The 49,551-nt window shown below is 70.0% G+C and carries 38 protein-coding genes; 24 read left to right on the top strand and 14 right to left on the bottom strand.

The genetic code is table 11. From position 1 onward, the window contains the following. Positions 1–451: 451 nt before the first annotated feature. Positions 452–1,105: a fasciclin domain-containing protein gene (locus ACQ0O7_RS34305; RefSeq protein WP_430788491.1), complete on the bottom strand. Its 654-nt coding sequence runs from the start codon at positions 1,103–1,105 to the stop codon at positions 452–454. A gap of 755 nt (positions 1,106–1,860) precedes the next feature. Between ACQ0O7_RS34305 and ACQ0O7_RS34300 the strand changes: the two genes are divergently transcribed. Then, complete coding sequence (locus ACQ0O7_RS34300; RefSeq protein WP_430788489.1) at positions 1,861–2,112, top strand: Uma2 family endonuclease; 252 nt, start codon at positions 1,861–1,863, stop codon at positions 2,110–2,112. Positions 2,113–2,152: 40 nt separating this feature from the next. On the opposite strand, the gene ACQ0O7_RS34295 is transcribed toward ACQ0O7_RS34300, so the two are convergent. The 8 genes from ACQ0O7_RS34295 to ACQ0O7_RS34260 form a co-directional block, all read right to left on the bottom strand. Further along, positions 2,153–3,544: an MFS transporter gene (locus tag ACQ0O7_RS34295; RefSeq protein WP_430788487.1), complete on the bottom strand. Its 1,392-nt coding sequence runs from the start codon at positions 3,542–3,544 to the stop codon at positions 2,153–2,155. A 52-nt stretch (positions 3,545–3,596) separates the two neighbouring features. Beyond that, positions 3,597–4,502: a sulfotransferase domain-containing protein gene (locus ACQ0O7_RS34290; protein ID WP_430788485.1), complete on the bottom strand. Its 906-nt coding sequence runs from the start codon at positions 4,500–4,502 to the stop codon at positions 3,597–3,599. Between the two features lie 193 nt (positions 4,503–4,695). Then, positions 4,696–5,484 (bottom strand): class I SAM-dependent methyltransferase, encoded by a 789-nt coding sequence (locus ACQ0O7_RS34285; RefSeq protein WP_430788483.1) that lies wholly within the window; start codon positions 5,482–5,484, stop codon positions 4,696–4,698. 55 nt (positions 5,485–5,539) lie between these two features. Further along, the gene (locus ACQ0O7_RS34280) at positions 5,540–6,790 is read right to left on the bottom strand and encodes an SGNH/GDSL hydrolase family protein (RefSeq protein WP_430788481.1); all 1,251 of its coding nucleotides are present in this window, start codon (positions 6,788–6,790) and stop codon (positions 5,540–5,542) included. Further along, positions 6,787–7,302 carry an adenylyl-sulfate kinase gene (locus ACQ0O7_RS34275; protein WP_430788479.1) on the bottom strand — a complete coding sequence of 172 codons (516 nt, stop codon included), beginning with the start codon at positions 7,300–7,302 and terminating at the stop codon, positions 6,787–6,789. The genes ACQ0O7_RS34280 and ACQ0O7_RS34275 overlap by 4 nt, the downstream gene beginning before the upstream one ends. Beyond that, entirely contained in the window at positions 7,299–8,063 is a 765-nt protein-coding gene (locus tag ACQ0O7_RS34270) for an NTP transferase domain-containing protein (RefSeq protein ID WP_430788477.1), read from the bottom strand. Before ACQ0O7_RS34270 ends, ACQ0O7_RS34275 begins: the two co-directional genes overlap by 4 nt. Then, the gene (locus ACQ0O7_RS34265) at positions 8,060–8,668 is read right to left on the bottom strand and encodes a gamma-glutamyl-gamma-aminobutyrate hydrolase family protein (protein ID WP_430788475.1); all 609 of its coding nucleotides are present in this window, start codon (positions 8,666–8,668) and stop codon (positions 8,060–8,062) included. Before ACQ0O7_RS34265 ends, ACQ0O7_RS34270 begins: the two co-directional genes overlap by 4 nt. Then, complete coding sequence (locus tag ACQ0O7_RS34260) at positions 8,665–11,088, bottom strand: PEP/pyruvate-binding domain-containing protein (protein ID WP_430788473.1); 2,424 nt, start codon at positions 11,086–11,088, stop codon at positions 8,665–8,667. Before ACQ0O7_RS34260 ends, ACQ0O7_RS34265 begins: the two co-directional genes overlap by 4 nt. Before the next feature lie 516 nt (positions 11,089–11,604). Between ACQ0O7_RS34260 and ACQ0O7_RS34255 the strand changes: the two genes are divergently transcribed. The 3 genes from ACQ0O7_RS34255 to ACQ0O7_RS34245 all read left to right on the top strand — a co-directional run bounded on the left by ACQ0O7_RS34255 (position 11,605) and on the right by ACQ0O7_RS34245 (position 14,166). Then, on the top strand, positions 11,605–12,471 hold the full coding sequence (locus ACQ0O7_RS34255) for a helix-turn-helix transcriptional regulator (protein WP_430788471.1): 867 nt from the start codon (positions 11,605–11,607) through the stop codon (positions 12,469–12,471). Between the two features lie 122 nt (positions 12,472–12,593). Then, on the top strand, positions 12,594–13,451 hold the full coding sequence (locus tag ACQ0O7_RS34250) for an aldo/keto reductase (protein WP_430788469.1): 858 nt from the start codon (positions 12,594–12,596) through the stop codon (positions 13,449–13,451). Between the two features lie 43 nt (positions 13,452–13,494). Further along, a complete protein-coding gene (locus ACQ0O7_RS34245; protein WP_430788467.1) occupies positions 13,495–14,166 on the top strand; it encodes an NAD-dependent epimerase/dehydratase family protein in 672 nt (223 codons plus the stop codon). Positions 14,167–14,364: 198 nt separating this feature from the next. On the opposite strand, the gene ACQ0O7_RS34240 is transcribed toward ACQ0O7_RS34245, so the two are convergent. After that, a complete protein-coding gene (locus ACQ0O7_RS34240) occupies positions 14,365–14,745 on the bottom strand; it encodes a hypothetical protein (RefSeq protein WP_430788495.1) in 381 nt (126 codons plus the stop codon). A 230-nt stretch (positions 14,746–14,975) separates the two neighbouring features. Continuing rightward, complete coding sequence (locus ACQ0O7_RS34235; protein WP_430788465.1) at positions 14,976–15,518, bottom strand: GNAT family N-acetyltransferase; 543 nt, start codon at positions 15,516–15,518, stop codon at positions 14,976–14,978. Positions 15,519–15,778: 260 nt separating this feature from the next. Between ACQ0O7_RS34235 and ACQ0O7_RS34230 the strand changes: the two genes are divergently transcribed. The 15 genes from ACQ0O7_RS34230 (at position 15,779) to ACQ0O7_RS34160 (ending at position 34,884) form a co-directional block, all read left to right on the top strand. Further along, positions 15,779–17,221: an ATPase domain-containing protein gene (locus tag ACQ0O7_RS34230; RefSeq protein WP_430788463.1), complete on the top strand. Its 1,443-nt coding sequence runs from the start codon at positions 15,779–15,781 to the stop codon at positions 17,219–17,221. Further along, positions 17,218–18,273, top strand: a complete 1,056-nt coding sequence (locus ACQ0O7_RS34225) for a sensor histidine kinase (RefSeq protein WP_430788461.1) — start codon at positions 17,218–17,220, stop codon at positions 18,271–18,273. The genes ACQ0O7_RS34230 and ACQ0O7_RS34225 overlap by 4 nt, the downstream gene beginning before the upstream one ends. Before the next feature lie 90 nt (positions 18,274–18,363). Beyond that, the gene (locus ACQ0O7_RS34220; RefSeq protein ID WP_430788459.1) at positions 18,364–19,080 is read left to right on the top strand and encodes a DedA family protein; all 717 of its coding nucleotides are present in this window, start codon (positions 18,364–18,366) and stop codon (positions 19,078–19,080) included. Next, positions 19,008–19,538, top strand: coding sequence for a SigE family RNA polymerase sigma factor (locus tag ACQ0O7_RS34215; protein ID WP_430788457.1), 531 nt, complete (start codon positions 19,008–19,010; stop codon positions 19,536–19,538). Before ACQ0O7_RS34220 ends, ACQ0O7_RS34215 begins: the two co-directional genes overlap by 73 nt. Further along, positions 19,535–20,941, top strand: a complete 1,407-nt coding sequence (locus tag ACQ0O7_RS34210) for a hypothetical protein (RefSeq protein ID WP_430788455.1) — start codon at positions 19,535–19,537, stop codon at positions 20,939–20,941. The genes ACQ0O7_RS34215 and ACQ0O7_RS34210 overlap by 4 nt, the downstream gene beginning before the upstream one ends. Before the next feature lie 134 nt (positions 20,942–21,075). Next, positions 21,076–21,606, top strand: a complete 531-nt coding sequence (locus ACQ0O7_RS34205) for a SigE family RNA polymerase sigma factor (RefSeq protein WP_430788453.1) — start codon at positions 21,076–21,078, stop codon at positions 21,604–21,606. A 1-nt stretch (position 21,607) separates the two neighbouring features. Next, the gene (locus ACQ0O7_RS34200; protein WP_430788451.1) at positions 21,608–22,588 is read left to right on the top strand and encodes a hypothetical protein; all 981 of its coding nucleotides are present in this window, start codon (positions 21,608–21,610) and stop codon (positions 22,586–22,588) included. Positions 22,589–22,760: 172 nt separating this feature from the next. Further along, positions 22,761–23,807: a hypothetical protein gene (locus ACQ0O7_RS34195; protein ID WP_430788449.1), complete on the top strand. Its 1,047-nt coding sequence runs from the start codon at positions 22,761–22,763 to the stop codon at positions 23,805–23,807. A gap of 305 nt (positions 23,808–24,112) precedes the next feature. After that, positions 24,113–26,803: an ATP-binding protein gene (locus tag ACQ0O7_RS34190; protein ID WP_430788447.1), complete on the top strand. Its 2,691-nt coding sequence runs from the start codon at positions 24,113–24,115 to the stop codon at positions 26,801–26,803. Positions 26,804–26,838: 35 nt separating this feature from the next. Next, entirely contained in the window at positions 26,839–27,960 is a 1,122-nt protein-coding gene (locus ACQ0O7_RS34185) for a hypothetical protein (protein ID WP_430788445.1), read from the top strand. Positions 27,961–28,004: 44 nt separating this feature from the next. Next, on the top strand, positions 28,005–29,126 hold the full coding sequence (locus tag ACQ0O7_RS34180) for a WD40 repeat domain-containing protein (protein WP_430788443.1): 1,122 nt from the start codon (positions 28,005–28,007) through the stop codon (positions 29,124–29,126). Between the two features lie 237 nt (positions 29,127–29,363). Beyond that, on the top strand, positions 29,364–29,540 hold the full coding sequence (locus tag ACQ0O7_RS34175; RefSeq protein ID WP_430788441.1) for a hypothetical protein: 177 nt from the start codon (positions 29,364–29,366) through the stop codon (positions 29,538–29,540). 102 nt (positions 29,541–29,642) lie between these two features. After that, on the top strand, positions 29,643–31,226 hold the full coding sequence (locus ACQ0O7_RS34170; RefSeq protein WP_430788439.1) for a pectate lyase family protein: 1,584 nt from the start codon (positions 29,643–29,645) through the stop codon (positions 31,224–31,226). Positions 31,227–31,387: 161 nt separating this feature from the next. Then, entirely contained in the window at positions 31,388–33,337 is a 1,950-nt protein-coding gene (locus ACQ0O7_RS34165) for a hypothetical protein (protein WP_430788437.1), read from the top strand. Between the two features lie 23 nt (positions 33,338–33,360). Continuing rightward, entirely contained in the window at positions 33,361–34,884 is a 1,524-nt protein-coding gene (locus ACQ0O7_RS34160; protein ID WP_430788435.1) for an aKG-HExxH-type peptide beta-hydroxylase, read from the top strand. Positions 34,885–34,888: 4 nt separating this feature from the next. Here ACQ0O7_RS34160 and fxsT (ACQ0O7_RS34155) read toward each other — a convergent pair whose 3' ends face one another. Beyond that, positions 34,889–38,791, bottom strand: a complete 3,903-nt coding sequence (gene fxsT, locus ACQ0O7_RS34155; RefSeq protein WP_430788433.1) for an FxSxx-COOH system tetratricopeptide repeat protein — start codon at positions 38,789–38,791, stop codon at positions 34,889–34,891. Positions 38,792–38,800: 9 nt separating this feature from the next. Beyond that, entirely contained in the window at positions 38,801–40,036 is a 1,236-nt protein-coding gene (gene fsxC / locus ACQ0O7_RS34150) for an FxsC protein (RefSeq protein WP_430788431.1), read from the bottom strand. A 338-nt stretch (positions 40,037–40,374) separates the two neighbouring features. Between fsxC and ACQ0O7_RS34145 the strand changes: the two genes are divergently transcribed. Continuing rightward, a complete protein-coding gene (locus ACQ0O7_RS34145) occupies positions 40,375–40,572 on the top strand; it encodes a hypothetical protein (protein ID WP_430788429.1) in 198 nt (65 codons plus the stop codon). Next, complete coding sequence (locus tag ACQ0O7_RS34140; protein ID WP_430788427.1) at positions 40,569–41,735, top strand: FxsB family cyclophane-forming radical SAM/SPASM peptide maturase; 1,167 nt, start codon at positions 40,569–40,571, stop codon at positions 41,733–41,735. Before ACQ0O7_RS34145 ends, ACQ0O7_RS34140 begins: the two co-directional genes overlap by 4 nt. Here ACQ0O7_RS34140 and ACQ0O7_RS34135 read toward each other — a convergent pair. Beyond that, positions 41,692–42,516 (bottom strand): aminoglycoside N(3)-acetyltransferase, encoded by an 825-nt coding sequence (locus ACQ0O7_RS34135; RefSeq protein WP_430788425.1) that lies wholly within the window; start codon positions 42,514–42,516, stop codon positions 41,692–41,694. The two genes, ACQ0O7_RS34140 and ACQ0O7_RS34135, sit on opposite strands and share 44 nt — an antisense overlap. Positions 42,517–42,749: 233 nt before the next feature. Here ACQ0O7_RS34135 and ACQ0O7_RS34130 point away from each other — a divergent pair, with 233 nt between their 5' ends. From ACQ0O7_RS34130 to ACQ0O7_RS34120, 3 genes are all read left to right on the top strand, one after another. Continuing rightward, positions 42,750–44,000 (top strand): TIR-like protein FxsC, encoded by a 1,251-nt coding sequence (locus ACQ0O7_RS34130; RefSeq protein WP_430788423.1) that lies wholly within the window; start codon positions 42,750–42,752, stop codon positions 43,998–44,000. Continuing rightward, positions 44,001–47,900, top strand: a complete 3,900-nt coding sequence (gene fxsT / locus ACQ0O7_RS34125) for an FxSxx-COOH system tetratricopeptide repeat protein (RefSeq protein ID WP_430788421.1) — start codon at positions 44,001–44,003, stop codon at positions 47,898–47,900. A 529-nt stretch (positions 47,901–48,429) separates the two neighbouring features. Then, entirely contained in the window at positions 48,430–49,533 is a 1,104-nt protein-coding gene (locus ACQ0O7_RS34120) for an FxsB family cyclophane-forming radical SAM/SPASM peptide maturase (RefSeq protein WP_430788419.1), read from the top strand. The last annotated feature ends 18 nt before the right edge of the window (positions 49,534–49,551 follow it).

The raw sequence follows: 49,551 nt of genomic DNA, 5'->3' as shown, positions 1-49,551 counted from the left end.
GTCCATTCCGGACAGCCAACGCCCGGCCAACAACCCAAATCTCACTCAACGTTACATCCATGAGTGTCGACCAGGTTTTGGATGGCTCTCCCGGAAATCCCACGTGATGGGGGCGTGATGATCCGATGGTGATTCTGTGTCGCCGGCCTGCTCAATCCACAGTGGACTAGGGCGTTGAGCTGGACATCCGCCACGCCGAACCGGTCCGGACTCTCGACCCACTCCGACTACTGCGAGTGACATGGATGGCGTCTCCGGAACCCGTCCGAGGTCATCCACCAAATCCGGCCGCCCGCCCGCTGCGCCATGCGCACCCAGGACAGCGACTCTAGAACCCGGGCGTTCCCGCCGCCCGACGCATCCCAGCCCTGAGGCGCCGGCCTGCAGAACGCAACGGTCCCGCCGGGCATGAGCTGATCCCATGCCCGGGGGCCGCGCTGTAAAGGACGGGTCAGGGCAGGTTGATCGGGCGCAGGACGCGGTCGATGCCGTGGGCGATCTGCTTGTTGCCCTTGTTGATGTCGAACCGGTTGACGCGCGGGTTGCGGTCGGAGCGGTCGGCGTCGATCAGCGAGATCCGCTTGTGCCAGCGCGGCCCGTACACGTTGACCTTGATCTTCGCGCCGGCGGCGGTGCTGAGCTTGGCGTTGTCGGACTTGAAGGCGACCTTCTTGGTGATCGTGGCGCCAGGGACGACGTGGTAGAGCAGGACCGACTCGACCGTGTTGATGCCGAGGCCGGCGACCGCGGTGAAGGCCTTCTTCTCACCGGGCAGCTTCTTCGCCTTGGTGATGTCCTTGACCAGCAGCTGGAAGGCGCGGTCGTTGGGAAGGAACGCGGTGACCCGGGTCTTGCCGTCGGCGAGTACGGCGACCTTGCTCTTCGGCTTGGCCTTGAGCACCGCCTTCACCGCGGCGGTGAGGATGTCGTAGTCGTGGCCGTTCCGGTCGAAGCCGCTCTTGTCCTTCATCAGCACGGCCGCGAGGGACTTGGTCTTGAGAGGCTTCTTGCCGGCGGCCTGCGCGGGAGCGGCGCTCAGTGCCGAGGCGACGATCGTGGCGGTGACGACAGCGGCGGCCTGCTTGCCGAGACGGGTGAACCTCATCTTCGAGCCTCTTTCCGATCGGGTACGGGGGTGGCTCCGACAGCCACCACCCGTACTTCGCTCGGCACCGGCCGGATGGATGCAGCTATTTCGTGAGAGTTCCACGAAGCAGGCTCTTGCCGGAATGGGTGGCGTCGCCATCGTGGGGTTCGTCGCTGACAGATTTCGTACGTCGATGCGCAGCTGCCCGTCAGCGAGCACCTGTACGTCACCGCCCGCACTCGAGGGGACCGTCTCCAGCGGCAGCAGTGTCGCCCGGGCTGTCACCTGCTCGGCCGGAGTTCGGTCAGTGAACCGGTCGAAGGCCACTGTGCCCGCTATCGCGAGCACGGCTGCCGCCGCAGCGGTGAGAACCGGGGCAAGCCAAGGCAGCCGTGAACGCCGTGCCCGGCGCCGTGTCAGGTCGATGACCGGCACCTGAGGTTCGGCAGGTGTCCGTGAGGCCACGATGCCGGCTTCGATGGACTGCCACAGGTGTTCCGGGGGGAGCGGGCAGGTCGTGGAGTTCGGCGGTCTGCGCGCCGAGGTCGGTGACGTCACGCAGTGCCTGCATCTCGCGCCTGTAGTCGGCACAGCGTTCCAGGTGGTAGGGCCTGATTCAGCCAGTCCGTACGGGCGTCTGTCAGCCGGGGCAAGCGCGCCGGTGGCGGCGGGCGTGTTCATGCGGCACCGGCGTCGGATGCAACAGCGGCCGGTTCACTCTGCTGTCCGTCGTGCCGCCCGCGGATCCCGAGCACTCGCTACCCGTGTCACGCATGTCTGCCTGGTTCTTGACCAACGGCTTCGGCCCGGAACATCACAGCTTCGCCGGCACGGCGGGTCTGTTGCTCGCGGTAGAGGTGGTGTCCCGCGGCTCCGAGATCGTCGACCGGGTGATCAAGAAGGCCGAGTATGCGAAGGCTGGCATCCCGCGCTCCTGGGTCATCGAGCGCGACACCGTCACCACGGTTCACCGGCATGTCCTGAACACCTCGACCGGCGAGTACGAGCCGGACGAGGGCTCCTGACCACGGCACCCGGGCTCCGGTAAGGCCAGAACACCCGCCCTCATGTCTGGTGCTCCGGGTCCCGCGTCCGAGAACGGGGCATGATGAGCAGAGTCGTGAAGACCGACGCACCGACGACCACGGCCCCGATGAACTGCGTGGAGCCGTATCCGGAGCCGACGCCGATCATGGTGAGGTAGACGGCGACCGAGATCGCACCGCCGACGTGCGTGGTCGACTCGAACAGCGCGGAGGCGAGCCCGCGATCCTCCGGCGCGGCGTCGCCGATGCACTCTCGGGTCAGCCCCACGTAGATGGGGCCCGCGCTCAGTCCCCAGAGGACCAGGTACACCACCAGCAGGGTCAGGGACCCGGCGGTGCCGAACGCGACCAGGGCCAGCATGATCGAACACAGCAGGAGAGCCAGTGCCACGACGCGGCGGGAGCCGTAACGCCGTATCAGCCAGCTGGCCGGAGCGGCGCTGATCACGGCGCCGAGCAGCACCGGAGCCAGCGCGATGCCGGCCTGCGCCGCGGACAACGAGTACTCGTCCTGCAACTGCAGGCTGCCCACGACCACGACCGCGGCGTACGCCGCCGAATGCGCGCCGAATGCCAGGCAGCTGGCCACCAGCCGGCGGGACCGCACCACCGACGGCTTGATGATCGGGTTGCGAACCCGACGCTCCCACCATGCCAGCGTGCCCAGCATCAGCACGCCGGCCAGGACCGGCGACACCGTCGCCAGTCCTGGCCCGTGCTCACCGATCCGGGTGGCTCCGTAGATCACGGCGAGCAGCCCACCGGTGACCAACGCCGCCCCGGTGACGTCGAGCCGCTCCCGCCGGCTGCCGGACGGCTCGTCGGCCGGCAGCAACAACAGCCCGGCCACCACGGCGAGCGCCGCGGCCGGGACAACGACGATGAACACCCACCGCCAGCCGAGGTACGAGGTGATCACGCCGCCGAGGACCGCTCCGGCCATGCCGGCCGTGTTCGCCGCGACCGCCACCACGGAGAACACCCGGCTGCGCCACGGCTCATCAGGAAAGAGGGTGGCAGCCGACGCCAGCGCCGCGGGAATGGCGAACGCCGCCCCGAGGCCCTGCATCACCCGGCCCACCAGCAGGAGCGCCAGCGTGCCCGCCACCCCGGAGAGCAGCAGTCCGATCCCGGTCAGCGCGAGACTGGCGACGATCACCCGGCGCCGGCCCCAGACGTCGCAGATGCGGCCGCCGAGGACGAGGAAGCCACCGATGGTCAGCGAGTAGAGGGTCACCACCCATTGCAGCTGCGCGGGCGGGATTCCGAACTCCGCGCCGATGTCCGGCAGCGCCGTGGCGACGGCGAGGCTGTCGAACAGCACCAGGAACATAGCGCCGGCCAGCACCAGAGCGGTGGGCCAGCCATGCCGTCCCGGCCGCGCCGCGGGCTCCGTCGTCTGCGGTTCCATCAAGTCCTCCGTGCTCGCCGTATGACCGTCCTCGCCCTCGTCCCCGGCTCGGCTATCCGGCCGATTGCGCCTGCCCAGTGGGCGCCGCCAGGTCGTATCCGTACTGCCGGGCCACCGCACCGAGCTCGGGATCGGAGAAGTACCCGGCCAGGCCCGGTGTCATCCAGGATGTCCAGCCCGACACCGCGCCCTTGCGGATCATCCGCGGTTGCCGCTCCCCTGCGGCGTCCTGCGCCACCACGGCGTCCTCGTGTGCCCGCATCCGCTCGAAACTGCTGGCCTCCGCGGCGGCGCGGAGGGTGTCCGCGGTGACGTCCACCGGAAGCTCGCGCAGCGCCGGCTCGAGGACCTCCACCGGGCGCTGCTTGAGGTCCTCGAAACGCAGTACCGTGGCATGGTCGTACCCCTGGGCCTGTTCTTCCCATGCCTGGTAGAAGGCCGACCAGTCCTCGACCGGGTTGGACGAGTAGTCACCGGGACCGCGCAGCCAGTCCTCGAACTCGTCGGGCACCTTGTCCCACTCCTCCTCGCCGAACGAGCGGCGCCACTGGTGCAGCGAGTAGAGGGCGTCGCGCGGATCCCGCACGATGATCCAGACGCCGCCCACCGGGAGCCCGTCGAAGATCTCCGGGGGGTGGTGCGACTTGACGAAACGCGGCCACGGGCGGATCACCTCAGGATCTCCGGCCTGGCTGTCCTTGTCGTGCAGCGAGGCGAGCCGGTCGCGGTATGCCGCATGCGTTCGCACGCCGACGGCCGTGCCGTCCGCCTGCAACCGCTCGGTGTAGGCGTCGACGTAGTTGAGTCCCGCTTCGAAGAGGATGTTGCCGATCAGCGACTGGCCCGCCCCACCGCAGCTGGCCACGACGATGTCCCGTGGACCGAGCTGCTTGAGGTTGTCCGCGTACAGCTCGCTGAGCCGTGCGCGGGCCAGGGTCGAATCCGGCCGGTGTGCCATGAGGATGTTCCCTTCTCTTGCTGACGGATCTTGCGGACGGATGTCGTACGCACCGGCTCAGCAGGGCGGACGACCCCGGCTGAGGCACCATCGGGCCCCGGCAGGGGCGAACTCGGGATCGCTGAACGGGGAATCGCCGCGACACGCGGCTGCTGTACCAGCCGGCGGAGGGCGATCCGCCTCGCACGGAGGCTCAGTCCCGGCGGCGGACGGCCCAGGCTTTCGTGAGGTAGGTGACGTCGACCGTGTCGCGGTCGGCCAGCCGCTGCTCGGCGTAGCGCAGGAACGCGGCGAACTTCTCCTCACCGAGCTGTGCGCGCACGTCGTTGACGGCTCGCCACGCCCCGAGGTGCTGCTCCACCGGCTGCACATCGACATGCCGGCCTTCGAGGTAGAGGATGTCGTCGTAGCCGGGATGCCCGGCCAGGCGCTCGGTCAGCGTCTCGGTGAAGCTGCCCTTGCCGAAGGCTGTCTTGCGCATCCCCGGCTCCAGGCGCGTCAGCTCCTCCTCGATGTCGGCGAGCAGCGGGTTGGCGTCCAGCTTCCGGGTGTTCCACAGCGCCACGAACCATCCGCCCGGGCGCAGCACCCGACGGAACTCCTCGGTGCCCTTGTCGAAGTCGACCCAGTGGAAGGAGGAGGCCATCGTCACCAGGTCCGCTGACCCGCTGTCCAGGCCGGTCGCCTCGCCGCCGCCGACCCGCCAGGTGATGCCGGTGCCCTCCGAGTCTCGCCGGCCCACCCCGCGCATGTCGTGGTTGGGCTCCACCGCTGTGACCGAGCGGAATGCGGCCTGGGCGAGCATCCTGCTCCAGATGCCGGTGCCCGCGCCGACGTCCACGGCGTCCAGTTCCCCCGGGTCGCGGCCGAGAAGGCCGAGTATCGCCGCGCGGACGGCGGGAGAATATCCGGATCGGTAGGCCGAGTAGTTCTCGGCCAGGCCGGTGAAGTCACCGAGCCGCATTGCCTGGGTGTCGGTCATGGTTGTCGTCCTCTCTGTCGGCCGGCGCGTCACCAGCGCCGGTCAGTCGGATGATTCAGCGGATGTTCTGCGGTTGGGCCGGCCCGGCGCCGGCCTCGGTCAGAAGTTCGCCGATGACAGGGCTCAGCGCTTCGGCGACCAGCGCGTTGCCGCGCCGGCTGCAGTGAGGTCCGAGCCGGCCGTGCACGAACAGGCCGTCTCGATCCGGATCCCGGCGGAATCGCTCGGTGAGGTCCACCACCGGCAACGTCGGCGACACCTCGGCGAGGAACCCGTGGTGCGCGGTGCCGCCGTCGCGCCTCTCCAGGTCGGCCGGTTGCGGTATGACGAGCAGGACCGGGTGCTTGCCCGCGGCGCGGCACACGGCCGCGAAACGCTCCACCAGGGCCCGCATCAGTCCTCGAGCGTCCGGGTCGGCGTACAGCCGTGCGGTCCAGCGGGCGTTGTCGCGCAGGATCACGCGGAACGCCGCGCGGATCGCGGGTTCACCGCCGTCGTCGCCGCGGATCAGCCCGCCGGCGAGGTGTGCCAGCACGGGAAGGTGGCGGCGCGCCCGGCGTACGAGCTTGGGCAGGTAGGGGAATCGCAAGATGTCGGGGCGGAATTTGCCGGCATGGAAGGGGTCCAGACGGGTGATCTCCGTCAGCCGTTCCTGGTAGGTCAGGTACTCCTCCGGGCGCCGGACCGCGCTCGGATGCAGCCGCAGCCCTTCCGGGCCGAGCGTGAACCGCGGCTTGAAGGCCAGCACATTGCCGTACTCGAAGTAGTGCTTCCAGTAGGAGTGCACCCGCGCGACGGTCTCCGGGACCACCCCCATGACGATCACCTGGGCCTCGAGGTCCGGCAGCTCCCGCTCCAGGCGCAGCAGGGCCTGGTCCAAGCCGAAGTTGCCCACGCCGTAGTTGGCCGCGTTGACATCCACCAGCCGGGACAGCTGATGGGGCCAGGTCTCGTCGTCCCCGACCAGCCGGCAGAAGGTGAACGAGTCACCGAAGCAGGCGACCGTTGCCGGCTCCGACTCGAAACCGGGATTGCGCCGGCGGCCACGCTCGTCCATGGCATAGCCGACACGGCCGCTGTCGGTGGTCTCCGTACCCTGCTCTCCAGGGCGCCGGCACCAGCCGAGCTCGGGGTCGAACGAGCGGGCGACGTGCTGTTCCACCAGCGCGGCCGGTATCGCCGGGGTTTCGTCCCCGGGCGTGAGCAGCCAGGGGAAGCCGGGCTTGAGCCGCCGTACGAGCCGGGCGGCACCGTACTCCACTGCCGCGTAGCCGCCGAGCACGGCGATCAGATGCCGGGCCCTCATCGCGCCACCGGGAGGGGCAGGGCTGCGACGATCCGCTCGACCAGGTCGTCCGGAGTCCCGCCGCGTCCCGAACTGTCCAGCACCAGGTCGGGGGCGGCAGGTTCGGGGAAGGGGATGTCGACGCCGACCACGTCGCTGATCTCGCCGTCGATTGCGGAGCGGTACAGACCTTTGGTGTCGCGGGCGACGACGATCTCCATCGGCACGTCCAGGAAAACCTCGAAGTAGTGGGAGAGTTGCCGCCGGTTCCACTGCTGCCAGTGCGGGAAGATGGACAGGACCGCGGCGACCACGTGGATGTCCTGCCGGTCGAGCATCAGACACAGCTTGCTCAGCCGTTCGGCGTTGACCTCCCGGCCGGCGACGTCGTGGCTCACGCCGCCCCAGACCTCGCGCAGCAGGTCGCCGTCGAGGTAGACGAGGTTCGGCAGATCTGCCCGCAACCGGGCGGCGAGGCGGGTGCCGATAGTGGTCTTGCCCGCCCCGGAGAGACCTATCAACCAGATGATCATGAACGTGTCTCCCGTTCTTGATGGAAAACGAGCCGGCCCCGCGCGACCAGGTCCTCGCAGACCGCCAGGTCCGTCGCACTGTCGACCTCGCCCCAGGCGCCCTGGCAGGGCACCGTCTCGATCCGGTACCCGGCCTTCAGGAGCCGTCGCAGCAGACTTGTCATGTCCAGCGCGTCGACCTCTGCCGGCGGCATCGCGTCCAACACGGCTCGTACGCCGGTCCAAGCGGACGGAGTGAACCGCAGCAGTCCCATGTACTGGCCCTGCACCTCCGCCACGGTCGCGGGGCGCGCACCGATCTGTTCCAGCGCGCCGTCCGGTGCGAGCCGGAACGTCTCGGCGTCCACCAGCGGATCGGCGAAGCGCCGGTGCCACAGCTGTGCCCAGGCGGGGTCGTAGGCGATGGCCAGTCCGCCGGGGGCGCTGATGAGGTGCCGGACCGTCTCGGCGGTGTAGACGATGTCGGCGTACGAGACGACACACGGCGTGGTGGCCACCCAGTGCTCGGCTGCGAGCAGCGAGCAGACCATGTTGGTCTGCGCCCACCTCGGCGCGGGGAAGACCGTCAGGCCCCGGTCGTTCAGCATCTCGGACCGGTAGCCGGCGACGACAGCCAACTCCGCGATGCCGCCGGCGGTGAGCGCGGCCCGCTGCCAGGCCAGCAGTGGCCGGCCGGCCAGCGGAACCAGGCACTTCGGACGCTCCTCGGTGAGACCGCCCAGGCGGCTGCCGCGCCCGGCGGCCAGAATGACCCCCCTCATGGCGCTACTCCGAAGTGGGCCCGCAGGAGGCCGCGGTCCTCGCCGGCCAGCTCGATCGGAAGCCGCTCGGGATGCCACATGAGGCCGAGTACCGGTTCGGTCTCATGGCGGATGGCCTTGATGACGCCGCCCGGCCCAGTCGCCCATGCCCGTAGCGGTGACCGGATCTCGGTGGCGCCCCAGTTGTGGTAGCTGTTGACGACCCGGCTGGCCCCGTCGATCCGGACCGGCTGCCGTTCGGCGACGTGGCCGGTGACCCGGTGGAGCGGGGTTCCGAAGCGGCGCAGCAGCATCTGCATTCCCCGGCAGACGCCCACGACCGGCAGGCCGCTTTCGTGCGCCACGTCCAGCAGTGCGCTCTCGGTGCGATCCCGGTCAGGGGCCTCACCCCCGAACTCCGCCAAGTCGTTGCCGCCGGTGAGCAACAGGCCGTCGACCGACGCGACACGCACCAGCCGTACGGCGCTGTCGACATCGTTGGGAACAGGCAGACCGGTCAGCCCGCAGGAACGCAGGAACGGCCACCACCGTTGATCGAGCGCGTCGCTGCGCACCCCGTGCGCCGAGTCGACGACTACGCGCTGTGTGACCGCGATACACGTCATCGCAGCACCTCCACCCGGTGGTTGAGGCAATCGATCTTCAGGTAGTCGGCGGCGGCCCAGCGGTTGTACAGAACCTCACCCGCCCCGATGACGGCTGGAATGCCGAACTGGTGCGCGCGGATCGCCATGTGGGAGTTGGCGCCCCCGTAGCGGGTGACGAAACCGGCGACGCCCTCGGCGAAGATCCAGTCGTAGCCGGGGTCGCCGCTGGGCAGCATGAGAATCTTGCCCTGCAGATCGGCCGGGTGCGCCGTGACCAGCTCCACGCGCCCGGTGGCGGACTCCTGGGTCACGTAGTTCGGCTCGGTGGCGGGCAGGTGAAAGGACTTCACGTCTGCCGGGTCAGTGATCAGCGGCGGTAGCACCAGCCGGCGGGTGAGCTCGTAGCGCTGCCGTCCCTCGACGGCACACCGGCGCAGCACCCGGGCGGGGTTCTCGGCACCCCGATACAGCCCGTCGATGCACTCCACGTCGACGTACGACATCTCCTCGGTGTCCATCCCCACGCTCTTGCCGAGCTGGGTGAAGAGCGCCAGCGCCTCACTCAGGTGGCGGGTGAACTCGAACTTCGAGTTCTCCCTCAGTTCGATGCTGGTGATGATGAAGTTGAGAAGGCCGTACGCGTCCTGCTCCAGGCGATGTTGCCGGAGCAGGTCGTCGATCTGGCGCATGGTCTTCGCGGGCAACCGGAACGGCTCCGGCGCCTGCACGTTGACCCGGGCGTTCGGCCAGTCGAAATATCCGTCCGGTTCCTCGTCGTAGCGGGGGGAGCGGATGTCGTAGGTCCCAGGACGCAGGAAGCCGTACCGGCGCAGGAATTCGGCCCGTGTCAGCGTGGTGCGGTCGCGCAGCATCCGGTTGGTCACCGTGTCGAGGGAGGCCATCAACGCGGCCACGTCCTCCTCGGTCAGCACGTCGATCTCCACCAGCGAGCGCAGGATCTCGGTGGCGATGAAGCCCAGCCGGGCGAAGCCGGCGAACGCCAGGGTGCCGAAGCGACGACAGTCCTCGAGCAGCCAGTAGATCTGAGTGGGGATGTCCAGATCGGACTGGCGCACCTCGCCCAGCTTGGCGCGCAGCGAGGTGATGCTCGCGAGGTCCTCACGGCGGGCCGGATGCTCGGGGTCCATGAGCCGGTTGGTCAGGGTGCGCAGCGAACCGACGATGTCGTCGCGTTCCTGAACGCTGAACAGGTGCTCGACCTGATTGGCGAGCCGCTCCTGCAGGGTGAAGGAGTAGCACGAGAACACCACGTCGAACTCGACCTTGTCGTGCAGCTCCGGGTTCGCGACGAGCCGGTCGATGTAGTGGTCGACCAGTCGCTCGGCGAGGTCGTCGTCGATGGACGCGGGAACGAGCGAGTTGCAGCTCTCCCGGACCCCGACGTACGGCAGACCGAAGAAGTCCACCATCAGGGGGAAGCCTCGTACGTCTCGATAGCCGTACCGGGCTCGCTGATCGGCCCAGAGGCCGTCGGTGATGAGGCGGCGGTACAGCGACAGGGCGAGTGGCCGGGGCCGGGTGCCCACGATCTCCGCGGGGTTCCAGTCCGGCATCACGCCGAAGACCGTGCGCCGACCGCACAGGTGCGGATGCGGCTGACCCGCCGTCCGGAGCTTGGACGCGATGGCGCTCAGCGCCTGCTCGTGCTCGTCGTTGTCGAGAAGTGTCTCCACCACCATCGGGCGGACCTGGAGCAGGTACAGCTCACCGGTGACGTCGAACGCGAACTCGATGTCGAGGTTGTTGCGTTCGAGCAGTTCCTCCAGCTCGCGGGAAAGTTCCATGAGCTGCTGGATCCGGGCGTCGCCCCGGCCGGTGCCGCTGGTCTTCCAGGCGTAGAGAGTGCGCAGCCGGGCACGCGCTCCACTGGTCACCGCCGCCGAGTCACCGTTCTCCTCGTAGTTGATGACGAGGTACGGCGCCCCGGTATTGGGATCACAGGTGAAGACGACGCCAGTCATGGTGGCGTCACGCACCATCGGTTGCACCAGCACGAGCTGCTCACCGAGATCGTCGAGCGCGGGCTCCCCGGTCCGGCGCTGGTACGAGTCGATGACCGCGTCGACCGCCTCGCGCAACTCCTGCCGGCCGGCGACACCCGCCACGGACAGATAGCTGCCCGGCATCAGCGTGCCCGGGTCGTCCTCCTGCCGGGTGCTGCTCCGCACGATCAGCGGCTCGTTGCCCCACGGCTTGCTCAGCACGTCGTCGAGAACCTTCTCCGGGACAGTCCGCCACTCCGCGACGGAGAAGTACCGGAGGGGCAGCACGCGTGCCCTGCGAACGAGCGGGGCCAGCTGTTCCAGCGTCTCGGCCTTGGAGCCGAAAAGAGCGGCCGGCGTGCCACGCTGCATCGCATGCCCGGCAGCCGGGGAGTGACTCACCGCAGAGGTCAGGGCAGGGTGATGTGATGCCATGATGCTCCTTTGCTTCCGGACCTCCGGTGGAAATCCCGTCTAGTGGTTGAGATGCGTGCGACGGCAACGCGACCGCGGCAGTCCCGGGGCGGTCCCGGGCCACCGTCCCCTATCGGGAGATGCACCCAGCTGCGAAATCGTGCGCTGTCCGAGAGTGGCGGGCGATTGCGGACACGTCGGCAGTTGAATTTCCGCAGCCCCCGTCTCGTCAACTTGGTGAACTCGTGCTGAACCGTCTGGCTACCCGCTCGATTGTCGACCTAACAGCGTCACGTTTCGTCATCTGAATTCTGGCCACTGTAGACGGAGCACTATTTTGAGCGTTCCCATTGACAGCGATGCGTCTCAATAGATATTGCGGTATCTCGGCGTAGGGTGAGCAGGTTGGTCTACTCGCCGGCGACGCGATGATCGCGTGCACGGTGGCGATCTCACCCACGGAGAGTCGCACCGACCAGCTCATCCACGACCTGCCGCGCCGCCAGACCAGGAGGAGCGCCTGCCTACGCTGGGATCGTGGACAGCCGGGCGGAGATCAGCGCTTTTCTCAAGTCGCGCCGCGACAAGATCACGCCGGAGGAGGCGGGCGTGCAGTCCTACGGTGAGCGGCGGGTGCCGGGGCTGCGGCGTGGGGAGGTCGCTCAGCTGGCCGGGGTGAGCGCCGAGTATTACACCCGGCTGGAGCGTGGCAACGTGGGCGGCGTGTCCGAGAACGTCTTGGACGCGCTGGCCCGGGCGCTGCGGCTGGACGAGTTCGAACAGGCCCACCTGCGTCATCTGGTGCGGGCGGCGGCTGCCCCGCGATCCCGGGCGAGTGCGCGTGCCGTGGCCCCGGCGGTGCGGCCGTCGGTGGTGCGGATGGTCGAGGGAATGCCCGGCATGCCGGCGTACGTCAATAATAATCGCCTTGATGTGCTGGTGACCAACTCGCTCGGCCGAGCCTTGTTGACCGACCTTTACGCCGATTCGGCCTACGGCAGGAACATGGCGCGGTTCGTGTTTCTGAGCCCGGCCGCCCGGCATTTCTTCGTCGACTACGACCGTATCGCCCGTAGCGCCGTCGGGCATTTCCGGGCAGAGGCGGCCAAGAACCCGTACGACCGGCAACTGTCGAATTTGATCGGTGAATTGTCGACCGGTAGCGAGACGTTCCGGGTCTTGTGGGCCGCACGCGACGTGTACGCCTTCCGCGACGGCAGCAAACACTTACGGCACCCGATCGTCGGCGAGCTCGTCCTCGACTTCGAGGTGCTGTCCCTTCCGGGCGACAGCGGCCTTCAGATCGCGGTCCACAGTGCCGAGCCGGGCAGCGCCGCCGCTGACGCTTTGACGGTGCTGGCCAGTTGGGCCGTGACCAGCACCGGCACGGAAGGCGAAAGCTGATCGGCGCCGGTTTCTGGGGGTCCCTGCCGGTACCTGTCAGGTCGGGGACTCTCACCCGGGCCGCATCCTGAGCTCTGCTGGAGGGGCAGGAACAACCACGACAGGTCACGAGGAATGCGATCATGAGCAGGGTTCCGTCCATCACCTTGAACAACGGCGTCGAGATGCCTCTGCTGGGCTTCGGCGTCTTTCAGATTCCGCCGGAGGACACCGAGCGAGCTGTCCTCGAGGCGCTCGAGGCCGGCTACCGTTCGATCGACACGGCGGCGGCTTATCAGAACGAAGAGGCCGTCGGTCGCGCGATCGCCGCCAGTGGCATCCCGCGCGAGGAACTGTTCATCACGACGAAGCTTTCCTGGATTCAGGACGCCGGTGAGGAACCCGCCAAGCGCGCGTTCGAAAGGTCACTGGGCAAGCTCGGCCTCGAACAGCTCGACCTGGTTCTGATCCATACACCGTACGGCGACTATTACGGCACCTGGCGCGCGCTGGAGGCCGCCTATCAGCAGGGCTTGGTACGCGCCATCGGCGTCTCCAACTTCCACCCCGACCGGCTCACCGACCTCATCGCCCACAATCAGATCGTCCCGGCCGTCGACCAGGTCGAGACGCACCCGTACTTCCAGCGCATCGCCGACGAGCGGGCCATGCGCAAGCGCACCGTGCAGATCGCGGCCTGGGGTCCGCTGGCGCAGGGCCAGTACGACCTGCTCAGGAACCCGGTGCTCACCGAACTGGCCGGCGCGTACGACAAATCCGCTGCTCAGATCGTGCTCCGCTGGCTGACGCAACGCCTGGTGCCGACGGTCGTGAAATCCACCAAGCCGCAGCGTATCCGCGAGAACCTCGCCGTCTTCGACTTCGAGCTCACCGACGCCGACATGGCGCGCATCACGGCCCTCGACGGCAAGACCGGACCGGCGTACGACATCCGCGACGCCGACACCGTCGACTCCATCAACAACATGCCGCTCCCCTGATCACAGGTACGGGGATAGCGCCGGCGCACATCAAGGAGACCGCATGCGCGTCATCGTTTTCGGCGCCACCGGCATGGTGGGCCAAGGAACTCTGGAAGCCTGTCTGCGCGACGACACCGTCACCGAGGTCCTGGTCGTCGGCCGCTCGCCGACCGGCCGCACCCACCCGAAGCTGCGCGAGATCCAGCACGCCGACTTCACCGACTTCACCGGAATCGCGGACCGGGTCACCGGATACGACGCCTGCTTCTTCTGCCTCGGCGTCTCGGCTCTGGGCATGAGCGAGCAGGCGTACCGGGCCGTCACCGTGGATTTCACTCTCGCCGCCGCCCGGACACTTCTGGCCGCCAACCCGGAAATGGCCTTCTGCTATGTCTCCGGAATCGGCGCCGACGGCACCGGCAAGACCCGCATGATGTGGGCCAGAGTCAAGGGCGAACTGGAGAACACCCTGCTGACGATGTCACCGAGCGCGTACATGTTCCGGCCCGCCTTCGTCCTGCCGTTGCCCGGCGGCAAGGCGAAAACGACCTGGTACGTGCTCATGTACAGGGTCCTCACACCGCTCTACCCGGTGCTGCGCCGCGTCGCGCCGCGGTTCGTCACCACCAGCCTGATCCTGGGCGAAGCCATGCTCGCCACAGCCCGTGACGGTGCCTCGCCGCGCGTCTTGGAGGCCGGCGATATCAACGAAGTGGCCGGCGTGCGTACTTGATGATGCGGTTGCGGGTGTGTCGGGCTGCGGCCGGTGGGTGCCGCCCTTGCGGCAGCACCCACCGGGCCCCGGGGCTGTCAGGTGAAGGTCACGTACACCCAGCTGCCGATGGTCGTGGCGTTGAGGGTGTCGCCCGAGGAGGTCCTCACGTATGACGACTGCCTTCGCCTGCCGGCCGGGATGGCAGTAGAAGATGCCTCAGGCTCCGGCGCTCGGGGTGGCGACGGCGCGAGGCGCGCGACGGTCACGGATGCCGAACGCGATCGCGGAGATCACTCCGGACACCGCGCTCAATCCGGCGAACAGCAGGACCGCGCCGACCGCGTACAGGCCGCTGTCGTCGATGCGTGCCGCATCGGCGGTCCAGGCGACGGTGAATCCGACGGTCAGGGCTGCCGCCGCCAGTACCTCGCGCGTCCCGGCCCACAGGGCGCCTACCAGCAGAATCAGTAGTGATGCCCCGACGCCGACGATCTGCCATGCCTCGTACGGGCCGGTGTACTCGCCGGTGGCGGGATTGAGTTGGCGTTCGGTGTCCCAGCCCAGCCACGCGTACCAGATCAGGGCGGACAGCACCATGATTGTCACGGCGGCACACGTCTGGAACACGCGGCCGCGCGGCCCCGGCCTGAGCCGATTCGCCGCGGACTCTCGGGAGTCCCTGACGGCGGGGGTGACGGGCTGCTTGATCGGGTTGTCGGCCGGAGTATCCATCGTCGCTGTTCCCTATCCTGGTGTGTGGCTGCGCTTGTCTGTCGGGTATGACGCTACGGCCGCTGACCGGCGGGAACATCCGCCCACGGTGCCCTTCAGGAGTGGTACCGCGGTACTACTCGCTGGTAGCGCAGTTTCACCGCCTCAGCGGGGCCGCCCCGGGTGATCTGGCGGGTGCCGTCGGGGCTCCAGCCCTGGGCGCGGTAGAACGCCCGCGCGGAGGTGTTGCCCTCCAGCACCCACAGGCTGGCGGTGGAGTATCCGGCGGTGGCCAGGGCGTCGAGAACCGCTGTCATCAGCAGGCTGCCGGCCCCGGTGCGCCACACCGTGGGCACCGTGTACATCGAGCCGATCTCGCCGACCCGGGCCGGATCCAGATCGGTGTCCTCGCTGGGATAGAAGCGTGAGTAGCCGACGATGTCCTCTCGCTGGGCCTCGCGCAGCACCAATGTGCCGGCCCGCGGCCACCGGGCCTCGGACAGCAGGGCTGACCAGCCGGTGCGGAGGGCGGCGATGTCCAAGCCGGCGAGGTACTCGGCGGACAGCAGGCCGTCGAAGGCCGCCCGCCACGACGCGGCCTGGACGTGGGCCAGGGCATCGGCGTCGGCGGCCTGCGCCCGGTGGATGCTTCGAGTCATCGCGCACCGACCGCGTCCGGGAAAATATGCACCATAGTGGACAGTTTATCGCCGGACCGTACGGTCCGGCGGGCGCCGCCGGATAGCCGGGTGTCGATCGCCGGCGTGGGCACGATGGTTCGCGGAAGGCGGTGCCGATCGCGCTGACCCCGCACATCGCCCGGAGGCTGACCGGGACCTTGTGGGTGATCTGGCCGCGCCGCGATCCGGTTCCGTGTCATGGTGTGGGCAGGGATCAAGGACGTGCGGGGGAGTCATTCGTGACGGACCGGGTGCTCACCGGAATCGAGGGATTGGACGAGATCCTTCACGGTGGTCTGCTTCGCCGGCGGGCCTATCTGGTGCGAGGTGGGCCGGGCAGCGGCAAGACGACCGTCGGTCTGCATTTCCTCAACCAGGGTGTCGCCGCGGGTGAGCCGACCCTCTTCATCAACCAGGGCGAACCCCAGGATGAGGTACGGGTCAACGCCGCCTCGATCGGCCTGGACGTGAGTGGTGTGAACTTCCTCGACCTGGCGCCGTCGGGGACGCTGTTCGCCGAGGGCCAGTCGTACGACGTCTTCCACCCGGCCGAGGTGGAGCTGGAGCCGACCACCCAGTCGATCACCGAGGCGGTGCAGCGGATCCGGCCCACCCGGGTGCTCCTGGACGTGATGACCCAACTGCGGTACCTCTCACTGGACCAGATCCACTTCCGCCGGCAGGCGCTGTCACTGCTGCGTTTTCTGATCACCTCCGGGGCCACTGTCATGTGCGTCTCGGAGAGTCAGGACGCCGACGGCGACGCGGATCTGCAGTTCATGTCCGATGGTGTGATCCACATGGACAACCGAGGCGGACTGCGTACGATCTCGGTCTCGAAGTTCCGTGGTTCGGAGTTCGTCGGCGGCGGCCACAGTCTCAGCATCGACTCCGACGGTATGCACGTGTATCCCCGCCTGACCCCGCAGGACCACGGCAAACCGTTCGTGGTCGAGACGATCTCCTCGGGGGTGCCGGAGATCGACGAGCTGATGGCCGGCGGCATCGAACGCGGCACCGCCACCATCATCTCCGGCCCCAGCGGGGTGGGGAAGACGACGTTGGGCCTGCAGTTCATGAAGGAGGCCGCGGGGCGGGGCGAACGCTCGGTCATCTACAGCTTCGAGGAGGGCGCCGACGCGCTCGCGCATCGCTCGCAGCTGGTCAACATCCCGATCGGCAAGATGATCGAGGCCGGAATGTTGTCCCTGGTCCAGATCGAGCCGCTGCGCTTCACCGCGGATCAGTTCGGGCACATGGTGCGCGACGAGGTGGAACGGTCCGAAGCCCGGATCGTGATGATCGACAGCATTTCCGGCTTCGGGATGTGCATGCGGGAGGAAGATCCGCAGACCTATCTGCACGCGCTGGCGAAGTACCTGCGCAACATGGGCGTCACCACGATCCTGATCAACGAGACGACCAACATCACCGGGGACTTCCGGGCCACCGACAACGAGATCAGCTACCTCGCCGACAACATCGTCTACCTGCGCTACATCGAGATCCACGGCGAACTGCGCAAGGTCATGGGCGTGCTGAAGAAGCGGATGAGCGACTTCGAGAAGACCATGCGCCAGTTCGAGATCACCAAGTACGGCGTCAAGGTGGGCGGTGCCCTGACGAACATGCGCGGCATCCTGCAGGGCACCCCCACCCTGCTGGAGTCATCACCGCGATGAGCCGCATCGGTCTGCTCCTCCCGGCCGGGCGCAACCGGCAGATCATCGAGGACGCCCTGACCCACAACAACTTCGACATCGAGGTCGTGCCGGCCACCGAGATCACCACCGCTTCGGTCGACGTCCTCCTGGCCGAGCCACGATCGCTTCTCGAAGCGCTCGCCGCGGTGGACCGGCCGGACCCGGATTGCGGGCCCGCCGACGGAGAACACGCCCAGCGGCCACCGATCATGCTGCTCACCCGGGCCGGCGACCGCCCGGTTCTGCCCTCCACGGTGGTCGACGCGGCGGACGAGATCTTCACGGTGCCCGCACCCCAGCGGGAGCTGCTCGACGGCATCACCCGCCTGGCCGGCCGGCGCCGGCAGGCCCGCGAGGAACGCCGTCTCATGCGGGAGCACGTCGCCTACATCAGCCACGAATTGCGTACGCCGTTGCAATCCGTGCTGGCGTACGCCCAGATGCTGCACGACGAAAACCTCGAACCCGAACAGGGCGAGCTGCTGGACGGCCTGATCAGGGGCGGTCAGCGGATGCTCGACCTGGTCAACGAACTCCTCGACAACAGCCGTGCCGAAGCCGGCCACGCACCCCACCCCGCCGTCCTGGTCGACGTCGACGAATCGGTGCACAGCGCCCTGGCGATGGTCCGCCCGCTCGCCGACCAGCGGCATCTGACCGTCACCGTACTGATGGACGCCGAGGTGACACCGACCGTGCGCGCCGACCCGGCCCACCTGCACCGGATCCTGATCAACCTGCTGTCCAACGCCATCAAGTACAACCGCGAAGACGGCACGATCACCATCACCCTGCGTGGCGAACCGGACCACATCGAGCTCGACATCACCGACACCGGGGCCGGCATGTCCGCCGCCGAACTCGACCAGATCTTCGAGCCGTACCGGCGTCTGCCCGGAACCACCGCCTCCGGCACCGGGCTGGGCCTGCCCTACGCCCGGCTGCTCGCCCAGCGCATGCAGGGCACGATCACCGTGTCGTCGCACCTCGGAGTGGGTAGCACCTTCACCCTCACCCTGCCCCGCGCCTGACCGATCGGGCGCCGGCGAAGGCTCCCCTCATCGTGCCGCCTTGCCGGGATCGCGGCCGGCGGCGCGCGCGGATCGATGAATAGTGTTGCGGTGCCGGAGAACCTGATGTCAGTGATCTGCTCGCCGTGGTTGTATCTGATCGTCTTCGTCATGGTCACGATCGACGGATTCCTCCCGGTCGTGCCCTCCGAGGCGGTGGTGATCAGCGCGAGCGCGCTGTCGGCCACCGGCTCGCCGAACCTTCTCGCGCTGGCCGCGGCGGTGGTGGCCGGCGGGGTCACCGGTGACCGGATCGCCTATCTGCTCGGCCGCCGGGTGGGCAACCGGGTGACGACCGGCAAGTTGGCCGTGGCCAGGGCGAAGGCCGAGAAGACACTGCTGCGGTACGGCGGGGTCGCGATCCTGACCGGCCGGTTCCTGCCGGGTGGGCGGGCGGCGACCACCTGGGCATCCGGGTCGGTGTCACTGCCCTTGGGCCGGTTCGGGTCGTTCAGTGTGCTGGCCGGCACGGCCTGGGCGGCGTACATGATCGGTCTGGGTCTGATCGGGGGTTCGGCGTTCGCCGATATGCCGCTGCTCGGAGTAGCGATCGGTCTCGGTCTCGGCGCGGTGGTGACCGGTGTCCACCGGCTGGTGGAGAAGCTGCCACGGCGGTCTCAACCTTCCGGACGAAGGCGGCGTTCTAAACGGCATGACAATCTCAGGACCGACTCGGAGCCGACGGAGGAGGCCGGATGCGATCTGACGACGACTTCCGGCATTTCGTCGAGACGCATCGGGACGCTCTCGTTCGTACCGCCTATCTGATCACCGGCGACCGGGGGCACGCCGAGGACCTGGTGCAGTCGGCGCTGGAGAAGGCACATCGGCGCTGGTCGCGGGTGGGTCCGATGGCAGCGCCGGTGGCGTACGTCCGCCGGATCATGGTGAACACGGCCACGTCCTGGCGGCGGCGCCGGCGGGTGCCCGAGGTGCCGCTGCTGGCCACCCATGCCGGTGAGGCAGTCGATCCGTACGCCGCGTCCGGCGACCGGCATCAGGTTCTGGTCGCGCTGCGGCGGCTGCCCCCGAAGATGCGCGCGGTCCTGGTGTTGCGCTACTTCGAAGATCTCAGCGAGGCCGACACCGCTCTGGCACTCGGCTGTTCCGTCGGGAGTGTGAAGAGCCAGGCGTCCCGCGGCCTGGCCCGCCTCCGCGACGAGTTGACCCCCGGTACGTCCACCGCCGTCCCGCTGACCGCCAGTCTGCCCGGGAGGGCATCGTGACCTCGAACATGGAATCCCTGCTCCGCGACAGTCTGCACGCCGAAGCGCGGCTGGTGGCCGGGCAGCCGGAGCCGTACCAGACGTTCGTCCACCTGGAGCGGCGGCACAGGCGCGGCCGGTACCTCACCGCGACGGCTGCGGTGGCCGTGCTGGCCGCGGCGGGCATCGTCGCGGTGCCCGTGCTGGCGCCGGGGGCGGCTGACGCCGGCGGCCCGGCACGCCTGGCCGAGGGCCCCCCGCGAGGCCCGCTGGCGGCCGACAGCGGGTGGCTCAGCGGCTTCCGGTCCGCCCTGCCGGAGCACGGCAACGAGCCGGACTGGAAGCTGGTCGCCGACGAGGTCGACGTGGTGTGGGCGGGTGAGGTGCCCGGGGCCAGGATCGTCGTCGCCGACGTGCCGTACCGCAAGAACGGTGTGACCGACTGGCATCTGTCGGCCTTCACCGGGGCGCCGGGCGCCGCGCCGGACCGGATGGACGAGCTCGGCGACATCGGCGTGAGCGAGACCGGCCTGGTCGGCACCATCGCCGGGGGCAGCGACACCGCCCCCGGATACGCGCTGGTGATCGGCCCGGCGGGCAGCACGGTGACGATGCGGTCCGGCCTGGAGTACGGCGCGGACGGGCGGCTGCACGCCACCGGCACGCAGGTCGGCGAACCCGGTGACGGCATCGCGATCACCCGCCTCGAACCGGCCCCGGGCAACTCCCTGCGGGCCATGGTCCTGGCCACGGTGACCGCCGGCGGCCGGACACTGTTCGACAATGTGGTGGGCGCGGGCTGGTCCTCGGACGAGAACAGCCCGATCAGCCGGGCCGAGCCGCAGTACCTCGACCTGTACCGGGGTGTCACCGACGACATGCTGCGGACCGCGCTCGGCGGCCACTCGTTCGACCTGACCGTCCTGCGGAACATGGTCGGCTCGGCCCTGAACCACGCCGGCCTGGTCGCCGACCAGGTCGCCATGACGGTGCCCTGGACCGGGACGATCGAGGGCCAGCCGGCGATCATGTGGCATCTGCGGGTCCGCGACGGCGGTGTGCTGACCTATCTGTCGCACGGTACCGAGGGCCGCCTGGACGGGTACCTGCTGCAGCCGGCCGCCGGATTCGCCGAGCGGCCGATCGGCTGGCGCCTGCACGCCGAGGGCACGGACCGGCGCGGTGACCGGGTCGCGGTGGTCGCACCCGGCGCCTCGACCGCGACGGTCACCGTGACCGGCCGGGCTCCGGAGACCGTCACTCTGGACTCCTCCGGATTCGCGATGACCACGGTCCCGGACGACGCCGAGGCCTCCGTGACCACCACCGGGCCGGACGGTGACCGGACCACCACGAAGATCCGGCCGTTCGAGCAGATCATGGCCGTGCCGGGAACCACTCCGGGGACCCGCCTGATCGACTGACGCGCCCCGGTTCCGCCCGCGTCCGGCCGGCTGACCCGGCCGGACCGGCGGGCCGGCAGGTTCGGGGTGCCGGGAGTACGAAAGATTTTCGAACCACTGACAACTTCTCTCCGGGTACGGGTGTCTTCCCTCGTGTGACGACCGTGATGAAGCACCGACCGGCCGGGGCGGCGAGCGGCATGGAGCAGGATTTCCGGGTTTTCGTCCAGGAGTTCGCCGCATCGCTGCACCGCACGGCATACCTGCTGTGCGGGGACTGGCACCAGGCCGACGACCTGGTGCAGGAGGCCCTGGCCAAGGCGTACAGCAACTGGCGCAAGGTCCAGCGGGCCGACAGCCCGTCCGCGTACGTGCGGCGCATTCTGATCAACGAGTCACGGCGTTCGTGGCGGCGCAACCGGCACAGTGCCGGCCGGACCGGGGTCTATCCGGTCGATCTCGCCGAGGCCGACATGTCCGACGACGTGGTGAACCGTGCCGAGCTCATCGAGGCGCTGCAGGCACTGACCGCCCGGCAGCGGGCCACCGTCGTACTGCGGTATCTGGAGGGTCTGAGCGAGCGGGAGACCGCCGCGACCCTCAAGTGCAGCCTGGGCACCGTCAAGAGCCAGACGAGCCGCGCGTTGATCAAGCTCAAGTCCGTGCTGAACAGGGGAGAGAACTGAGATGTCGCACGACACCGAACAGCGTCTGAGCGCGGCCATGCGCAATGCCGCGGGCGACCGGGCGTACACCCCGAACGTCGACCTGATCGAGGGCCGCGGCCGGCAGATCCAGCGCCGGCGCCGGGCCTGGGGCGCCACCGGCGGTGGGGCGTTCGCGCTCGCCGCGGTCGCCGCGCTCGCGGTGACGGTCAACGGCGGCGGGGCGCAGGCCCCGGCCCGGGACCTGGCCCGGCCGGCGGCGACGAGCGGCCCGGCCGATGCGGCGACCGCGGAGGGCCCGACGGTCCAGCTGGTCTCCTACCTGACCAACGCCCCACAGCCGGACGGCGACGCGACGCTGCTGCTGCGCAGCCAGGTGCAGAAGGACGGCCGCAAGATCGACGTGTGGGACCTGCACGCCGACAACGGCGACTACTACTTCGCCAAGACCCGTGGCGCGCTGACCGGGCAGGTGGCCGGTGGGAAGCTGCGCGGTGAGGAGGACGGCCGCCGCAAGGTGGTCGCGGCGGCCAAGGCGGCGGCGACCGGCGACCTGACCGAGGGCCGACGCCTGATGGCGATGGCGTACGTGCCGGCGAACCCCGAGGTCGAGCCGACCATCGAGGCGCCCGGGGTGCGGCACACGCTCTCGGCCGAGGCCGCCCGGATCAAGCGGGTGCCCGGTGGCGTCGTCGGCAACCTCACCGACAACTGGGTGTGGAACAACTCGATGGACGCGCTGATCACCGGCGCCGGCGACCCGATGGTCCGGGCCGGCGTGCTGCGCCTGCTCGGTCAGATGCCGGACGTCGCGATCAAGAAGAGCTCGCTCCAGGGCCAGGCGGTCTTCACACTGACCACCGACAAGATCATCACCGGTGCCCCGGAGACGCTGACCATCAACGCCGAGACCGGTCTGCCGATCAAGTTCGTCTCCGGCGGGACCATCGACTACACGGTCGAGCGGGTGACCATCGACGACGTCCGTCAGGGCGACTTCTGACGGTACGGAACGACGCCGGGGCCCGGCCCGCCCGCCGGCCCCGGCGTTTTCCGGCGCCCGGTCGGGTCAGAGGCTGGGGAGGGCATTCAGTATTGATCGGTTTCGGTATCGTCATGCCGCCGTGGCATGTCGATCCCGCCCGGCCCTCCTTTCCTGACATTCCGGGAGAACCATGCGTTCTTTACCGCTTCGTGCGCTGTCCGCACTGACCGCCGTGGCGCTGGGCGCCATCACGGCGCTCACCGCCGGCCCGGCCTCGACAGCCCTCGCAGCGCCGGTCACCACCGCCGCGGCCGATCCGGACGTCGCCGCGCCGACCGGGCGTTACGAGCTCGACTTCACCAACCTCTGGGACGGGCAGGAAGCCACCCTGACCGCGCTGGAGATCTCCGACGACGTCACCGCTCAGCAGGACATCCGTCAGTACGTCGACTGGGGCGACGGGAACTTCTCGTACCTGGACGGTGCCCAGAAGTCGGAGCGGCACAGGTTCTACAACCCCGGCAAGTACACGGTCACCGTCCGGCTCACCGACCGGGCCGGCAACTCGGCGGACGGTGTGTTCGCGAAGACGTCCACGGTCGTCGTGAGCAGGATGCCCGGCACCTTCAAGATCGCCAAGAAGGAGGTGTGGATCGGCGATCCCGCGGTGGTCACGCTGGCCGGCATTCCCCGCGGCGTCACCAAGGTCCGGGTGTGGTGGGGCGACGGCAAGGACACCACGGTCAGCCCGTCGACCAAGCAGGTCAAGCACTACTACAAGAGCTCGACCAGCTGGTCGGTGCGGGTGATGCTGACCAACGCGGCGGGCGAGGCCTACGGGCGGGAGATCGGGGACATCTACGCCGGGTTCGACGAGACCAGCCCTCAGATCCGGCTCACCAAACCCAAGAAGCCGTCGTATGTGTCGTCCTGGCGCACCGTGAAGGGCACCGTCCGTGACGTCGGTCGCGGCACGTCCGAAGTGGGCGCCGCGTTCATCGAGCAGCGCGGCAGCCGCTGGTACTACTACACCGGCAAGAAGTGGGTCAAAGCCAAGTCGCTCAACCAGGCGCTGAAGAAGACCAGGACCGTGGTGGTGCGGCCGTCCACGAAGAACACCTGGCAAATCAAGATCAAGGGCCTCAAGAAGGGCACCTTGTACGTCTTCTACACCGCTGTGGACAAGAACGGCAACCAGGCGGAGGCGAAGGTAAAGAAGCAGAAGCTGACTCGATGAACGGCGTTCCGGGTCCACGGCCCGGGACGAAGTAGGCGATCACCGAAGCGTCTCGCGCGGCCACCGGGCAGGCAGCCACCGCCGTCTATCCTGGATGGAGTCGACCACGGTGCCGGCCGCCGGCGGAAGGCACACCGACGGCCGGACGATCCCGATCTGCGGCCCCCGTTCGATCTTGCCGCAGAGAGGGAAGTCGTGATCAGCATGAGACCACTCGCGATGCACATGACCGAGCCCGTCCCGGCGTACCGCGGCGAAATCGCAGGTCGTGAATGCTCTGACGGTCGGATAACACAGGACTTCTCATGTCTGCACGTGACGGCATGACCGGTCCGGTGCCCGCCCGGCGGGAGCTGCGGGACCGGTTCGCCGAGCTCTACCAGGCCGCCGGGAAGCCGCTCTACGCGACGGTCGCCAAACACACCCGGTTCAATCTGGCGGAGGCCGGGGCGCCCGCCGCGAACATCGACAAGCAGCGGATATCGAGCTGGCTGTCGGCGGCGAACCCGATGACCCCGGACACCTTCGCGAAGCTGCGGGCGTTCGTCGCGGCGCTTACCGAACTGGCCGAGAAACGGCGGGTCACCGTGCCGGCCTGGAGCGAACGCGACTGGCGGTCCCAGTGGGAGCGGGCCCGGCAGCGGCAGCGGACGAAACCCGCCGAATCCGTCAAGAGCACCCGCTGGGCGCTGCCGCCGGACACCCTGGCGTTCACCGGCCGGGTCGCCGAGCTGGAACAGTTCGCCACCGGGGGCGCGGTGTCGATCCACGCCATCGACGGGATGCCCGGCGTGGGCAAGACCGCGCTCGCGGTGCACGCCGCCCACCGGCTCGCGGACCGGTTCCCGGACGGCCGGATCTTCCTCGACCTGCACGCCCACACCCCCGGCCAGCCGCCCACCGACCCGGCCGACGCACTGGCCACGCTGCTGACCGCGGACGGCGTCGACCCGAGCGGGGTGCCCGAGTCGCTGGACGGCCGGGCCGCGCTGTGGCGGTCCCGCTCGGCGGCGAAACGGATCCTGCTGGTGATCGACAACGCGTCCGGCAGCGAGCAGATCAAGCCGCTGCTGCCCGGCAACCCGGAGTGCACGGTGCTGGTCACCAGCCGGCGCCGGCTGGGTGACCTGCCGGGCCGCACCCGGCACCTCACACTGGGCCTGCTGCCACCGGACCAGGCGCGGGCGATGTTCCGGAACCAGGCGCCGCGGGCCGGCCGGGAGCCGGTCGCCGAGGTGGACGAGGTGGTCACCCTGGCCGGCCGGCTGCCGCTGGCGATCTCCCTGCTGGCCAAGGTCTACACCGCGCACGGGGTCTGGACCCTGGCCGACCTGCGGGCGGAGATCCGGGCCCGGCTGCTGACGCTGACCGCCGAGCACGCCACCGTCGCGGCGGCCTTCGATCTGTCGTACGACACCCTGCCCCCGGCCCGGCAGGACTTCCTGCTGCACCTGGCGTTGCATCCGGGTGTCGACATCGACCCGTTCGCGGCGGCCGTCCTGGCCGGTGGCTCGCCCGACGACGCGGTGCGCGAGCTGGACGCCCTGCACCGGGAGAACCTGCTGATCGAGGTCGGGTACCGCCGTTACGGGATGCACGACCTGATCCGCAGTTACGCCGAGGCCCGTTCCGCCGGCCTGCCGGAACCGGCCCGGCGGGCGGCCCGGACCCGGCTGCTCGACTACTACCAGCACACCGCCACCGCGGCCGGCCGGTACCTGTCGCCGTACACCCTGCCGTCCCCGGCCGAGCCGCCGTCGCAGTGGGCCGGTCCGGAGCTGACCGGCAGCCCGTCGGCGCTGGCCTGGGCCCGCGCCGAGCGGGCCAACCTGCTGGCCGCCCTGGCCGGTTCCCGGGCCGGCGATCCGGCCCGGTTCATCGGGCTGGCCGCGAGCCTGGCCGGGCTGCTGCGGACCGACGGCCCGTGGACCGAGGCGCAGGTGATCCACGAGGCGGCCGCCGACGCCGCACGCCATCGCGAGGATCCGCTGGCGGAGGCGTACGCCCTGGTCTGCGCCGCCGACACGCACCGCCTGCGCGGCGGGTACGACAGCGCCGAGCGGGCCCTCTCCCGCGCCCTCGTCCTCTACCGCGATCTGGGTTCCCGGCTCGGCCAGGGCAACGTCCTGGTGCTGCTCGGCATGCTGCGGTACTCGGTCGGCGACCACGCGAGCGCGGAGGTGATGCTGGAGGAGGCGCTCGGCCACCACACCGGGATGGGCGACCGCCGGGGTGAGGCCAACGCGCTGCTGCAGTTGAGCGTCGTCCGGTACATGGGCTCCGATCTGGCCGGCGCGGTCGACCTGCTGGACCGGTCCCTGCAGCGGTCCCGTGGCCTGCACGATCTGCCGGCGCTGGCGTCGACGCTGATGGTCCTGGGGTACGTGCACCGGATGCGCGGCGACTACCCGGCGGCCGAGGAGGTGCTGACCGAGGGGCTGGCGCTGTGCCGGGAACTCGGCGACCCGATCCGGGAGGCGAACACGCTGAGCCACCTGGGCGCGGTCCTGCAGCGCACCGGGGACCGGGCCGGCGCGGCCGAGGCACTGACCCTGTCGGTCGAGCGCAGCCGGGCGGGCGGCATCCGGCTCGGCCTGGCGACCGGGCTGGTCTTCCTGGGCACACTGCACCGGGAGAACGGCGATCCGGCCGCCGCGATCAAGACCCTGACCGAGGCCGTCGACCTGGTCCGTGAACTCGGCGTCCGGGGCGGCGAGGTGGAGACGCTCAACGAGCTGGGGGCGGCGTACCGGGATCTCGGGGATCTGGATCTTGCGGTTGACCATCATCGGCGGGCGCTCGCCCTGGCTCAGGAGATCGACAGCGTCGCTGACGAGGCGCACTCGCACGCCGGGCTGGGCCGCACCGAGTCGGCGGCGGGCCGGACCGATCTCGCGGTGGAGCACCTGCGGATCGCACTCGCCCTGTTCACCAAGATCGGTTCGGGGGAGGCCGCCGAGGTCGCCGCGGTACTCGATCTGCTCGATCCCCCGTAGGATCTGCGCAACCGCATGGGGGATGAGGTTTCTTCGTGATTCGCAGTGCAGCACTGTTGGGCCTCGGCGCGCTCGCCGGAGCCCTGTTCGCGGGGGCACCGGCGCAGGCCGCCGGCCACCCGCTCTACTTCCTGATCGATCCGGTGGTCAACAACGGCAAGCCGATCGTTCTCGGCCACGATCCCCAGGTGAAGATCACGGTGCCGGTCCGCGCCGAGATCTGGGATCCGTCCGGTGGCGTGGACCTCGCGGACGGCATGCTGAAGAGCCGGAAGGGCGCGTTCTTCCAGTTCCTGAACGGCCCGGTCGGCGACAACATGGAGTGCGTCCAGGCCGCCGCGGACACGTCGATCTGCACCGGCACCGCGACGTTCGGCTCGTCCGCCATGTCCAATTCGGATGCCGGAAGCACGGTCATCGTGGACATCAGCGGTTATGCCCGGGACGTCTCCCGGTTCCACCGGATCAGCGAGCCCGCCGACGAGGTGCCGATCCGCAAGCAGACCCGGCTGACCACCGCGAACGCCACGCCGGAGCCGGCGCGCAAGGGCGGCACGCTCACCGTGACCGGCAAGCTCGCCCAGCCGGACTGGAACTACTACGAGGCCGACGGTACGCAGCGGATCGTGGGCTACGGCGGCCAGTCGGTGGCGTTGCAGTTCCGCAAGGCCGGGTCGGCGACCTTCAGCACGGTCAAGACGGTGAAGAGCGCGAGCGACGGCACCCTGCGCACCACCGCCGCGGCATCCTGGTCGGGCGAGTGGCGCTGGTCGTTCGGCGGCAGTTCGACGTCCGCCGCCGCCACCTCCGGGTCGGACGCGGTCACCCTGCTCAAGGTGGCGAAGCTGACCGCGAACGCGGCGCCGGAGCCGGTCCGCAAGAACCGCACGCTCACCGTCACCGGCAAGCTGACCAGGGCGACCACCGACGCGGCGACCACCTTCTCCGGGTACGGCGGCCAGTCGGTGAAGCTCCAGTTCCGCAAGGCCGGAAGCAGCCAGTACAAGACGGTCAAGACGGTCCGGACCAACGCCAAGGGCGACCTGAAGACCACGGTCAAGGCCACCGCGACCGGCTACTGGCGCTGGGTCTTCACCGGGAACTCGACGGTCGCTCCGGTGTCCGCGACGGGTGACCACGTCAAGGTCAAGAAGTAATAAAACCGTAAAAAACGGACTAAAAGCTCCGTTAGCGTACGAACATGGGTATCAGGAAAGTCGCAGGCACCGTCGCCGTGGCCCTGCTCGGGTTCGCCGTCCCGCAACCCGCGCAGGCCCGGCCGGCCGACGCCGAAACCGTCCGTCCCCGCGCTGTCGTCTCCGGAGTGAACGGCCGGATCGCGCTCCGCCCGGACGGCAGACAGTTCGCCACCGTCGACGGCGGCACGGTCCGGCAGTGGAGCGCGGTCACCGGGGCCCCGGCCGGAACGCCGATCACCGGCATCACCGGGACCGTCCACGCCATCGAGTTCGGCGCCGACGGTGACCTGCTGGCCGTCGCCGGGGACAGTGGGGTGTCACTGTGGGACCCGGCCACCGGGCAGCGGACCACCCGGCAGTTGACCGGCCACACCGGACCGGTGCGCGCGGTGGTCTTCAGCGCGGCCGGCGACGCGGTGGCCACCGCCGGCGACGACGGGACGGCCCGGCTCTGGGATCCGGCCACCGGCCGGCTGCTGCACACCCTGACCGGGCATGCCGGCGGCGTTCGCAACGTGGTGTTCACCCGGGACGGCAGGCGCCTGGCCACCACCGGTGCCGACAACACGGTCCGGCTGTGGGACGCGGGCACCGGTCGGTCCATCGGTGAACCGCTGACCGTCAACCCCGGCCCGGTCTACGCGACCAGCTTCAGCCCCGACGGCCGGCTGCTGGCCGCGTCCGGTGGCAGCAACGTGGTGCGGTTCTGGAACCCGGCCACCGGCGACCCGGCCGGGTCGCAGATCGCCACCGTCGCCGGGCCGGTCTACTCCCTCACCTTCAGCCTCGGCAAGAAGCTGCTGGCCACCTCGGCCGGCGACACCGGCACCGTCCAGGTGTGGGACACCACCACCCGCAGGGCCGCCCTCGCGCCGCTCACCGGGCACACCGGGCCGGTGCGGGCCATGCGGTACGTCCGGGGCGGCAACCTGCTGGCCACCGGTGGGGACGACGGGACCGTGCGGATGTGGAGCACGGCCACCGGCAGCCTGGAGGGCGCACCGCTGACCGGGCACGACGGCGCGGTGTGGTCGCTGCGCATCGTCCCCGGCAAACGCCTGATCACCGCCGCCGCCGACGGCAAGGTGCGGCTGTGGCGCTTCACCGACCGGGACGACGCCTGACCCGGCCGGAGGCGGCACACGGTCGACTGAAAGCACGGACGTTCGACGATGCGTCCGGTCGGCGGAGTGACGGCTCCGGTGGTGGCGGCAAGCCCGGCAGGCGCGACGACATCATCGTCTGCGGGGGCGTCGTGCTGAAGTCCGACAAGCTCGGGTCCCGCGTTCCGATGCGGGACCCGGGCCGGTTCGCCCTGGTCGTGGCCGCGCCGATCCTCGTGCGGGTGGGCCGGTCGAAAGGTGAGGGCCCGGATCGTCGAGGGTGAGGTCGACACCCGGCTGATGTGGACCAGGGGCCGGCCGGCGCAGCCGCGGGATCCGGGCCTGCTGGTGCGCGGTGCTCTCCCGACGAATCTCGACGTGCTGCCCGCGCTGTATTTCGCGTACCTGTTCTTCCCCTATCGCACGCCGCGGTAACGGCTGTGGCGGCTGTCACAGTTGATCGAGGGCAACCGAACGGCCGCCGTCACACACCACTGTTTCGTCCCCAGCATGCGAGACGAAACAGGTGAAAGCCAGATGAAACGATCTACCGCTCTGCGGTTCTCCGCCGTCGCCGGTGTGGCCGCGGTGGGTGCGGGCATCGCGCTCGGCATGCCGCAGGAGAACGCCTCGGCCGCCACCAACGTGGCCAGCGGGTTCGCCAGCGCCAACGGCGGCACCAGCGGCGGCAGCGGCGGCGCCGTGGTGCGGGCCACCACCGGGACGCAGATCCATCAGGCGCTGTGCACCCGGGCCGCGGTGGACACCCCCATCGTCATCGAGGTGCAGGGCACGATCAACCACGCCAACACCGCCAAGGTCTCCGGCAAGAGCTGCAACACCGCGGCCGGCCTGATCGAGCTCAAGGGCATCAGCAACGTCACCATCCTCGGGGTGGGCAGCGGCGCCGTCTTCGACCAGCTGGGCATCCACATCCGGGACTCCAGCAACATCATCGTCCAGAACGTGACGGTGAAGAACGTGAAGAAGTCGGGTTCGCCGCTGTCCAACGGTGGTGACGCGATCAGCATGGAGAGCACGGTCCGCAACGTCTGGGTCGACCACGTCACCCTGGAGGCGTCCGGCGGCGAGTCGGAGGGCTTCGACGGCCTGTTCGACATGAAGGACGACACCCGGTTCGTCACCCTGTCGTACAGCATCCTGCGCAATTCCGGCCGTGGTGGCCTGGTCGGGTCGAGCGAGACCGACACCGGCAACAGCTTCATCACCTACCACCACAACAAATACGAGAACATCGATTCACGTACGCCGTTGCTGCGTGGCGGTGTCGCGCACATGTTCAACAACCACTACCTGAAGCTGAACGAGTCGGGCATCAACTCGCGGGCCGGCGCCAAGGCGAAGGTGGACAACAACTACTTCGAGGACTCCAAGGACGTCCTCGGCACCTTCTACACCAGCGCGGCCGGCACCTGGCACACCTCGGGCAACGTGCTGGACAACGTGAAGTGGTCGGCGAAGGGCAGCGAGTACAACCCGGCCGGCCCGAGCATGGCCTCCACCACCACGGTCAGCGTGCCGTACACCGCGACCCTGGACAGCGCGTCCTGCGTGCCGGCGATCGTGGCGGCGACGGCCGGCGCCGGCAAGGGCCTGAAGGTGTCGGACGGTAAGTGCACGCCGGCCGCGACCCCGACGACGGCCGCCCCGACGGCGGCTCCGACCACGGCGGCCCCGACGGCGGCTCCGACCACGGCGGCCCCGACGGCAGCCCCGACCACGGCTCCGACGACCGGCGCTCCGGTGACCGGCACCAACCTCAGCCTGACCGCGGGCGCCGACGGTTCCAGCAAGGCGAGCGGCACCAGCTACGGCAACGTCCGCGACGGCAAGACCAGCACCGTCTGGTCCCCGAACGGCGCGACCGGCGAGGTCTCGGTCAAGTGGGCGTCGGCCGCCAAGGTCGCCAAGGTGAACGTGGTGGGTTCCGGGATCACCGGATTCCAGCTGGTCAACGGCAGCACCGGCGCGGTTCTGAAGTCGGGCACCGGGGCGGGCGTGGTGACCTTCCCGTCGACGTCGCTGACCAAGCTGACCCTCAAGATCACCAGCTCCTCCGGTACGCCGAAGGTGGCCGAGCTGGAGACCTACGCCTCCTGATCCCCGGCCGAACCGCTCCCGTCGCGACGAAACGGGAGCGGTTCGTCCGTTCGGGTGAGACACATACGGTGATCTTCGATGTAGCGTCCCCTGTGACATCGACTCCGATGTCCTGTGTCACGGGGAATCGCATGCGTAACCGAAGGATCAGTGCCGCCGTCGTGGCCGCACTCACGGGATCCACTGTGCTCGGCGCCACGCCGGCGCTGGCCGACTCCAGCAAGACCCTGGCCATCAAGTCCGTCGGCGATCTGGTCGTGGACGCGGCCCGTCAGCGGGTCATCGTCAGCGACCCGGAGAGCGGAAAGATCGTCGCGACCAGGTACGACGGCACCGTCGTCGCCACCGCGACCGGTCTGCCCCGGATCGCCGGCCTGGCACTCTCCTCCGACGGCGACAAGCTCTACGGCGCGCTGGAATCCGGCGGGAAGATCGTCGCGCTCGCGGCCGCCACCCTCACCGAACCGGTCCACTACCAGCTGGGTGCCGGTGTCTACCCGCTGGCGCTGGAGAACGCGGGTGGCAAGCTCTGGTTCACCTACGACGACTTCGGCTCGTTCCCGTCGGCCGGTGGCGGTGGCAACATCGGCTCGCTCGACCTGAGCGGCACCGATCCGGTCGTGACGTTGGAGCAGGACACCACCGGGGCCTACGGCCTCTGGTCCGGCGCGCCCCAGCTGACCTCCGCTCCGGGTGACAGCGGACTGATCGCCGCCTTCGACCCGGGCACCTCCAGCGGGCGGGTCGCCGTCTACAACGTGTCCGGCGGCACCTTCACCAGGACCGGAACGCGCGGGGTCACCGACGGCTACACCCGGTCCGTGGCGTTCAGCCCGGACGGCAGCCAGGTGGTGGCGGCCGACGCGTCCTCGGTGACCGTCGTCGGCAGCACCGACCTGGAGCCGATCGGTTCCTACCCGGTCGACGGCTGGGTCCGGGCGGTGTCCGTCGCGTCGGACGGCACGGTGGCGGCCGGTGGCGACCGGGTGCAGACCTTCGCGCCGGGCGGCACCGCGCCGATCCGGAGTTACGCCCTTCCGCACACCGACCCGGTCTCCTCCGGCAACGACCAGGTGGCCGACCGGGCGCTGGCCTGGGAGCCGGGCGGCAACCGGCTGTTCGCGATCACCGACAACTACTCGGCGATCCACCACCTGCGGGTCTACACCGAGCCGAAGAAGTCGCAGCCGGTGCTGAAGCTGTCCGGGCCGGCGTCGGCGACCCGCGGCAAGGCGGTCACCGTCACCGGCTCGCTCACCGCGTCGCTGCCGCTGCCGGCCGGCACCCCGGTCAGCATCACCCGCACCGACATCGAATACCCGAACGGCAAGTCGCTGGGCACCAAGACGATCGCCGCCAACGGGTCGTTCTCGTTCACCGACACCACCTCGGCCGGTGGCACCGTCACCTACAAGGCCGCCTACGCCGGGGATGCCACCCGGTCGGCGATCACGGCGTCCAAGTCGGTCGCGGTCTCCCGCACGGCCACGTCGCTGTCGCTGACCAACAACGGCAAGACTTACGCGTACGGCAAGACTGTCACGTTCACGGCGCGGCTCGGGACCACGTACAAGAACAAGGTCGTCGAGATCTGGGCCGACCCGAGCGGAGCCGACCAGGGCAAACGGCTGCTGAAGCGGGCCACCGTCAGCAAGACCGGCCACGTGTCGGCGAACCTCAAGCTGACCCGCAACACCTATGTGTCCGCGGTGTTCACCGGTGACGCCCGGACCGCCCCGAAGACCGTCACCGCCACCGTCGGCACCAAGGTCAACGTGTCGGTGAAGCTGAGCGGCTACTACAAGAGCGGCAAGATCAGCGGTACGACCTACCGGTACTACCGGGTCAAGAACAAGGCGAAGTTCACCATCAAGATGACCGCCGCCCCGAAGCCTCGGAAGGCATACGTCTCGGTGCAGTTCCATTACCGGGGCAAGTGGCGGGCCTGGGCCAACGGCTACTACCCGGCGACCGAGAAGTTCGACATCGTCGGCAAGGGCTTCCAGGGCTACAAGTTCCGGCTCCGGACCGCGTACGTGAAGGGGAACTCGGGCGACAGCCTGAACACCACGACCTGGACGCCGTACCAGTATCTGACCTTCACCAAGTAACCGGATCGATGCCAGGATGAGGCGTGCGGACGCTGCCGTTGACTGTCGACGAGTTCGACGGTCTGGCGTCCGGGCACGGCTCCGACCAGGCACTCGCCCACCTCGCGGCGGGCCGGGCGGCGAAGCGGCGGCTGCTGCTCTGGGGTGCGGTGCGCGACGCCCGCCGGCTCGGCCTTCCGGTCGAGGACGCGGTCGATCTGCTGCGGCGGGCCCTGGAGCGGTCCGCCGCGGCGGTCGGCGAGGTGCTCACCCATCCGCAGGTGGACGCCTGGGCGGCCGGGTTCCCGGACCGTCCGGACGTCGGCTACCTGCTCGAACTGGCGGCGGCCGGTGCGGTGCGCGCCGGGCTGCCGTTCACTGTGGACGTCACCGGCGCGCTGCACCTGCCGGGGCTCGGGCTGATCGACGCCGGTCCGGCCCGGCTGGTCTTCGACGGGAGCCGGTTCACCGCTAACGGTGAGCCGGTGCCGATGCGGTCTCTCCACCGGCTCGATCTGACCGATGTGGACGGCCCGGTCGTGGTGATCGACGACCGGGACCGCTATCGCGACCGCTACGCCGAACCGGTGGCCGACCGGATGGCCGACCCGGACCGGTTCGCCGTCCAATGGCGCGCGGCCTGGCAGCTGCTGGCCCGCGACCATCCGGCCCACGCGCGGGCGGTCCGGGCACTGCTCCGGTCGTTCGTCCCACTCGCCCCGGCGGAGGGGCCCGGTGAGCGCAGCGGTGTCAGCAACCGGGCCAACGGGTCGATCGCCATCGCCCCACCGGCCACCCCGGCGGCGCTGGCCCGCCTGGTGCTGCACGAGACCCAGCACCTCAAACTCGACGCCCTGCTCGACCTGGTCGACCTCACCCGGGGTGACGGCCGGCCCCGCCACCACGCGCCGTGGCGTGGTGATCTCCGCCCGGTCCGGTCACTGCTGCAGGGCACGTACGCGCATCTCGGTGTCGCCGAGTTCTGGCGGGGACGCGACGTCCGGCAGTTCGCCTACTGGCACGGGCAGACCGCGCGGGCGGCGGCCACCCTGGCCGGATCCGGCGAGCTGACCGCCGACGGCGAGCGATTCGTCGCCGGGATGCGGGCCACCCTGGACGGCTGGGCGGCCGATCCGGTGCCGGCCGCCGACCGGCACGCGGTCCAGGTGTGCACCCGGGTCAGCGAGCTGGTGTGGCGTCTCGGCGTCCGCGCGCTGCCCGAGGAGGCCACGTCCGCCCTGGTCACCGCCTGGCGGGCGGGCGACCCGGCGCCCTCGTCGGAGGGCGGGATCCGGGTGGGCCGAGCCGGTGGGGCGCGGGTGCGGATCCTGGCCGCGATCCACGGCGGCCCGGTCACCGACGGCGACCGGGAACTGCTCGCCGGTGCCGACCGGGCCGCCGCCGAGCAGTTCGCGCGGCGGATCCGGGCCGGTCAGGGCACCGACGACGACTGGGCCGGCCTGGCCGTGGCGGTGGACCACACCACCCGGCCGGAGGTGGCCCGGGATCTCTACCCGGTGGTGCGCCCGGCCGACCCCCGCGAGCTGCTGCGCTGGTCGGCCGGCTGACCGGTCAGGTGGGTGGCAGCTCGATGTCCACGTCGATCCGGCGGGCCTCGGTGGCGGCGATCGTGTACGGGTGGGACGCCCCCAGGAACTCCGCGCACCGCTCCTGGACCCGGGGCAGTTCGGCGCGCGCCTGCGGGCCGTCCCGGCGCTCCCGGGCGCTCAGGGCCAGATTGACCTCGGCGGCCAGGGTGGTCGGGTGCCGCTCGCCGAGCCGGTCGGTGAGACGGCGCACCACGTCCACGTCCAGGAGGTACGCCTCCTCGACGGCCCCGCCCTTGAACCGCCCGGTGGCCACGCTCATCTGCGCGATCAGGGTGTGCGGGTGGGCCGGGCCGAGCACCGACAGCAGCCCGGTGGCCGCCTCCTCGGCCCGTTCCCGGGACCCGGTCAGGTCCCCGTGGGCGCGCTCGATCATCGCCAGGTTGGCCAGCGCGGCGAGCCGGAACGGGTGGCGCGGATTGTGCCGGTCCCGGAAGTAGTCGTGCACCCGCTGGGCGTGTTTGCGGCCCTCGCCGGACCGGCCCGACCACCACATCGCGCAGGCCAGCTCCAGTTCGGCCGCGATGGTGTCGGGATGCTGCGGGCCGCCCAGCGTGACCAGCCGGTCGTAGGCCTCGTCGGCCAGGGCGTACCCGCGGAGGGACTCGCCGACCAGCCGCAGCACCCCGGCCAGGTTGGTGGCGATCCGCCAGGTCAGGATGGCGTCCTCGGCCCGGCCGCGCTGGCCCTCGAAGAGCGGTTCCAGCTGCTCCAGCGCGGCCCGCTGGCGGCCGGTGGCCCGCAGCAGCCCGGCGATGTTGTCCTGGCTGGTCGGGATGCGGTAGTCGTTCGAGGTGAAGGCGTGCCGCGGATAGCTCGCGATCACCTCCTCCTGCCCGGCCAGCGCGGCGGCGAAGTCACCGGTGAGCCGGATCGACAGGGCCAGGTTGTTCTGCTGCATGATGGTGCGCTCGTGGCTCGGCCCGAACGCCTCCCGGGTCCGCGGCGCGTTGCGCTCGTCCAGTTCCCGGGCCCGGCCGAACTCGCCGAGCGCGCGCAGCGAGGCGGCCAGGCCGGTGGTCGCCATCAGGGTGTAGGCGTGCGTCTCGCCGAGGCCGGGCGCCTTGGTCATCCGCTCCACCACGTCGAGGTCGATCTCGTACGCCCGGCGGGCCTGCCCGGACGAGCGCAGGATGTTGCCCAGCTCGGACTGGAGCCGCAGGGTGAGCGTGTCGTCCTTACCGTGCAGCTCGACCCACCTGTCGTAGACCCGGGTGGCCAGGTCCTCGGCGCCGCCGAAGTCGTTGCGGTTGCGCAGATAGCTGGCCAGGTCCAGGAACAGCCGCCGGACGTCGTCGCGGGGCGCGTCGACCGCGCCGGTGGCCTCCAGGTGGGCCCGCAGCTCCTCGTAGACCGGCCAGTTGTCGCGGTCCTCCCGGGGGCCGCGCCGGACCCCGGCCAGGATGCGCCAGAGCTCGGCGCTGGTGGCCCGCTGCTCCTCGGGGCTCAGCCCGTCCCGGATGATCCGCTGGGTGAGCCGGTGCACCACCGCGCCGCCACCGGGAGAGGTGTTGACCCGGGCCAGCGCGTACCGGCCGATCACGCTGATCAGCGTCCGCTGCAGCAGCGGATCGTGCATGGTCGGGTCGATCTCGGCCAGGTGGTCGGAGAGCCGTTCGCTCTCCAGCAGCCGGAACGGGATCGCCTCCGGCGCCAGGAACGCGAACAGGCGCAGCAGCCGGGCGGCGGCCGGGCTCTCCGAGGCCAGCCGCTCGTACGACAGCCGGACGCTGGCCGTGGTGGACGGCTGGTTGGGCGGCGCCTGCTGGTCGAGCACCTGCGCGGTCCGGCCGCGCAGCTCGGCCAGGTAGTCGTCCGGGGTGGAACCGGTCAGAGAGAGCCAGGCGGCGGCCTGTTCGAGCGCCAGCGGCAGGTCGCCGAGCGCGTCGGCGATCCGGTCGGCGTCCGCGGCGGTCAGCCCGCGCACCCGCCGTTGCAGCAGCTCCACGCTCTCGCCACGGGCGAAGACCTCGACGTCCAGCCGGGGCACATGGTATTTCTCGGACCAGTGCGGGTTGCGCGACGTGATGATCACGTGCCCGGTGCCGGCCGGGATGACGTCGTGCAGGTCCTCCGGGGAGTCGGCGTTGTCCAGCACGATCAGCCAGCGCGACGACGGCTCACCCTTGCGCAGCATCTCCCGGACCGCGAGCACCCGCTCCTCGGCGTTGCCCGGCAGCCCCAGACGCTCGGCCAGCTCGGCGAGGCTGGTGCGGACCCGGTCGGTCTGCACCGCGGAGATCCACCACACGATGTCGTACGCGGCGGCGAAGCGGTGGGCGTACTCCAGGGCGATCTGGGTCTTCCCGACACCGTTGATGCCCTCCAGGGCGACCCGGCCACCCTCCGCCGGGTCGGCCGCCGCCAGCTGGTCGCGGAGTGCCTCCAGCAGCTTGTGCCGTCCGGAGAAGCTGGCGTTGCGGACCAGCTGGAGGTTCCAGTACTTCGCTTGCAGACGTGGGTAGCGGATGTGCCCGTCGGCGTCCTGCGACGGGGTATGGCCCGGGTCGGCCTGGATTTTCAGAGCGTCGAGCACGACGTCGAGCGCACGGTCGTTGCCGATCCTGGTCAGGTCCACGTTCGGATAACGGCGCAGGGCGGCCGGGAGTGGCACCGAACCGGTCTGGAGCAGGACGGCGAAGTCGCCGGCCTCCCCACTGCGGCGGTGCAGGGCGTCGGCCAGCCGGTCGTTCTCCGGGAACGTGTCGTAGTCGCGGGAGATCAGCGTGACCGCCCGGTCGAACGCGTCCAGGTTCGGTGCTTCCGCCCCGGCGAAGTGGAGCTGCGGGTTGTGGCCGCTGCGCAGCAGCCGCTCCCGCAGCCATTCGGCGTAGATCCGGTCCAGCGGCACGTAGTTGATCAGGATGCGGTTCGGCTCGACCGGGTCGGAGCGCTCGAACATCCGCAGGTAGCGCTGTCGCACACTGTCCTCGATGGGCAGTGCCGCCAGCTGCGGGCCGGCGATCCGGCGGGCCAGGCGGAGGTACGGGGCGAGCAGCGAGTTCTCCAGGTTCGGCTGGTCGCCGAAGGTCGCGAGGATCTCCTCGTACGCGTAGTAGGCGCGGTACGGCAGCTCGATCGAGCCCCAGTACTCCTCCGGGTCGTGGACGCCGGACTGGGCCATCAACGGCGCGAACATCCGGTACGCGTACGCCCGGCCGCGCTCCAGCCGGCGCTGCTCGCCGTCCTCGACCCGGGTCGGCACCGGCAGCACCCGGGGCAGCCGGCCGCCGCGCGCCTCCCGGGCCCGCACGATCGACTTGGACACCGCCGCCGAGCCCTCGATGCTCTGGGTGTTCAGGGTGAAGCAGGTGACCACGGTGTCCGGCATCTCGACGGTGCAGATGCCGGCCGTGTCACTCAGCCCGGTGCGGCTGTCGATCAGGACGAAGTCGTACTCGCCGAGCATCCGCCGGCGCAGCTCGGGGAAGAACTCGCTGCCCCGGGCCCGCCAGAACGCGTCCCAGCCGAAGGTGCTGACGATCTTCGAGTACGGCGGGCCCTGCCGCCCGGCGCCCAGGAAGTCCAGTCGCCCGGTGCCGAAGTCCCACTCCAGCGACACGGTGTATTCACGGAAGTCGGTGATCTCCAGCGGATCCTCGTCACCACCCATCGCCGCGTCGGAGAACCGGCGGATCATCTCGATCACACCGTCGGTCTCACGCAGGTTCTTGTCCCGCAGGAACGGGTGGAAGTAGCGGTGCAGGCCGGGTGACTCCAGGTCCCAGTCGACGGTGAGCACCCGGTAGCCGTTGGCGGCCAGGATCCACGCGATGTTGGCCAGCGCCATGGTCCGGCCGGTGCCGCCCTTGTACGAGTAGAACGTGACGATCTGCCCGGATGTCCGGTTGTCGGCTGCGCTAGTCATGGACACCTCTCAGGGACCCCGCAGGATTGGCCGTTCCGACTGCTCGGTGCCGGACGGCGGATGGCCGTTGCGGTAGAGCCGGTTCTGTCCCTCCTCCAAGGCCTCGACCAGCTGTCTGCCGAAACTCTCCGGCGTCGGGAGCCGCCCGAGGTAGAGCGCGCCGGACTGGCCGAGGAACCGGCCGAGCGTCTGCCGTACGTCGAAGAGCAGCTCGTCGCGGCTCAGGTCACTCTCCGGATCGGCGCTGTTGACCGGGACCAGCACGGCGGCGTCGGCCAGCCCGGAGAGGTCCGCCTCGGTCAGCCGGCGGCGGCTGTCCGGCAGCCGGGTGGACCACGGATCCACCAGCAGGACGACCAGGTCGTTGGCCTCCCGGGCCTGGTCCAGGGTGCGCCGCAGGTCCTTCAGGTCGGCCACCTCGGAGCCGAACATCCGCCCGGCCGCGACCGCCTGGGCCTGGTCGATCAGCGGCTGTGGGTGCAGCGGGCGGTAGGGCGCCCACTCGGTCGCGTCCTTGCCGTAGTAGTCGACCTGCGCCCGGATCTGCTCCATGTCGTCGCGGGAGCCGGCGGCCACCACGAACCGCACGTTGCGGCTGCCGCGGGTCAGAGCCGGCCCGTCGTCGCCGGACTCGGGCGGCGCGAACGCGTTGGGGGTGCGGGACGGGACCGGCAGCGGCCAGTAGTCGCGCAGCGGATGCCGGCCGGCGGTCTCCACCACCCGGTCGGCCAGCGCGCGGACGAACGCACGGTACTGCGAGCGCATCGACCGCAGGCGCACGAACTGCCGCAACGGGCGGCGCGGGTCGGCCGGGTCGACGGCGGCGAACTCCGGGAAGCCGCTCGGCAGGTCCCGCACCGCTGACCAGCGCAGTGGGATCAGTGACGGCGCGGTCCGGCCGGTCTCGTCCCGGAAGCGGCGCAACCGCTCCTGGAAGATCCACCAGTGCCGGCCGGCGCTGGTGTTCAGCAGCAGGCGGGGTGAGCAGAGCGGCAGCAGGGTCTGGCAGGTGGCCAGTGCGGGGGCGTCGGCGGGCGGCCAGGTGTCGGCGCCGGGCTCGAGGTCGGTGGCGAGCACTCCGGCCGCGGTCCGCCGGCCCGGACCGGACCGGGTGGCCACCTCGCGGCTGAGATCCCGGAAGAACTCCTCGACATAGGTGTCGTCGTCGCCGCGCACATGACTGATCAGGAAATAGGGCACGTGCTCCGCCGGCGCCGCGGATGCGTCCACGGTGGGATCACGCATCACATCGTCACCGGCTCGGGCATGCGGAGGACGATAAAGGCCCGCCGCGTCATCTTTCTGTCGCCATTCCGACAGTGCGCCCGGACATGATCCGATCGAGGCGGACGCGGCCGGGGATACCGGGACCGAGCACCGCGTCCACCTCCCGTCCCGGTGAAGTCAGCGAGAACACCCACGATAGAGGCTTAATGGTCGGCAGGACTGTCAAGCAGCTAATTTTGCGTTCGAAGTGTGATGCGGCATCGGCTGATGGAATTGACATTCAGTCGACGTCGATCTATAGCTTGATGCTGGACGATCGGGCTCGGGAAAGCCGTTCAACCGGGGAGTGGATGTCGATGCGCGCCTTTGACGATCCGATCGTGCGGACCGCGCTGCCGGATCTCCCCGACGAGTTCGGCGCGCTGCTTACCGGCCCGCTCGACCCGGAGCTGGACGCCGCCCTCGGCGCGGCCCTGCGGCGGGTCCGCGACGGTGACCACACCTCCGAGTTCCAGAGCGCGGCGCCCGACGGCCCGGACAGCGCCCCGGGGTGACCTGGGCGGCGGAGAGAGAGCGGCCCTTCCGCGACGTCGTCGTCAAGGTGCACGGCAGATGCAACCTGGCCTGCGACTACTGCTACGTCTATCAGCATCACGATCAGAGCTGGCGGCGCAAACCCGCGGCGATGAGCCGGCCCACCGCCGAGGTGCTGGCCCGGCGCCTCGCCGAGCACGCCGCGGCACACGATCTGCGGGACCTGCGGGTGATCCTGCACGGTGGTGAGCCGCTGCTGGCCGGGCTGGACTTCCTCACCTACCTGGTGCGGACCGTCCGGGCCGAGGTCCCGTCCGGGACCGGGGTGCGGTTCACCGTCCAGACCAACGGGGTGCTGCTCGACGAGCGGGCGCTGCGGGTCTTCGCCGACGAGGACGTCCGGATCGGGATCAGCCTGGACGGCTCCCGGGCCACCAACGACCGGCACCGGCGGTTCGCCGGCGGGCGCAGCAGCCATCCCGCCGTGGTCCGGGCGCTGGGCCTGCTGCGTGGCGACCGGTTCCGCCATCTCTACGCCGGGATCCTGTGCACGATCGACGCCGGCAGCGATCCGGTCGAGACCTACGAGCATCTGCTGTCGTACGAGCCGCCCGCTCTTGATCTGCTCCTGCCGCACGGGAACCGGGTCAGCCCGCCGCCCGGCCGCCCGGTGGACGAGCGCCGGTCGGCCTACGGGCCGTGGCTGACCGCGGTGTTCGACAGGTGGTACGGCGCGCCCCGGGTGGAGACCCGGATCCGGCTCTTCGAGAGCCTGCTCGACCTGCTGCTCGGCGGGCACAGCGGCACCGAGGCGCTGGGTCTCGACCCGATCGACATCGTCACCGTGGAGACGGACGGCTCGATCGAGCAGAGCGACATCCTCAAGACCGCCGCCGAGGGGGCCGCCGAGACCGGGTTGCACCTGCTCACCGCCTCGCTGGAACAGGCCGCCGGGCACCCGGGCATCCGGGCCCGCCGGTCCGGGCTGGCCGGCCTGGGCGCCGAGTGCCGGGTCTGCCCGGTGGTCCGGGTCTGCGGCGGCGGCCTGTACGCGCACCGCTTCGACGGCACCGGCTTCGCCAACCGCAGCGTCTACTGCCCCGACCTGTACAGCCTGATCGCGCACGTGCACGAACGGCTCACCGTGGATCTGCGCCGGCGCCGGCGTCGCGGATTCGGCTGAACCACCCGGTGGCGTACTTGACCGCGTCCGGAACGGCGAACAGCCGGCACTCGGCCCGGCCCACCCGGCCGGTGGTCACCGCGTCGGTCTCCCGTTCGAAGTCCCGGCCCAGGTCGGCGAAGTCCCGGTCGTCCAGCACCACGTCCCGGTACTCCAGCCAGCGCCGCCCGCCGTCCGGGGTGCGGACCGCGCACGCGTAGGTCCGCCACACGGGCGCCGGCTGCCGGTACTCGGCCAGGTGGAACGCGGTGGCCCGGGCGAAACCGACCCCCAGCAGCAGGGTGTCCGCGCCGGCCGCGTCGAGTGCGGCGAGCGGGGACGCCTCGCCGAGGTGACAGTCGGTGTCGTGGCGGCCCATCAGTTCGGCCGCCCGGGGCCCGACGGCGGCGAACGAGGTCTGCGGGTGGGTGCTGCGGACCGCGCCCGGCCAGGTGCGCACCTGCTCGGTGATCACCCCGACCCGGACGCTCGGGCTGCGCTCCGGATCGAAGCCGGGCAGCGTGTCGCGGATGGCCGGCCACCAGGCCTCGGGCGGGCGCGGGACCCAGGTCGACGGGTCCCGGTTGTCGGCGGTCTGGCTGGGCACCACCAGGGTGCCGTCCGGGCCGAGCACGTCGAGCAGCGCGTGCACGACGGTGAGCGCGCCGCCGCTGACCCAGCCGAGGGAGCTCAGCGACGTGTGGATCAGCAGGATGCCGCCGGGCCGGACGCCGAGTGCCCGCAGGTCGTCCGAAACCGATTCCCGCGTTTGTGGTGCCGGTCCTGCGTAGTTGACCACCATCAGCGGATTGTGACATCACGAAAGTCGCGAAGTAATCCTCCGGCCGCTTTACGAAGATCACCCCAAAGCGTGAAGGGCACAGTCCGGCAAATGCCGGGATTCCCGCTTTCCGGGGATGAAAATCCGACAACGACTTTTGTACGGCCGTACTGTTCACTAATTGTCGGGATCAATATACTGTCCGTTACGCGGCACCGTCCGCCGCCGGGGTTCCAACCTTTGCCGGAGAACGCGTGCTGTACTTCTTCCTCAGTTACGCTCGCGGGAGCGACGACACCTACGTGCGCAACTTCTTCACTGATCTCTGTGTCGAGGTGCGCCTTCTCGCCGGATTACGGGAGAGCGACGAGGTCGGCTTTCTCGACAACGAGAGCATCGAGCCCGGCGACGTCTGGGCCGCGACCCTGGTCGACGCCCTCTCCCGGTGCCGCTCGTTCCTGCCGCTCTGCTCGCCACGCTTCTTCCTGAGCGAGCCCTGCGGCCGGGAGTGGGCGATCTTCGACTCCCGGATCCGCCTGCACGAGCAGGTCCACCGGACCCGCCCGTCCACCCTGATCCCGCTGCGCTGGCTGCCGTCCAAGCTGATGCCGGAGTTCGCGGCCCGCCTGCAGTACTTCGTCGAACCCCAGCTCGACGGCCAGCAGCCCAACCCGGGCATCCGCCAGCTGATGCGCCTGACCCGCAACCGGGACGACTACCTGGAATTCGTCACCCGGCTGGCCACCCGGATAGTCGACGCCGCGCACTCCGACCCCTTGCAGGACGGGCCCCGGGATCTGGACTGGCACAACGTACCCAGTGCGTTTCCGCTCCCGGCCGACCTGCCCGCGCTGCGCCCACCCCCGCCGGTGGTCAACTCACACCCGGTGGCCAGCAGCGCCAACCGGGTGCACTTCGTGGTGTCCGCGCCGACCAGCGAGGCGGCCGGCCAGCCGCCGGTCGGGCGCAACGACGTCTCCTACTACGGCGCCGAGCCGGCCGACTGGGCGCCGTACCGTCCGCACTCGCCGGAGCCGATAGTCGCCTACGCCGCCAAGGTCGCGTTCCGCGCCGATCTGGAGTCCCGGGTGATCCCGGTGGAGAAGCTCGACGAGACCCTGGCCGAGGCCCGGGACAACAACCAGGTCGTGGTGATCCTGGTGGACGCCTGGAGCACCCGGATCCCGCGCAACCGGGAGATCCTGCGGGAGTACGACGAACGCGCCGAGCGCCCGGCCGCGGTGATGATCCCGGTGAACAGCGCCGACGACGAGAGCCACCGCAATAGCATGGCGCTGGCCGACTCGGTCCGGGAGACCTTCCCCGGCAACTGGAACCAGCGGGAGGACTCCCGGTTCCGGTGGCGTGTCCTCGACCTGTCGAACTTCGAGCCGGAACTGCAGACGGTCCTCGCCGAGTCCCGCAACCGGATCTTCGCCGACCCGGTGATCCGCCGTCCTCTGCCCCCCGCTACGGCCGAGCGACCGATCCTCGAAGGACCCTAGATGAGCAGCAACGGGCACATCGTGACGTTCTACTCCTACAAAGGTGGCACCGGGCGCACCATGGCGGTGGCCAACACGGCCTGGCTGCTGGCCGCCAACGGGCTCCGGGTGCTGGTCGTCGACTGGGACCTGGAGTCGCCCGGCCTGCACCGGTACCTGCACCCGTTCCTGGTCGACAAGGGCCTGACCGCCTCACCCGGCGTGATCGACATGATCCGCGACTACGCGGCCGCCGCCGTCGAACCGGGACACGGCGAGGAGGACGACTGGATCCTGGAGCGCGCCGCGGTGCTCGACTACGCGGTGTCGCTGACCTGGTCCGGGTTCCCCGACGGGGCCGGCATCGACCTGCTGTCGGCCGGCCAGCAGGACCGGTCGTACGCCCGCCGGGTCAGCACCTTCGACTGGGCCAGCTTCTGGGACCGGCTGGGCGGCGGCGCGTTCATCGACGCGCTGGCGCAGAACATGCGACGGCACTACGACTACATCCTGATCGACAGCCGGACCGGTCTCAGCGACAGCGCCGGCATCTGCACCGTCCAGCTGCCGGACACCGTGGTCAACTGCTTCACCCTGAGCACCCAGAGCATCGACGGCGCGGTCTCGGTGGCCCAGTCGATCACCGCCCAGCGCGATCGGCACCCGGTCCGGATGCTTCCGGTGCCGATGCGGGTGGAGGACGCCGAGCAGCTCAAACTCGACGCCGGGCGGGACTACGCGCGCAGCGAGTTCCGGCCGTTCCTGAACGCGGCGGGCGAGGCGTTCGAACGCTACTGGGGTGACGTGGAGATCCCCTACAAGGCCTTCTTCGCGTACGAGGAGACCCTCGCGCCGTTCGCCGACCGCCCGATGCTGGAGAACTCGCTGCTCGCCGCGTACGAACGGCTGGCCGGCTGGATCACCATGGGCCGGGTGCGGCGGCTCGAACCGATGGACGACAAGCTGCGCCGGGACTGGCTCGCCCAGTTCGAGCGACGCCGGCCGGCCGTCTCGTCCGAGGTGCTGGTCAGCTACGCCCCACCGGACCGGATGTGGGCCGAGTGGATCTCGGCCGAGCTGACCGCGGTCGGGTTGCGGCCGATGCTGTCCGACGCCGAGTTCGCCGGCAGCACCGACTTCGAGGCCGAGCTGGACCGCGGGCTGGCCGGCGCCCGGTACGCGCTGTTCCTGCTCTCCCGGGACATGCTCAACTCGCCGCACGCGCTGTCGGTGTGGCGGCGGATCATCCGGCAGGAGACCGGTAGCCGGAAGCTGCTCACCCCGATCCGGATCGACGGCACCCGCCTGGAGCCGCCGTACAACGGCCGGATCGCCACCGACCTGACCGGCACGTCCGCCGAGCGGGCCCGCGAGCTGCTGGCCGCCGCGGTCGGCACCACACCGGGCCCGGCGCACGGGACCCGGACCGGCCCGCGGTTCCCGGGCACCCTGCCGCCGGTCTGGAACGTGCCGCAGCGCAACACCGACTTCACCGGCCGCGGCGTGGTGCTGGAACAGCTGCGGGACCGGCTGTCGGCGAGCGTGACGGCGGTGGTCCCGCAGGCGCTGTTCGGGCTCGGCGGTGTCGGCAAGACGCAGCTGGCCATCGAGTACGCGCACCGGTTCGCCGCCAACTACGACATGGTCTGGTGGATCTCCGCCGAACAGCCGCACCTGGCCCGGTCGGCACTCGCCGATCTGGGGCGCGAGCTGCACCTGGAACGGGGCGAGAACCTCGACGAATCGGTGCGGATCGTCGGTGAGGCACTCCGGCAGGGGCGCCCGTACCAGCGATGGCTGTTGATCTTCGACAACGTGGACCAGCCGGAGTCGATCCGGGACATCATCCCGCAGGGCGCCGGGCACATCCTGCTGACCTCGCGCAACCAGGCGTGGAACCAGGAGGCGCGGGCGGTCCAGCTGGGCGTGTTCGACCGGGCCGAATCGGTCGCGCTGCTGACCCGCCGGGTGCGCAACCTGAGCCGCGCCGACGCCGAACAGGTGGCCGACCGGCTCGGTGACCTGCCGCTGGCCATCGAGCAGGCGGCCTCCTGGCTGAACACCACGGCGATGGACGTGCCGCAGTACCTGGAGCTGCTGGACACCCAGCTGCTGCGGATGCTCGACGAGAACCCGCCGCTCGGCTACGAGAAGACCACCGCCGCGACCTGGCTGCTGTCGCTGGAACGGCTCCGCGAGCGGACCCCGGCGGCGGCGATGCTGCTGGAGGTGTGCGCCTTCTTCGCGCCCGAGCCGATCTCCACCAAGCTGATCTACAGCAGCCGGATGACCCAGGTGCTGCTGCCGCTGGACCCCACCCTGCGCGACCCGATCCTGCAGGGCCGGCTGATCCGCGAGATCGGCCGGTACGCGCTGGCCACCACCAACACCGCACAGACCAGCATCCAGATCCACCGGCTGGTGCAGGCGGTGATCAGCAACAGCCTCGGCCCGGAGGCCCGCGCGCAGAACCGGATCGACGTGCAACTGGTGCTCGCGTCCTACGACCGCGGCGACCCGGACGTCCAGGACAACCATCCGGCGTACGCCACTCTCTGGCCCCACCTGCGGCACTGTGGCGCGCTGGAGTCCGAGGACCCGGCGGTCCGGCAGCTGGTCGTCGAGGTCGCCCGCTACCTCTACCAGGCGGGGGACTTCTCCAGCAGTCAGCAGCTGGCCGAGGACGCGCTGGCCAGCTGGCGGGACCGTTTCGGCGACGACTCGACCACCCTGCTGATGAATTTCACCCTGGCCAACGTGCTGCGCCTGCAGGCCCGCTTCGAGGACGCGTACGAGCTGGACAACCGCGCGTTCGAGCTGCTCAACCAGCTGGTCGGGCCGGATCACCCGTACACCGTGATGGTGGCCGGCGGTCTCGGTGCCGACCTGTGCGCGCTGGGCCGCTACCCGGAGGCGCTGATGCGGTCCGAGGAGGCCTCCCGGATGGCCACCGAGATCTTCGGTGAGGACCACTCGCGCACCCTGATGGCGGCCAACAACGTCGGGCTGTCACTTCGGCTGATCGGGAGTTTCAGCCGGGCCCTCGACATCGACGAGGAGGTCTACACCCGGGGCCGGCGGGTGAACGGGCCGGGTCACCGCAACACGCTCAGCTCCGCCGACAACTACGCTCACGACCTGCGCGCGGTCGGCCGGTTCCGGGAGGCCCGGGAGCTGCTGGAGACCACCCTCGCGATGTCCCGGGAGACGCTTGGCGAGAACAGCCTGCCATCCCTGCGGTACGCCCGCAGCCTCGCCACCACGCTGCGCAAACTGGGCGAGTTCGCGGCCGCCCGGGCGCTGACCGACGACACCCTGCGCCGGTACCGCGACACCCTCGGCCTGAACCACCCGGAAGCCCTGTCCTGCCTGATGAACCGGGCCTGCGAGGAGTCCGCGCTGAGCCACTTCGCCGAGGCGCGGCGGTCCGCGGAGCAGGCGGCCAGCGGGTTGCGCCGGGCCTATCCGGAGAACCACCCGTTCGTTCTGGCCGGGCTGAACAACGTCGCCGTCTTCACCCGGCAGGCCGGTGGGCTGACCGAGTCCCGCGCGCTGACCGAGAGCATCCTCGGGCGGTTCCGCGCGACAGTCGGTCAGGAGCACCCGTACACCCTGTCGACCCAGGTCAACCTGGCCAACGAACTGTTCGAGGCCGGGGAGTACGCCGCCGCGCTGGACCTGGACGAGGAGACCTACCGGGCGATGATCGAGGTGCTCGGGCCGACCAACCCGGACAGCATCGCGGCCGCCAACAACGTCGCCATCAGCCGCCGGGTGGCCGGGGACGAGCGGGGCGCGAGCGATCTGCGGACCGATGTGATCGCCCGGGCCGTGGAGGTGCTCGGGCGGGAACACCCGAACGTGGTGGCGATAAGAGAGAGACGCCGTCTCAACTGCGACATCACCCCACCCTCGATCTGACGAGGCAAGTTGTCCGCGGACTGGTGCACGAATGGGCGATTTGGAGTACTTAGTCGGACATGACCTGGGCTCACATATCGGATTTAGCAGGACTTATGCGATTTGCCGTTCAAGGGTCCACTCTTGATCACTATCCGGCCGCTGACTACGATTCGGGCACGGCGGAATGCGTCATGTGATCTACTCGAACTGACTGTTTCACCAGCTCCGCCGAATCAACCTATCCCGGGTCTCAGCGAGGTTCGATCATGCGTGGCGATACAGATGGTGGACTCGAGGTCTTGGCGATGCGCGCGCTCCAGTCGATGCCGGCCCTGACGCAGCAGAGGCCGGTCCTCGGTAGCGTGGTGGCCCGCTGCTTCCAGGAGGTCCGGGACTCCGGCTCGCGATTCCAGTCTTACATCGGAAAAGAGCCCGAATCAACCCGCTATGTAGGGTAAGTCGGAGTCGCCGTCGCGGCCGGGTGACGTCGGTGCCCGAATCGAGGGATGTCCTGTGCTGAGGTGCCGCGGGCTGGAATGATGCCCGGGTGTCCGAAGCGGTCCGTCAGATCGTGTTGAAGCTGCACAGTCGATGTAACTTATCGTGCACCTACTGCTACGTGTACCACAGCCTGGACCAGGGGTGGATGCGTCAGCCGGTCACGATGAGTGAGGATACCCGTCTGCGGGTCGCCGAGCGGATAGCCGAGCACGCCGAACGCCATCGACTCACCGATCTGTCCGTCGTGCTGCACGGCGGCGAACCACTGCTGGCCGGGCACGACGCGGTCGCCGCCACCCTGACCACACTCCGGGCCGCGGTCCCGGCCGGCACCCGGCTGGACTTCGGCATCCAGACCAACGGCATCCTGCTCGACGACCGCTACCTGGAGATCTTCCACGAGCATCGGGTGCACGTCGGGGTGAGCCTGGACGGTGGCGCCGCCGCCAACGACAGGCACCGGGTCTACGTCAGCGGGCGGGGCTCGTACGACCGGGCCGCCGCCGGACTGCGCGCCCTGGCCCGGCCGGAGCACCGCGACATCTACGGCGGCATCCTCTGCACCATCGACGTCCGCAACGATCCGGTGGCCGTCCTCCGCGACCTGCTGGCCTTCGACCCGCCGGCCATCGACCTGCTGCTGCCACACGGCAACTGGACCACCCCGCCACCCCGGCCGGCCGGGGCGATGACGTACGCCGCATGGTTGATCGCGGTCTTCGACCACTGGTACGACGCGCCCGCCGGAACCCGGATCCGGCTCTTCGAGTCGATGATGATGCGCCTGCTCGGCGGCGAGAGCAGCACTGAGGCGATCGGCGGCGAACAGCCCGGCATCGTGGTGATCGAGACGGACGGCAGCTACGAGGAGACCGACTCGCTCAAGACCACCGCGGACGGGGCCGCCGTCACCGGGCTGAGCGTGGCCGGGCACTCCCTGGACGACGTGCTGGCCCGGGTCGGCGCGCCGGCCCCACCGTCGGCGACCTGCCTGGAGTGCCCGGTCTTCGCGGTGTGTGCCGGTGGACTGCGGGCGCACCGGTACCGGGACGGGTCGTTCGACCATCCGTCGGCGTACTGCGACGACCTCTACGCGGTGATCGACCACATCCGTAACCGGGTCACCGCCGACCTGGCCGTCCTCGGCTGAGGTCAAGGCCAGGTCGCG

Origin of the sequence: Actinoplanes sp. G11-F43 (assembly GCF_050589265.1) — a bacterium.
In the GTDB taxonomy this organism is placed as follows: domain Bacteria; phylum Actinomycetota; class Actinomycetes; order Mycobacteriales; family Micromonosporaceae; genus Actinoplanes.
Note: the sequence above shows the minus strand (reverse complement) of the source record. Positions and strands in the feature narration are given on the sequence as shown.

What these genes read in the sequence shown, in the direction of transcription:
- ACQ0O7_RS34305 (WP_430788491.1), bottom strand. Translation starts at nt 1,105, where the DNA reads ATGAGGTTCACCCGTCTCGGCAAGCAGGCCGCCGCTGTCGTCACCGCC.
- ACQ0O7_RS34300 (WP_430788489.1), top strand. Translation starts at nt 1,861, where the DNA reads ATGTCTGCCTGGTTCTTGACCAACGGCTTCGGCCCGGAACATCACAGC.
- ACQ0O7_RS34295 (WP_430788487.1), bottom strand. Translation starts at nt 3,544, where the DNA reads ATGGAACCGCAGACGACGGAGCCCGCGGCGCGGCCGGGACGGCATGGC.
- ACQ0O7_RS34290 (WP_430788485.1), bottom strand. Translation starts at nt 4,502, where the DNA reads ATGGCACACCGGCCGGATTCGACCCTGGCCCGCGCACGGCTCAGCGAG.
- ACQ0O7_RS34285 (WP_430788483.1), bottom strand. Translation starts at nt 5,484, where the DNA reads ATGACCGACACCCAGGCAATGCGGCTCGGTGACTTCACCGGCCTGGCC.
- ACQ0O7_RS34280 (WP_430788481.1), bottom strand. Translation starts at nt 6,790, where the DNA reads ATGAGGGCCCGGCATCTGATCGCCGTGCTCGGCGGCTACGCGGCAGTG.
- ACQ0O7_RS34275 (WP_430788479.1), bottom strand. Translation starts at nt 7,302, where the DNA reads ATGATCATCTGGTTGATAGGTCTCTCCGGGGCGGGCAAGACCACTATC.
- ACQ0O7_RS34270 (WP_430788477.1), bottom strand. Translation starts at nt 8,063, where the DNA reads ATGAGGGGGGTCATTCTGGCCGCCGGGCGCGGCAGCCGCCTGGGCGGT.
- ACQ0O7_RS34265 (WP_430788475.1), bottom strand. Translation starts at nt 8,668, where the DNA reads ATGACGTGTATCGCGGTCACACAGCGCGTAGTCGTCGACTCGGCGCAC.
- ACQ0O7_RS34260 (WP_430788473.1), bottom strand. Translation starts at nt 11,088, where the DNA reads ATGGCATCACATCACCCTGCCCTGACCTCTGCGGTGAGTCACTCCCCG.
- ACQ0O7_RS34250 (WP_430788469.1), top strand. Translation starts at nt 12,594, where the DNA reads ATGAGCAGGGTTCCGTCCATCACCTTGAACAACGGCGTCGAGATGCCT.
- ACQ0O7_RS34245 (WP_430788467.1), top strand. Translation starts at nt 13,495, where the DNA reads ATGCGCGTCATCGTTTTCGGCGCCACCGGCATGGTGGGCCAAGGAACT.
- ACQ0O7_RS34240 (WP_430788495.1), bottom strand. Translation starts at nt 14,745, where the DNA reads ATGGTGCTGTCCGCCCTGATCTGGTACGCGTGGCTGGGCTGGGACACC.
- ACQ0O7_RS34235 (WP_430788465.1), bottom strand. Translation starts at nt 15,518, where the DNA reads ATGACTCGAAGCATCCACCGGGCGCAGGCCGCCGACGCCGATGCCCTG.
- ACQ0O7_RS34225 (WP_430788461.1), top strand. Translation starts at nt 17,218, where the DNA reads ATGAGCCGCATCGGTCTGCTCCTCCCGGCCGGGCGCAACCGGCAGATC.
- ACQ0O7_RS34215 (WP_430788457.1), top strand. Translation starts at nt 19,008, where the DNA reads ATGCGATCTGACGACGACTTCCGGCATTTCGTCGAGACGCATCGGGAC.
- ACQ0O7_RS34200 (WP_430788451.1), top strand. Translation starts at nt 21,608, where the DNA reads ATGTCGCACGACACCGAACAGCGTCTGAGCGCGGCCATGCGCAATGCC.
- ACQ0O7_RS34195 (WP_430788449.1), top strand. Translation starts at nt 22,761, where the DNA reads ATGCGTTCTTTACCGCTTCGTGCGCTGTCCGCACTGACCGCCGTGGCG.
- ACQ0O7_RS34190 (WP_430788447.1), top strand. Translation starts at nt 24,113, where the DNA reads ATGTCTGCACGTGACGGCATGACCGGTCCGGTGCCCGCCCGGCGGGAG.
- ACQ0O7_RS34180 (WP_430788443.1), top strand. Translation starts at nt 28,005, where the DNA reads ATGGGTATCAGGAAAGTCGCAGGCACCGTCGCCGTGGCCCTGCTCGGG.
- ACQ0O7_RS34170 (WP_430788439.1), top strand. Translation starts at nt 29,643, where the DNA reads ATGAAACGATCTACCGCTCTGCGGTTCTCCGCCGTCGCCGGTGTGGCC.
- fxsT (WP_430788433.1), bottom strand. Translation starts at nt 38,791, where the DNA reads ATGACTAGCGCAGCCGACAACCGGACATCCGGGCAGATCGTCACGTTC.
- fsxC (WP_430788431.1), bottom strand. Translation starts at nt 40,036, where the DNA reads ATGCGTGATCCCACCGTGGACGCATCCGCGGCGCCGGCGGAGCACGTG.
- ACQ0O7_RS34145 (WP_430788429.1), top strand. Translation starts at nt 40,375, where the DNA reads ATGCGCGCCTTTGACGATCCGATCGTGCGGACCGCGCTGCCGGATCTC.
- ACQ0O7_RS34135 (WP_430788425.1), bottom strand. Translation starts at nt 42,516, where the DNA reads ATGGTGGTCAACTACGCAGGACCGGCACCACAAACGCGGGAATCGGTT.
- fxsT (WP_430788421.1), top strand. Translation starts at nt 44,001, where the DNA reads ATGAGCAGCAACGGGCACATCGTGACGTTCTACTCCTACAAAGGTGGC.